Source organism: Nitrincola tibetensis (assembly GCF_003284585.1).
Classification (GTDB): domain Bacteria; phylum Pseudomonadota; class Gammaproteobacteria; order Pseudomonadales; family Balneatricaceae; genus Nitrincola; species Nitrincola tibetensis.
In genome coordinates this window covers 57672-115342 of sequence record NZ_QKRX01000010.1, presented here as the reverse complement: position 1 = coordinate 115342, position 57671 = coordinate 57672, and the positions used below count along the sequence as shown (strand labels likewise).

At 48.6% G+C, this 57671-nt stretch carries 54 protein-coding genes (2 of these 54 cut by a window edge); 16 read left to right on the top strand and 38 right to left on the bottom strand.

What is annotated here, in order from left to right; translation table 11 throughout:
- The 3 genes from DN062_RS13480 to DN062_RS13470 all read right to left on the bottom strand — a co-directional run.
- A protein-coding gene (locus DN062_RS13480) for a catalase (protein WP_164498079.1) crosses the window boundary here: on the bottom strand, positions 1–62 show its beginning. It extends 2320 nt beyond the left edge of the window; 62 of the gene's 2382 nt are visible here — the first part of the coding sequence; it begins with the start codon at positions 60–62; the stop codon falls past the left edge of the window.
- 57 nt (positions 63–119) lie between these two features.
- Positions 120–668 (bottom strand): porin family protein, encoded by a 549-nt coding sequence (locus DN062_RS13475; protein ID WP_112159826.1) that lies wholly within the window; start codon positions 666–668, stop codon positions 120–122.
- 299 nt (positions 669–967) lie between these two features.
- Positions 968–9535, bottom strand: a complete 8568-nt coding sequence (locus tag DN062_RS13470) for a glycoside hydrolase family 94 protein (protein WP_112159825.1) — start codon at positions 9533–9535, stop codon at positions 968–970.
- A 349-nt stretch (positions 9536–9884) separates the two neighbouring features.
- Between DN062_RS13470 and DN062_RS13465 the strand changes: the two genes are divergently transcribed.
- The 4 genes from DN062_RS13465 to DN062_RS13455 all read left to right on the top strand — a co-directional run bounded on the left by DN062_RS13465 (position 9885) and on the right by DN062_RS13455 (position 11454).
- Positions 9885–10352 carry an MgtC/SapB family protein gene (locus tag DN062_RS13465; RefSeq protein ID WP_112159824.1) on the top strand — a complete coding sequence of 156 codons (468 nt, stop codon included), beginning with the start codon at positions 9885–9887 and terminating at the stop codon, positions 10350–10352.
- 28 nt (positions 10353–10380) lie between these two features.
- On the top strand, positions 10381–10773 hold the full coding sequence (locus DN062_RS13460) for a phospholipase D-like domain-containing protein (protein ID WP_205126734.1): 393 nt from the start codon (positions 10381–10383) through the stop codon (positions 10771–10773).
- 133 nt (positions 10774–10906) lie between these two features.
- Positions 10907–11065 (top strand): hypothetical protein, encoded by a 159-nt coding sequence (locus DN062_RS18550; RefSeq protein WP_156460561.1) that lies wholly within the window; start codon positions 10907–10909, stop codon positions 11063–11065.
- Positions 11062–11454 carry a PRC-barrel domain-containing protein gene (locus DN062_RS13455; RefSeq protein WP_112159822.1) on the top strand — a complete coding sequence of 131 codons (393 nt, stop codon included), beginning with the start codon at positions 11062–11064 and terminating at the stop codon, positions 11452–11454. Before DN062_RS18550 ends, DN062_RS13455 begins: the two co-directional genes overlap by 4 nt.
- Before the next feature lie 144 nt (positions 11455–11598).
- Here DN062_RS13455 and DN062_RS13450 read toward each other — a convergent pair whose 3' ends face one another.
- The 6 genes from DN062_RS13450 to rluD all read right to left on the bottom strand — a co-directional run bounded on the left by DN062_RS13450 (position 11599) and on the right by rluD (position 18708).
- Complete coding sequence (locus DN062_RS13450) at positions 11599–12435, bottom strand: 23S rRNA (adenine(2030)-N(6))-methyltransferase RlmJ (RefSeq protein ID WP_112159821.1); 837 nt, start codon at positions 12433–12435, stop codon at positions 11599–11601.
- A gap of 96 nt (positions 12436–12531) precedes the next feature.
- Entirely contained in the window at positions 12532–13296 is a 765-nt protein-coding gene (locus tag DN062_RS13445) for an N-formylglutamate amidohydrolase (RefSeq protein WP_112159820.1), read from the bottom strand.
- Positions 13296–14105, bottom strand: coding sequence for a transglutaminase-like domain-containing protein (locus DN062_RS13440; protein ID WP_112159819.1), 810 nt, complete (start codon positions 14103–14105; stop codon positions 13296–13298). The genes DN062_RS13445 and DN062_RS13440 overlap by 1 nt, the downstream gene beginning before the upstream one ends.
- Before the next feature lie 225 nt (positions 14106–14330).
- A complete protein-coding gene (gene clpB / locus DN062_RS13435) occupies positions 14331–16907 on the bottom strand; it encodes an ATP-dependent chaperone ClpB (protein WP_112159818.1) in 2577 nt (858 codons plus the stop codon).
- Positions 16908–17014: 107 nt separating this feature from the next.
- Positions 17015–17743, bottom strand: a complete 729-nt coding sequence (gene pgeF, locus DN062_RS13430; protein ID WP_112159817.1) for a peptidoglycan editing factor PgeF — start codon at positions 17741–17743, stop codon at positions 17015–17017.
- The gene (gene rluD / locus DN062_RS13425) at positions 17740–18708 is read right to left on the bottom strand and encodes a 23S rRNA pseudouridine(1911/1915/1917) synthase RluD (protein WP_112159816.1); all 969 of its coding nucleotides are present in this window, start codon (positions 18706–18708) and stop codon (positions 17740–17742) included. Before rluD ends, pgeF begins: the two co-directional genes overlap by 4 nt.
- Positions 18709–18845: 137 nt before the next feature.
- On the opposite strand from rluD, the gene DN062_RS13420 reads away from it, so the two are divergent.
- From DN062_RS13420 to DN062_RS13400, 5 genes are all read left to right on the top strand, one after another.
- The gene (locus tag DN062_RS13420; protein WP_112159815.1) at positions 18846–19826 is read left to right on the top strand and encodes an outer membrane protein assembly factor BamD; all 981 of its coding nucleotides are present in this window, start codon (positions 18846–18848) and stop codon (positions 19824–19826) included.
- Between the two features lie 191 nt (positions 19827–20017).
- A complete protein-coding gene (locus tag DN062_RS13415) occupies positions 20018–20704 on the top strand; it encodes a ZrgA family zinc uptake protein (RefSeq protein WP_162301303.1) in 687 nt (228 codons plus the stop codon).
- A complete protein-coding gene (locus tag DN062_RS13410; RefSeq protein WP_112159813.1) occupies positions 20701–21408 on the top strand; it encodes an ABC transporter ATP-binding protein in 708 nt (235 codons plus the stop codon). The genes DN062_RS13415 and DN062_RS13410 overlap by 4 nt, the downstream gene beginning before the upstream one ends.
- Positions 21409–21411: 3 nt before the next feature.
- Positions 21412–22665 (top strand): ABC transporter permease, encoded by a 1254-nt coding sequence (locus tag DN062_RS13405; protein ID WP_112159812.1) that lies wholly within the window; start codon positions 21412–21414, stop codon positions 22663–22665.
- Positions 22666–22680: 15 nt separating this feature from the next.
- Positions 22681–23259: a DUF3299 domain-containing protein gene (locus DN062_RS13400; protein ID WP_112159811.1), complete on the top strand. Its 579-nt coding sequence runs from the start codon at positions 22681–22683 to the stop codon at positions 23257–23259.
- A gap of 25 nt (positions 23260–23284) precedes the next feature.
- On the opposite strand, the gene DN062_RS13395 is transcribed toward DN062_RS13400, so the two are convergent.
- The 10 genes from DN062_RS13395 to murJ all read right to left on the bottom strand — a co-directional run bounded on the left by DN062_RS13395 (position 23285) and on the right by murJ (position 33403).
- Positions 23285–24913, bottom strand: coding sequence for an NAD+ synthase (locus tag DN062_RS13395; protein ID WP_112159810.1), 1629 nt, complete (start codon positions 24911–24913; stop codon positions 23285–23287).
- A 106-nt stretch (positions 24914–25019) separates the two neighbouring features.
- Positions 25020–25544 (bottom strand): GspH/FimT family protein, encoded by a 525-nt coding sequence (locus DN062_RS13390; RefSeq protein WP_112159849.1) that lies wholly within the window; start codon positions 25542–25544, stop codon positions 25020–25022.
- Complete coding sequence (locus tag DN062_RS13385; protein ID WP_112159809.1) at positions 25541–25990, bottom strand: pilus assembly PilX family protein; 450 nt, start codon at positions 25988–25990, stop codon at positions 25541–25543. Before DN062_RS13385 ends, DN062_RS13390 begins: the two co-directional genes overlap by 4 nt.
- 17 nt (positions 25991–26007) lie before the next feature.
- Entirely contained in the window at positions 26008–26535 is a 528-nt protein-coding gene (locus tag DN062_RS13380; protein WP_112159808.1) for a prepilin-type N-terminal cleavage/methylation domain-containing protein, read from the bottom strand.
- Positions 26535–26960 (bottom strand): type IV pilus modification PilV family protein, encoded by a 426-nt coding sequence (locus tag DN062_RS13375; RefSeq protein ID WP_112159807.1) that lies wholly within the window; start codon positions 26958–26960, stop codon positions 26535–26537. Before DN062_RS13375 ends, DN062_RS13380 begins: the two co-directional genes overlap by 1 nt.
- 104 nt (positions 26961–27064) lie before the next feature.
- Positions 27065–27511 carry an FKBP-type peptidyl-prolyl cis-trans isomerase gene (locus tag DN062_RS13370; protein ID WP_112159806.1) on the bottom strand — a complete coding sequence of 149 codons (447 nt, stop codon included), beginning with the start codon at positions 27509–27511 and terminating at the stop codon, positions 27065–27067.
- Positions 27508–28035, bottom strand: a complete 528-nt coding sequence (gene lspA, locus DN062_RS13365; RefSeq protein WP_164498078.1) for a signal peptidase II — start codon at positions 28033–28035, stop codon at positions 27508–27510. Before lspA ends, DN062_RS13370 begins: the two co-directional genes overlap by 4 nt.
- A 14-nt stretch (positions 28036–28049) precedes the next feature.
- Positions 28050–30866, bottom strand: coding sequence for an isoleucine--tRNA ligase (ileS, locus tag DN062_RS13360; protein WP_112159804.1), 2817 nt, complete (start codon positions 30864–30866; stop codon positions 28050–28052).
- Positions 30867–30871: 5 nt separating this feature from the next.
- Positions 30872–31825 (bottom strand): bifunctional riboflavin kinase/FAD synthetase, encoded by a 954-nt coding sequence (gene ribF / locus DN062_RS13355; protein ID WP_112159803.1) that lies wholly within the window; start codon positions 31823–31825, stop codon positions 30872–30874.
- A gap of 78 nt (positions 31826–31903) precedes the next feature.
- On the bottom strand, positions 31904–33403 hold the full coding sequence (gene murJ, locus DN062_RS13350; RefSeq protein WP_112159848.1) for a murein biosynthesis integral membrane protein MurJ: 1500 nt from the start codon (positions 33401–33403) through the stop codon (positions 31904–31906).
- Positions 33404–33707: 304 nt separating this feature from the next.
- Here murJ and rpsT point away from each other — a divergent pair, with 304 nt between their 5' ends.
- Positions 33708–33971 carry a 30S ribosomal protein S20 gene (gene rpsT / locus DN062_RS13345; protein WP_036512113.1) on the top strand — a complete coding sequence of 88 codons (264 nt, stop codon included), beginning with the start codon at positions 33708–33710 and terminating at the stop codon, positions 33969–33971.
- A gap of 139 nt (positions 33972–34110) precedes the next feature.
- Here the strand turns inward: rpsT and proB are convergent, their stop codons facing one another.
- The 4 genes from proB to rplU all read right to left on the bottom strand — a co-directional run bounded on the left by proB (position 34111) and on the right by rplU (position 37213).
- Positions 34111–35235 carry a glutamate 5-kinase gene (gene proB, locus DN062_RS13340; RefSeq protein WP_112159847.1) on the bottom strand — a complete coding sequence of 375 codons (1125 nt, stop codon included), beginning with the start codon at positions 35233–35235 and terminating at the stop codon, positions 34111–34113.
- Between the two features lie 14 nt (positions 35236–35249).
- Entirely contained in the window at positions 35250–36443 is a 1194-nt protein-coding gene (gene cgtA / locus DN062_RS13335; protein ID WP_112159846.1) for an Obg family GTPase CgtA, read from the bottom strand.
- Between the two features lie 155 nt (positions 36444–36598).
- Positions 36599–36856: a 50S ribosomal protein L27 gene (gene rpmA, locus DN062_RS13330; protein WP_036512107.1), complete on the bottom strand. Its 258-nt coding sequence runs from the start codon at positions 36854–36856 to the stop codon at positions 36599–36601.
- Between the two features lie 45 nt (positions 36857–36901).
- A complete protein-coding gene (gene rplU, locus DN062_RS13325; RefSeq protein WP_036512105.1) occupies positions 36902–37213 on the bottom strand; it encodes a 50S ribosomal protein L21 in 312 nt (103 codons plus the stop codon).
- A 338-nt stretch (positions 37214–37551) separates the two neighbouring features.
- Between rplU and DN062_RS13320 the strand changes: the two genes are divergently transcribed.
- The 3 genes from DN062_RS13320 (at position 37552) to fabB (ending at position 40510) form a co-directional block, all read left to right on the top strand.
- Positions 37552–38520 (top strand): polyprenyl synthetase family protein, encoded by a 969-nt coding sequence (locus DN062_RS13320; RefSeq protein WP_112159802.1) that lies wholly within the window; start codon positions 37552–37554, stop codon positions 38518–38520.
- A 162-nt stretch (positions 38521–38682) separates the two neighbouring features.
- On the top strand, positions 38683–39198 hold the full coding sequence (gene fabA / locus DN062_RS13315; protein ID WP_112159801.1) for a bifunctional 3-hydroxydecanoyl-ACP dehydratase/trans-2-decenoyl-ACP isomerase: 516 nt from the start codon (positions 38683–38685) through the stop codon (positions 39196–39198).
- Positions 39199–39292: 94 nt separating this feature from the next.
- On the top strand, positions 39293–40510 hold the full coding sequence (gene fabB, locus DN062_RS13310; protein WP_112159800.1) for a beta-ketoacyl-ACP synthase I: 1218 nt from the start codon (positions 39293–39295) through the stop codon (positions 40508–40510).
- 61 nt (positions 40511–40571) lie between these two features.
- Here the strand turns inward: fabB and DN062_RS13305 are convergent, their stop codons facing one another.
- The 9 genes from DN062_RS13305 to pomA form a co-directional block, all read right to left on the bottom strand.
- On the bottom strand, positions 40572–41285 hold the full coding sequence (locus tag DN062_RS13305; protein WP_112159799.1) for a lysophospholipid acyltransferase family protein: 714 nt from the start codon (positions 41283–41285) through the stop codon (positions 40572–40574).
- Complete coding sequence (locus DN062_RS13300) at positions 41278–42423, bottom strand: 1-acyl-sn-glycerol-3-phosphate acyltransferase (RefSeq protein ID WP_112159798.1); 1146 nt, start codon at positions 42421–42423, stop codon at positions 41278–41280. The genes DN062_RS13305 and DN062_RS13300 overlap by 8 nt, the downstream gene beginning before the upstream one ends.
- 84 nt (positions 42424–42507) lie before the next feature.
- Positions 42508–45018: an EAL domain-containing response regulator gene (locus DN062_RS13295; RefSeq protein ID WP_112159797.1), complete on the bottom strand. Its 2511-nt coding sequence runs from the start codon at positions 45016–45018 to the stop codon at positions 42508–42510.
- A gap of 2 nt (positions 45019–45020) precedes the next feature.
- Complete coding sequence (locus DN062_RS13290; protein WP_112159796.1) at positions 45021–45455, bottom strand: response regulator; 435 nt, start codon at positions 45453–45455, stop codon at positions 45021–45023.
- Positions 45452–47326 (bottom strand): ATP-binding protein, encoded by a 1875-nt coding sequence (locus DN062_RS13285; RefSeq protein ID WP_112159795.1) that lies wholly within the window; start codon positions 47324–47326, stop codon positions 45452–45454. The genes DN062_RS13290 and DN062_RS13285 overlap by 4 nt, the downstream gene beginning before the upstream one ends.
- An 11-nt stretch (positions 47327–47337) precedes the next feature.
- Entirely contained in the window at positions 47338–47730 is a 393-nt protein-coding gene (locus DN062_RS13280; RefSeq protein WP_112159794.1) for an acyl-CoA thioesterase, read from the bottom strand.
- A 15-nt stretch (positions 47731–47745) separates the two neighbouring features.
- On the bottom strand, positions 47746–49059 hold the full coding sequence (locus tag DN062_RS13275) for an ABC1 kinase family protein (protein ID WP_112159793.1): 1314 nt from the start codon (positions 49057–49059) through the stop codon (positions 47746–47748).
- A gap of 66 nt (positions 49060–49125) precedes the next feature.
- Positions 49126–50055 (bottom strand): flagellar motor protein MotB, encoded by a 930-nt coding sequence (locus tag DN062_RS13270; protein WP_112159792.1) that lies wholly within the window; start codon positions 50053–50055, stop codon positions 49126–49128.
- 5 nt (positions 50056–50060) lie between these two features.
- The gene (pomA, locus tag DN062_RS13265; protein WP_112159791.1) at positions 50061–50831 is read right to left on the bottom strand and encodes a flagellar motor protein PomA; all 771 of its coding nucleotides are present in this window, start codon (positions 50829–50831) and stop codon (positions 50061–50063) included.
- A gap of 172 nt (positions 50832–51003) precedes the next feature.
- Here pomA and DN062_RS13260 point away from each other — a divergent pair, with 172 nt between their 5' ends.
- From DN062_RS13260 to DN062_RS13250, 3 genes are read left to right on the top strand one after another with little or no spacing between them, the layout of a single operon-like run.
- Entirely contained in the window at positions 51004–51243 is a 240-nt protein-coding gene (locus DN062_RS13260) for an exodeoxyribonuclease VII small subunit (protein ID WP_112159790.1), read from the top strand.
- Positions 51244–51245: 2 nt separating this feature from the next.
- Complete coding sequence (locus tag DN062_RS13255; protein ID WP_162301302.1) at positions 51246–52133, top strand: polyprenyl synthetase family protein; 888 nt, start codon at positions 51246–51248, stop codon at positions 52131–52133.
- Positions 52133–53911, top strand: coding sequence for a 1-deoxy-D-xylulose-5-phosphate synthase (locus DN062_RS13250; RefSeq protein WP_112159789.1), 1779 nt, complete (start codon positions 52133–52135; stop codon positions 53909–53911). Before DN062_RS13255 ends, DN062_RS13250 begins: the two co-directional genes overlap by 1 nt.
- 70 nt (positions 53912–53981) lie before the next feature.
- On the opposite strand, the gene ribA is transcribed toward DN062_RS13250, so the two are convergent.
- The 6 genes in view from ribA to ribBA are tightly spaced (at most 17 nt apart) and all read right to left on the bottom strand, a layout consistent with a single transcriptional unit that may run on beyond the window.
- Complete coding sequence (ribA, locus tag DN062_RS13245) at positions 53982–54599, bottom strand: GTP cyclohydrolase II (protein ID WP_112159788.1); 618 nt, start codon at positions 54597–54599, stop codon at positions 53982–53984.
- A gap of 12 nt (positions 54600–54611) precedes the next feature.
- A complete protein-coding gene (locus tag DN062_RS13240) occupies positions 54612–55088 on the bottom strand; it encodes a phosphatidylglycerophosphatase A family protein (RefSeq protein WP_112159787.1) in 477 nt (158 codons plus the stop codon).
- Positions 55081–56052 (bottom strand): thiamine-phosphate kinase, encoded by a 972-nt coding sequence (thiL, locus tag DN062_RS13235; RefSeq protein WP_112159786.1) that lies wholly within the window; start codon positions 56050–56052, stop codon positions 55081–55083. The genes DN062_RS13240 and thiL overlap by 8 nt, the downstream gene beginning before the upstream one ends.
- Positions 56052–56537 carry a transcription antitermination factor NusB gene (nusB, locus tag DN062_RS13230; RefSeq protein WP_112159785.1) on the bottom strand — a complete coding sequence of 162 codons (486 nt, stop codon included), beginning with the start codon at positions 56535–56537 and terminating at the stop codon, positions 56052–56054. Before nusB ends, thiL begins: the two co-directional genes overlap by 1 nt.
- Before the next feature lie 5 nt (positions 56538–56542).
- Positions 56543–57016 (bottom strand): 6,7-dimethyl-8-ribityllumazine synthase, encoded by a 474-nt coding sequence (ribH, locus tag DN062_RS13225; protein WP_112159784.1) that lies wholly within the window; start codon positions 57014–57016, stop codon positions 56543–56545.
- A 17-nt stretch (positions 57017–57033) separates the two neighbouring features.
- On the bottom strand, positions 57034–57671 hold the 3' portion of the coding sequence (ribBA, locus tag DN062_RS13220; protein WP_112159783.1) for a bifunctional 3,4-dihydroxy-2-butanone-4-phosphate synthase/GTP cyclohydrolase II. 487 nt of this gene lie beyond the right edge of the window; only the last 638 of its 1125 coding nucleotides appear in the window; its start codon lies beyond the right edge, outside the window; it ends in the stop codon at positions 57034–57036.

The following is a 57671-nucleotide window of genomic DNA, read 5'->3' as shown; positions in this document are numbered from 1 at the left end:
TTTGACACATTACGATTGTTTCTAACTTGTGGCGTTTGAACTGGGTTCTTTTTCGTAGCCATGGTTCTCTCCATAAAGGTGTGGGGTCTTCCCACACCTCATCAGCACTTTGAAGTGATTTAGAAGTTGAAGCCCAGACCTACCGTATAAGCCCAAACCCCGTCGTCTTGAAAAGCATCAGTAGCATCACTGGTGTTATTGAAGAGAAACTGATACTCAACGCGTGATAGGATGTACGTATTCTTTTGTACGTAGTATTTCAGGCCAGTTTCAAGCCCTGCAAACGCGCTGTCCTTGACTCCATCACCATAAATCCCACCGAGACTTGCTCCGATGAACGGCCGCGCGCGATCATCAAGAAAGTGATAATTGACATAACCACGGGTTGAACCGTTCCATAAATCGTCCTTGAGGCTTTCTCCTTTGATACTTGCGTAATTAACACTTTGGCGGACCCCTATGACTAAGTCATTACCCATGTACCAGCCCATGTCTCCGGTCACACCAAAGGTGCCACTGTTAAAGCTCTGGTCGCTGCTACCAGTTCCGGAAATGGAGAACTCTCGGTCACCATCACGTGGGAGATAATCTGTAGATTGTGCCGCTGCTGTAATAGGTAATGCACTGAGAAGACAGAGAGTGATTGCAACAGTGTTGACTCTGGTCATGATAAAATCCTTGCTTGTATTTCAGTTTTAAGTTCCGAATACGCTAGCAGATTGCTTGCGCAGACCGTGTTGAAGCGAATACCAAGGCAGTCAACCATAGCAGTCGCTTACCCTCATAATCGGTGGCTTAACTCTCAGTTGTCTGTGCGTCATCGCACAGGTCCTTTGCCCATATCGACACCCATCAAGGCGTCGACAATCGGTCCTGTTTTGGAACTAATGCTCGGATACTTCTCGGCACCGTCTGGTGATAAGACTTAATAGATTGTGGAGCATGCTCATAAGACAGAAAAAGTCCTTCAAACGAGCTCCACTTCGACAAAGTGCTCTTGGCGGTCGTCAATTAAGGGGATACGCATGTCGTAACACTCTGTGCCGTCCAACATCACGCGAGTTACCCGCGCGGATGTTGTCCCGATACACCTGACATGAATGTGGTAAGTCGTGTCACGGAAGCGGTAATGGACTTTGTAAGAATCCCACTCTGCAGGAACACAAGGCGCAATACGCAGATGGTTATTTTCCAACTGCAGCCCCAGCAAGGTTTCCACGCTCAACCGATACATCCAGCCAGCGGCCCCTGTGTACCACGTCCAGCCACCACGCCCCGTATGCGGTGATACTCCATAGATATCCGCGCACATGACATAGGGCTCAACTTTATAGCATTCGATAGATTCAGGTGTACTGCCATGGTTAATCGGATTGAGCATGGTAAAGTATTCCCATGCACGTTCGTTATTCCCCTGCATTGCAAAGGCCATCGTCGCCCAGATCGCAGCATGCGTGTATTGACCGCCATTTTCGCGCACACCGGGGATATACCCCTTGATGTAGCCAGGTTCAAGATCCGACTTATCAAAGGGCGGGTCGAGCAGCTGAATAATCTGCTGATCACGGCGCACCAAACGCTGGTCTACCGCCGTCATCGCTTGGCGAGCACGCTGTTCATCACCGCCTTTTGAAATCACAGCCCAGCTCTGACTGATCGAATCGATCTGACATTCGTCGTTACTAATCGAACCCAGCGGAGTGCCATCGTCAAAATAGGCGCGTCGATACCAAGCACCATCCCAAGCCTCGGCTTCGATATTGCCACACAACTCTACTGCTTGAGTGCGGCACAACTCAGCAAATTCTGGATCATTGCGTTCTCGTGCCAATTCGGCAAACAGTTCGAGATTCTCGACCAAGAACCAGCCCAACCAGACACTCTCACCACGACCGTCCTTACCAACCTGATTCATGCCGTCATTCCAGTCACCACACCCCATTAGCGGTAAATGATGGATGCCAAAGCGCAGACCGTGCTTAAGGGCTCGCACGCAGTGCTCGTAAAGGCTGGCCACTTCGGGTGAGCGTTGCGGCTGGTCATAATAGGCTTCCTCTTCTGCACACAACTCACGTCCTTCCAGGAAATGGATGGGCTCATCAAGCACACCGATATCCCCTGTCGCACGTACATAGCGGCAGGTGGCATAGGGTAGCCATAGGTAATCATCGGAAAAATGCGTGCGCACGCCCTGCCCGTTCGGTGGATGCCACCAGTGTTGAACATCACCCTTCAAGAACTGGCGACCCGCATGCTTAATAAGCTGATCACGCGCGAGCCATGGTGTGGTATGAATCAGCGCCATGGTGTCCTGCAACTGATCACGGAAACCATAGGCACCACCAGACTGGTAGTACCCGCTGCGTCCCCATAGCCGACACGACAACGTCTGGTAAACCAGCCAGCCGTTCGACAATAGATTCAGTGCCACATCTGGCGTTTCTACCTTAACCGCGCCTAGCGTACGATTCCAATGTTCCCACACTGTTTCCAGCGCTTGCCACGCACCCACTTTCCCCCCGAATTGTTGAATATACCGTCGAGCATCATCAGAGTGACTGGCCGCTCCGAAAATAAACACGACCTCGCGCTCCTGACCGGGTTCAAGTGAAATCCGGGCTTGGATCGCTGCACAGGGATCAAGACCGGCTCCCGTACGGCCTGACAAACACTTCCGCTGCATTGCCGCCGGATTGGTAAGCGCGCCATTGCGACCGATAAACTCTGTACGATTGCCGCTCACCGACCGTTCGCGCTCGCTGGTATGAGCAAATACGACACGGTTAGCACATTCACGTCCATAAGCATTACGAGCAAACAATGCCCCTGTGTGTAAATCGACTTCGGTGACAATGTGCATCAGGTTGGCATCTCGCCACTCACCCATGACCAACTCCCAGTAGCCAGTGAGCGATAGGTGGCGTGTGCGCGTCGACTGGTTACGCAGTTTAACCACCAGAAACTTCACGGGCGCATCCATGGCGACATACGTAAAGACGTCCGAGGCAATGCCAGCTTCACTGTGTTCAAACACACTGTAACCGAAGCCGTGTCGACACACATAGCCAGTGCGACCCCGGGCAGGCAGCGGCGTTGGAGACCAGAACTCTCCCGTTTCTTCATCGCGGATATACAGCGCCTCACCACTGTTATCACTAATTGGGTCGTTGTGCCAAGGGGTAAGACGAAACTCATGTGCGTTTTCCACCCAGGTATAGGCGCTGCCACTTTCACTGACAACGGTACCGATGTGCGGGCTGGCAATGACATTAGCCCAAGGTGCTGGTGTGGTTTGTCCAGGTGCCAGTGTCACAACATATTCATGGCCACTGGGGGTGAAGCCGCCCAAGCCATTGTTGAAAATAAGCTCTCGCGATGCCTGTGGAACAACTGGCTCAATGTAGGCCTGCTGCGTGGGTTCCAGTAAGTCTGATACACGCTCAGGCGAGACGCGGCGATCCACTTGCTCAATCAAGGTCTCAGATGTATCGCTGAAAACGATGCGAGCAACGGTTTGCAACAGCACGCGCTCATCCTCAGAAAGATCCTCGGCTCGCCGAACGAAGATTCCTCCAGGCTTATCAATCACCTGGGCTTCTGGTCCTGCGTTGATCAGTCCCATGATCAGATCCTGCAACACGGCTCGATAACCCGAGAAGCCCTCATTAATGATTAACAGATCAGCCGCCAGGCCTTTCATACGCCAATAAGCATGGGCCTGAACTACCTGCTTAACCAGATCAATACGGTTAACATCACCGATAAAGAGCAGGACAATGGGTAGATCACCTGAGATGGCAAACCGCCACAGTCCAGGCTGCCCCAATTGGTTGCGGATAATAATACTCGGCGCTGCACGGCGCAGTGCATTGCCATAAATGACGGAGTTGGCCATGCGTCCAAAAATCTGGGCATCGACCTCGGTCACATTGAGATGCCGCAACACCTCCTGACTTTGGAACCAAGCCATCTCGAACGCACGCTCGACGAAATGACGATCACCGTATTTCTCAATCAGGGCCAGTGCCGCCTCGCGCGTGTCGGCAACGCCGGTAATGATTTGCACGCTCGCCGATTCATCAGGCGATAAGGTTAGAGTGCTTCGAATTGCCACGCAGGGGTCTAGCACGGCTCCCTCGGTATTCGACAACAAGACCGACGAGTGGTTTGCCTTGTCCAACACCACCGGATTGGCTGGCGTGCGACCACGGCCAATGAAGCGTGCGCGGTCGGTCTCGCAGGATGGCTCATTGGCCACCGACCCTGGAGCGGCGAGCAGATGAAACATCCAAGGTACTTGTTCACCCGGCGTGCGCGGGCGTCGGGTGCATAGGATTGCCTGCTGCCCAGGTAGAATTTCGGTTTGTACAAACAAATTACTGAACGAGCGATGGGCTAGGTCGGCAGTCAGTGGTGCCAGCACGACTTCGGTGAAGCTCGTGACTTCAATACGACGAGTGCGCGATGACTGGTTGGTCAGCGTGACTCGACGTATCTCGACGTCATCCTCTGGAGACACACTGATCTCGGTGTGTGCTTCTATCGCGTGATCACGACGTCGGTATTCTGCACGTGCCTGTACAAAAATCGCTTCGTAGTAATCGGCTTGTTGCAGTGTTGGTTGATGTGCTGTCGACCAATATTTTCCGTTGTCACGGTCGCGTAGGTAAATAAATGTTCCCCAGTTGTCCGAAGTCGCGTCTTCACGCCAGCGAGTAACAGCAAGGTCACGCCAGCGGCTAGCACTGCCGCCGGCATGAGTCGCCATGACATGATAACGGCCGTTGGACAGCAGATGCACTTCAGGAAGTCGCGTATTGGGATCGGTAAACACACGGAAGATCGCGCCGACATCTGCGTTAGGAGGACGCGCAGCCGCGCTGACTTCAGCGGCATGTGGGTGCAAAGTATCACCCTTCCTAGGTACCCGCTCCTGCAAGAGTAATTCCGTTGCTCGCATCAGAGGATCAGACATGAAACGACGCTGCATCGGCTGATCCAACAAAACATGCGCAAATGACAACAAACTCATGCCTTGGTGGTGAACCATAAAGTTTTGAACGATGGCGTGCGACTTACCCCGAGGTACGCGCGAGGGTGTGTAGTCAATGGCCTCGTAAAATCCGTAGTCACCGAGAAAGCCCTGATCGGCCAACGTCTGTAGATTACGGCAGGCTTCTCGCGGCATCACCATCAGCGCCAATGCACTGGCATAGGGTGCAATCACGAGGTCGTCACCCAGCCCACGCTTAAAGCCGAGGCCAGGCACACCAAATGCTCGATACTGATAGATCTGATTGAAGTCAGTGGCGTTGTAACAGGATTCAGAAATTCCCCAAGGCACCCCACGTTGCCGGCCGTATTCGATCTGCCGTGAAACAGCCGCCTTGCAAGTATGCTCCAGCAGTGTACCTGCGTAGCTCGGCATGATTAGCTGCGGCATGAGGTATTCAAACATCGAACCGCTCCAGGAAATCAAGCTGACATCACCGCCATAACTGGTCAGCAGACGGCCAAGCGCAAACCAATGCTTCTGAGGTACTTGCCCCTGTGCGATAAGCAGGAAACTGGCCAGACGCGCTTCTGATGCCAGCAGATCATAGCAGGCTAGATCTCGGCGCCGTTCACTCATGTCGTATCCGATGGTCAACAAGCCAGAACCCGTATCGTAAAGAAATTCGAAATCCATCTGTGCCAACGCACGGCAACGATTGATTAACTCATCGATAAGGTCTAGCTGTGACTGCGCACTGTCTTGATGGGTGCGGGCATCAGTACGGGTATTAGCATCCGTATTTGAGCCAGCCAGCTCCATCCAAGTAGGAAGCGCACTGCCTAGCCATGATTCAGGCACCAGCAATTCGAATTCGTCACGAAGTGTACGGAATTGCTGGTCGAATGCCCAAGCCCAGTAAAGCAGGTCTCCATCCCTGTCGACATTCATCGGTAGCCAAGCAGACAGCGTACCACCTGCGTGCTCAATCCGATCTAATATGAGGATGGCAGCTGCAAGTGTTTGCGGCGGACCTTCTAGCGTGATTTCACGCAGTGTACCTTTAAGCACACGAATATTGTCTGCCAGTGAGGGATCAAGTGTGGCAGGAAGTTGTTCGGTCAATACCTGCAGAGTATCCTGCAAACCTTGCAGCATACTGAATGGAAATACGGAGTGGTGTTTCATCTCAGCCAAGCCCGCCTGCAAGGTGAGCAGACTGCCTGCCAAGTTACCACTGTCCACTGAAGAGACGTATTGTGGATTGAGCGGTTTCAGCGTGCGGGTATCGTACCAATTAAAGAAATGGCCACGGTACCGTTCCAATTTTTCCATCGTCGTGAAGGTATTGTTGATGCGTTGCAGACACTCCCCTACGGTGAGATAACCAAAATCGACCGCAGCCAAATCGGCAAGTAACGACATCCCCATATTAGTAGGCGAGGTGCGTGAGGCAATCGCAGGTGCAGGATAGGCCTGGAAATTGTCAGGTGGTAACCAGTTATCCTCTGGAGCAACGAAATCGACAAAATAACGCCAAGTACGACGGGCTGATGCACGAAGGAAGTCGCGCTGCTCAAGGTCCAAGTCTGGTGTGGGTGCAACGAATGGCTGGCTGATCCACCAGCCGACAACGGGCGACATCAACCACAGCAATAGCATAGGCATCGCGACAAGCCATACCAAGGGCAAGCTCCCGGCTACGACCAGTGCGATAACCAGTCCCACAGAGAGCACGGGGGCAATCCACATTTCTCGGAAAAAATCAGCCAGAGACTGACTGGCATTACGGCGCGCATAGCTAGGTAATTGCCACAATAACAAGCCACGTCGAGTAAATAGCATGCGCACTCGCGAGCGCCAAATCGCTCCTAGAACAATGCGCGTCTCATAGGGTAAAAATGCCAAACTTAGGAAAGCAAGTGCAATCGGACGCCCTGCCGCTTGACCAGTCAAATTCAGATGCATCCACCAGTTGCATTCTGCAGGCTTACGAATCAGGTCAATCAAGGTAGATAGCAAAATAGGCAGGAACACGACCGCCACAACCAACAGGGTCCAGACGAGACTTTGGCCTGTAAACCATCCCAGGACCAGCAACGCAAGGAGCGCGGGCGCCACCAAGCTGCGTCGTAAATTGTCAAAAATTTTCCATTGAGATAAAGCCGACAATGGATTCGTCTGGCGCTGGGAGCGTTTATCTTTCAGATTAGGAGGCCCAGGCACGCGTGGCAGTAACCAACCTGCGAGCTGCCAATCGCCGCGAATCCAACGGTGACGTCGGCTAGATTCGATGGCGACACTGGCAGGTTGCTCTTCAATGAGCTCGACATCGGTCACTAAGGCAGAACGTGCGTAACCACCTTCCAACAAGTCATGGCTGAGAATAAGGTTCTCAGGCAAACGCCCATCGACGGCCTGACGGAATGCATCGACATCGTAAATACCCTTACCGATAAATGACCCTTCACCAAACGCATCTTGGTAGACATCCGACACCTCGCGTGTGTAGGGGTCAAGCCCTGAGTCACCCGAGAAGAGCTTAGTAAAGCGTGACTGGCCCGCACTGATCAGACTAATTGAGGCACGCGGTTGCAAAATTGCATAGCCTTCGACAATACGCCCCTTGACGGCATCATAGACAGGCCGATTAAGCGGATGTGCAAGATTGCCAACTAGGGTGCGCGCTGCGTCGCGCGGCAGCTGTGTATCGGTATCCAAAGTGATGACGTACTGAATTGATGCAAGAATGGACTGATCACCGACGATCTCTGAAAAAGCCGCGTCCGCCTCACCTCGCAGCCGAGCGTTAAACTGCTCTAGCTTGCCACGCTTACGCTCGTAACCCATCCAAACGCGCTCAACCGGATTCCACAACCGCGGCCGATGAAAAAGATAAAATACACAGGGACGATCGTCATTATAGATTTTGTTGAGTGATTCAACCGCCGCACGTGCGTAAGCGATTAAGGCGGCATCCTCAGGCAGTATCTGCTCTGAGGCATCACGAAAATCCGTTAGCAAGGCAAAGAATAAATTGGGATCGCGATTACCAAGATACCGTATTTCTTGAGCTTCCAGCAGATCATCAACGTCCTGTCGACTGCTCAGCAAGGTAGGCACGATCACCATACTGCGGTGCTCGGCAGGAATACCCTGCGAAAAATCCAATCGTGGTAAGACACGCGGTGGCATGAATAGCGTCACCATGAGATTGACCAGAGCAACGGCCAGTGCCGAAGCACCCATCAAACCAAGGAGAGCAAAACACCAGTAACGCCAATCATCTGCGGTGAACCCAGCGAATGCACCCCGAAGGATGACCATTGTCAGCAGCATCAGCAACAAAATAGAGCCTAAATACAAAGGTAGGCGAATAGGCTGCCCCACTCGTTTGATACGAGTTATCAACGAAGGACGACAACTGACCGCATGCTCTAAGCGCAACCGTCCTTGATCAATCAGGTAATAACCAACATGCGCACTGCGATCGTTAAGGCCCTTTTGTGCGCCAGCCTCTTGAGCCAGAACAATTGCGGCACGCGCCACTGCCATTTCGTCATAGGCACTGCCCCGTGCTACATCCTCAATAACATGTCGATAGCGATCACGCGTCGCAAAATCCTGATTTGCGTACATGCCCGATGGGTCTTCACACAAGGTTTTCTCGACAACACTGAGCGACTCGACATATTGCTTCCAATCCATGGCGCCGATAAAGCGTAGGCTGCCAATGCTGTTGGATATCGATATTTGGTTGGCTGCGTCCGTTCGTCCAGCCGCCTCTGACAGTTTCGTTGCCGTCACACCCTGTTCGATCAACTTCTGTTCAACCCAGGTTTGCACGAAAGCCATGGCGGCGCCCTGCGCCTGCAGCCGATCATAGAACTCCTCTACAAAGGAGGCCGTCAGGGGTACATCCGCATGAGCAAATTCAGCGAGTAATTGGATTAACTGCTTCGGATCGCTTTCAGCGGCGGCAAGCATGCGGTCCGCCCAAGTGATGGCGGCATCCCGCTCCTCGCGTCGTTGTGCAATGCGCACCGCAACACGACGCAGATTTTCCAACAGTGCCAACTTCAACATAATTGGGAAAGCCCACAGCTCATCCAGCTTCAAGGGCTCCACGGTCTGATAAGCAGCGACGAACTGGGTAACATTGTCCTTGTCGACACGCCCATCCATGTGCGAGATCAATTCCAGTGCAAGGTCGTAAATACGGGGAAAACCGACGGAGTGGCCATCGGCCAGACGCGGCAATTGCCGGCTGTATCCGCGCGGAAGATGTCGGCGCGCCAGATTGATCTGCTGTTCAATTAGATAAAAGTTATCGAGCAACCAGGATTCGGTTGGAATGATCCGTTGCCCAGGCGTTGCCGCCGCCGTAACAGCGTCATATGCTTCCAGCAGCACGCGGGCATTGTCCGCCAGCCGCGGTAATAGCTTGTCCGTCCCCGAGTGTGGTTCGATTCGATGCTTACCGCCTAGGGTGATGGCATGACGCTTTAGTTGTTCAATGCTGAACAGTTCCGCGCGCAACAACTCGGTATTTTGGTCATGGCGCTGCGCACTCTGTGTACAGGCCGAAAATCTGAATGCCTTGATGGCGTTTACTCCTCGCTAATCCTCAGCCTTTATCGCTTGATAGTGCGGCTCTATTTAAGCCGAGGGAACCACATGATCGGAGCCGGAGCACGTGCCTGTCTGTGCGACATCACACCTAAGAATAAAGGACTGCCGCTTTGACGTTGCGTGTGACAAAGTACAGATGCAACGCGGCTCATCCTTTAGGCTGAAAGCAGAGCAACTGGTTTGTCGCAAATGACAATGCACACGCAGCGGCTGACGCTTATTTTCGCGATTAAATTGTAAATTCTTGTAGTAAAGGCACATGAATCTAATACCTGATATCGAATGGAGCATTGTTGTATTACACATACGCGACTTGCTGTTTGCTTTTGTCCTTGCTCTACCAATCGGTTGGGACCGCGAGAAACATGAACGCACGGCGGGTCTGCGCACTTTTCCTTTGGTCGCTGTGGCTGCTTGTGGATATATGCTGGTCGGCCTTCAAGTCCTGACGTCTACGGAAGCACAGGCACGTGTAATGGGCGGAATTATTACCGGCATAGGATTCATTGGCGGGGGCGCTATCCTCAAAAATATCGTGCACGGTGAAGGGTCTGTTTCAGGCACAGCAACCGCTGCTAGCCTCTGGTTAACTGGAGCAATCGGGGTTTCTGTCGCTACGGGGCGGCTGGAGATAGCACTGATTCTGAGTGCACTAACCTTCTTTACCCTACGTTTTATGACACCGGCCAAAGTGCTGCTGGGCTCTTCAGAAGGTAAACAGAACTAAAGAGTGTTGACGGCTACCCCTCCAGCCAGTGGTCTTTTCAGAGACGGCTAGTACTTCACCGAAATGCAGCCTTGTAACTGCGCTGCAAAACGGCAATGAAATTTTCCCGGCAATGGGCGCGCTATTGCATGAGGGTGCCGAGATCCACGTCTATCAACCCACCATGCTGCATACCAAGCTGCTGGTCATCAACTCTGAGTTTGTTTCAGTGGGTTCGACCAATTTTGATATGCGCTCGATTCGCCTCAATGACGAAGCCAGTTTGAATATTTATAACAGCGATTTTGCCGCTCAAATGGAAGCTGTATTCGAGAAAAACCTACTGGAGGCAGAGCCATATTCCCTTGCTCGTTGGAAGAGTCGTCCATTGAAAGAAAAGTTTTCCGAAAAGATTATGATGCCCATCAAGTCACAACTTTGATTCAGGATAGATAAGTTAGTCACCGCACAGACCCTACTCCGAGCTTCCTCTACTTTGGAAACCTCACCTGCATCGACATGAATTCATGGTGAGAGGCAAACGCCAAACGGTACAATCATCTGGAGATTTAGTCATGAACAAGAACCAAACAACTCCCAAGGAAAAAGGCAACGCCAAAGAAACTACCCCGAAGGTGGCAAACAACGATAAAGCGGACAAAAAAGGGAATGGCAGCAAGGGTGGAACCGTGATCGAAAACATCAACAATGACACCAAGAAGGAAACGAAATGAATATTTCAACGACAGAATCAAACATCCTACCCGAAAGCACCAATAGCGCATTGGCCGGAGCTTCATTGCTCAGTGCTACGACCATTACGGGTGATGATGTCTGTAACCTTCAAGACGAGAAGCTTGGAAAAATTCAGGACATTATGCTCGATATCAATGAGGGCACAATCCGTTACGCAGTTTTGTCTTCAGGTGGATTTCTAGGCATGGGCGACCACTTGTTCGCTGTTCCATGGAGAGCCTTGAAACTGGACGCAGTGAACCATCGCTTCATTCTCGATGTAGATGTCGAACGCTTAAAAAACGCACCTGGCTTCGACAAAGATCAATGGCCAGATATGGCAGATGCCACTTGGAATTCGACCATCGAGTCCTACTACACTCGTTGATTGGATCGTCCAAACGGCTGATCACAGTGAGTCCAGATCAGTACCTGGACTCACTGTGCCGGAAAGGCCATGTACCTTGGTGAAAAAAGTAGCGCTGGCCAACATGTCAGCGTTACCCCACATGCTTTCACCCATCAAAACACGTCATTCCCCGACCCAAACACTCACCTCGGCATGCGCCGAAGCATCCTGTTTCAACAAATCAACCATTGCAGACACTCCCGATTTAAGGGCGCCTTCCAAATTCCACGGTGGATTAATAATGAGCATTCCACTGCCATACATCCCCTGTTCAGATGGCTGCTTCACATGCAACTCAGACAAAAGCATATTCCGTATCCCCGTTCGTCGTAGATCCTCTAGCATAAAACGCCAGCGGTTCGCAGGTAATAATGGATACCAAATTGCGTAGGTCCCTATTGGCCAACGCTTGTGCGCCATGGTTATAAAATGAACAACCTGTTCGTATTCTTCTTTCACTTCGTAGGAAGGGTCAATCAATACTAAACCCCGATTGGGTTTGGGTGGCAATAAAGACAAGACGCCTTCATACCCGTCACGATGGTGCACAGACACGCGCGGGTCTCTGCGAAAATGATGTTTGAGGACTTTAACCTCGTTAGGGTGTAACTCCATCAAGTGCAGCTTATCGGCCTCACGCGCCATGGAGGCCGCGATTGCAGGCGAACCGGGATAGGATTGCAACTCATCGCCGTTACACTGTTTCACGCACTCAAGGTAGGCCAGCAAACTCTCATTCACTGACGGATGTGTCCAGAGCTTAGAGATACCGTCCTTGAATTCGAGTGTCTTAAGGGCTTGATCATCCGATAGATCATAAGCCGCTTTACCGGAGTGAGTCTCAAGATAACTCCAAGGTTTTTCTTTCCGGTTCAACGACGTTAACAAGGCAACCAACGTATGATGCTTATGCACATCCGCGAAATTACCCGCGTGAAAACCATGAAGATAACTCAGCATTACAGGCGCCTCAGACAATCAAAAAGCGAATTTTACGTTTCTATTGACTGGATAGCAAAGCTTAGAGCGTTGATGTCGAGACATCGCTCTTAGTGTTTATTGCAGGGCTTCAAACAGTCTCTCGGCCCACTGACTGGTTTGTGATTCAGTCATCAATTGATCTTGACGAATTTCCACCATAGCATGCTCTAGTTGACGCTTTAGAGCATGTTCAATCAAGGTGTAATCGAACTCTTCATCTATCGCGTAAGGTTCGTGATAGCCGACACAGAGTTGCTCATTTTTGTGCAACGCCTGGTAGAGGTGATCTGCCAATGTCGGTTTCTCTTTGAACGACATGCCTACATGCCAAGGTCTCAATGTATCCGCCCCTTCCTGCGCAAGCGCTGGACTAAAGCTATGAATACTCAGCAGTTGGGTCGTTTGAGATGAGCGGGCGTCTAGTATCTGACGGATAACCTGATGATACGGCTCAAAGAAAAGATCCCTTCGCTGAGCACGCTCAGCCTCTGTTAACCCGACATTGCCCTGCACGACCACGCCATCACTGACTGGCGTGATCGATTGAGGGCTGACCAACGGCCGATTACAGTCAATTACTAAACGCGAATAACCACTGAGCACTAACGTGGCGTCTAAATGCACCGCAAGCTTTCGTGCCACCTGAGCAGCACCTAAATCCCAAGCGATATGCCCCTGTAATTCTGCGCTGGTTAAGCCTAACTGCTTTAGCCCGATTGGGATTCGATTCGATGCATGATCACAGACCAGCACAAACTCACTGCGACCCTTAGGGTTAAACACCTCGACAACATCGGGCTCATCCGCCCTTAGAATACCTTGAGCATCCAATAACGGCATTAACCCTGAACCTCATCGGTCCAGACCTTGAACGACTTCAATTCATTTGGACCAAAGACATTACTGATCGGCACATCGGTCGCATCACGCCCTTGGGCAATTAACAAATGCGCGACGCGGGGTTGATTATGACGTGGATCGAAGGTGTACCAGCGGCCATCTAAATAGGCTTCAAACCAAGCTGAAAAGTCCATAGGCGCGGGAGAGTACGGCACACCGATATCCCCTAAGTACCCTGTGCAATAGCGAGCCGGGATATTCATACAACGGCAGAAGGTAATCGCAAGATGGGTATAGTCTCGACACACACCCACGCCCTCATTAAAGGCTTCCAGCGCGGTTTTAGTCGAACGCGCGTGTTCATATCCGAAGGTAATATGATTGTGAACAAAATTACAGATGGCTTGCACTCTAGGCCACCCCTCTGGGGTGTTACCAAACAATGACCAAGCGATTTCCGACAGTCGATCTGTTTCACAGTACCGACTACCAAGAAGGTACACCAACGTATCGGAGGGCAATTCATTGACCGCATGTTGCTTAGCATAGGGATGAACAGGATCTGGTAGGCCGGAGTCTTGAACCAGCGCATCCGTTGAAATACGGATTAAACCAGCTGGCGCCTGTATTCGGCTGCACCAATTGCCAAAGCCATCTCGATAAGCAGTAATGGGCACAGGTGGCGAGGTGACTATGTGATCGGGTATCAGAATATCCGACGCACGGGTATAGTGTAAGTTAAGCAAAAGCAACATAGGTGTTGGCTGAACGCATTCATACACCAACTCGTAACCCACTCGTATTTTCATTATGAATGTCCCTGTCGTTAACAGTACGTTTATTGGATAAGGGCACACCCAAAGGGGCAAAGTATGTTTCTTTTTGCTTTTTTCTATCTATGTGAAAGTAACATCCCCTCTCGCAGAACCCAAACGATTTTTAGCAAAAGATTAAATGAATTGACTTGAAGTCAAACATTCCCCACAAGTACCATCAAAGCACTCGTGGGGAAAGGTGAGGTTTATGCAATAGACTTATTTGAACGAGAATTGCTCGTTTTCAACATCTACTTGAATCGTTGCACCGGGCAAGTAAGCGCCCGATAAAATTTTCTGTGCTAGAGGATTTTCAATCCATTGTTGAATCGCTCTTTTTAGCGGCCGCGCCCCATAAACAGGTTCAAAGCCAACATCCACCAATTTATTTAACGCAGCGTCTGTTAAATGTATCGAGAGGTCTTTTTCAGCGAGGCGTTTGTGTAAACGCTCTAACTGAATCTTAGCAATTCCCGCCACTTGCTCTTTACGCAAGCTATGGAAAACAACCACCTCATCAATACGATTAATCACTTCGGGTCGGAAATGATTTCCCACCACTTCCATCACCGCTTGCTTCATCAATTGATAATCGTCATCGTCACTAAAGCCCTGAATCAGATCGGACCCTAGGTTCGACGTCATAACGACGATGGTGTTTCGGAAATCCACTGTCCGTCCCTGCCCATCGGTTAAACGCCCATCTTCTAAGACTTGCAGCAAAATGTTGAACACATCCGGATGCGCCTTTTCAACTTCATCGAGCAGCAACACTGAATAAGGCTTGCGTCGGACAGCTTCAGTCAAATAACCGCCTTCCTCATAGCCGACATAGCCTGGAGGTGCGCCAATCAAGCGAGCGACCGAATGCTTCTCCATAAACTCGGACATATCGATTCGAACCAACGCATCTTCTGTATCAAAGAGAAAACCAGCTAACGCTTTGCACAGTTCTGTTTTCCCGACACCCGTTGGGCCTAAAAATAAGAAGCTACCACTAGGACGAGCCGGATCAGAAAGGCCTGCACGTGAACGTCTAACAGCATTTGCGACCGCAATCACGGCTTCATCCTGTCCCACAACGCGCCCGTGCAAGGCCTCTTCCATTCGTAAGAGCTTGTCACGCTCCCCTTCCAACATTTTACTGATAGGAATGCCCGTCCAGCGCGAAACAACCTCAGCGACCTCTTCTTCTGTTACCTTATTCCGTAAGAGTTGCGTTGTCTGTGCGCTGTGCTCCACTTGACTGGCCATTTTCAACTGTTTTTCGAGCTCAGGGATACGGCCGTACTGCAACTCCGCCATTTTCGAAAGATCACCGGCTCGGCTGGCTTGCTCCATCTCGACACGCGCTTGGTCGAGCTGTTCTTTCACATTCTGTGATCCTTGCAAGCTGGCTTTTTCAGCTTTCCAAATTTCCTCTAAATCCGAGAACTCTTTTTCAAGCTTACTGATGGTCTGCTGCAATTCTTGCAAGCGTTTCTGAGAAGCCTCATCCTTCTCTTTCTTCAAGGCCTCACGTTCCATTTTAAGTTGGATTAAGCGTCGTTCTAAACGGTCCATTTCTTCTGGCTTAGAGTCCATTTCCATGCGAATACGTGAGCCAGCTTCATCGATCAAGTCGATGGCTTTGTCTGGCAACTGACGATCAGTAATGTAACGCTGGCTCAACTTAGCAGCCGCGACAATCGCAGAGTCAGTGATATCAACACCATGGTGAATTTCGTAGCGCTCTTTTAGGCCGCGTAAAATCGCAATGGTGTCCTCTTCTGTCGGTTCATCCACAATGACTTTTTGGAAGCGACGTTCCAACGCGGCATCTTTTTCAACGTACTGACGATACTCATTCAGTGTTGTCGCGCCAACACAATGCAGCTCACCACGCGCGAGAGCAGGCTTAAGCATATTGCCCGCATCCATTGAGCCTTCGCCCTTCCCGGCTCCCACCATGGTGTGCAATTCGTCAATGAATAGGATGATTTGGCCTTCTTGTTTGCTCAACTCATTCAGAACAGCTTTGAGACGTTCTTCAAACTCACCCCGAAACTTTGCCCCTGCGATCAAAGACCCCATGTCTAACGACAGCACGCGTTTGTGCTTTAAGCCCTCGGGCACTTCACCGTTCACAATACGTTGCGCCAAACCTTCGACAATGGCGGTTTTACCTACTCCAGGCTCCCCGATCAGAACAGGGTTATTTTTAGTGCGACGTTGCAAGACTTGGATCGTCCGTCGAATTTCATCATCTCGGCCAATCACTGGGTCTAATTTCCCAGATTCTGCCCGCTCGGTTAAATCCACACAGTATTTATCCAGAGCCTGACGATTTTGTTCGACATTAGGGTCCATGACCGCCGCGCCTCCACGCATATTGTTAATGGCCGCCAATAGTTTTTCTCGATCCACACCTGCGTCTTTCAATAAACGAGATGAATCCCCTTTGTCCTCAAGCATGGCCAAGAGCACAAGCTCGCTGGCCACGTATTCATCACCGCGTTGCTGCGCCATTTTGTCGGTTAAATTAAAAAGTCGAACCAGATTTTGTGAGGCACGGATATCGCCATCAGGGTTTTTAACCTGTGGTAACTTATCCAGTGCTTCAGCTATTTTGCGCGTTAACTGAGGCAACTGAGCGCCTGCTTGGCTCAGTAAAGGACGAATAGAACCATCACGCTGCTCAAGAAAGGCAACAAGTAGGTGAATAGGTTCAATGTAATTGTGGTCTTTTCCGACGGCAATGGATTGTGCATCGGATAAAGCTTCTTGTAGCTTTGATGTAAACTTATCGGGTCGCATTACCCACTCCTTTAATTCATTAAGGATACCTGCAAGTGACTGGGCAGATATCGGATAATGAATTAAATGGGGCTAATATGATCTCAATTCAAGTGGTGATTATTTAATCAGCCTTCAATCCAGATCAAACTGGCCATACGCCCTGTTTCACCATCGCGGCGATAGGAGAAAAAGTTTTCGTGGTCGGTAAACGTACAAAAGTGACCACCATACACATACTTTACTCCCGCCGCATGTAAACGGATGCGCGCCAACTCATAGATGTCAGCCAACCATTTCTGGTGGTCGGTAGGAGAAACTACAAACGCGCGCTTTGCTTGTGAATGATGTTCGCAAAAAAACTGATAGACTTCATCACCCACTTCAAATGCCATAGGGCCAATTGCAGGACCCAACCAAGCAACGACTTGCCGGGGATCATCAAAGACTGACAGGGTGTTTTCCAGTACACCCGTTGCCAAACCTCGCCAACCTGCATGCGCCGCCGCCACACGCGTCGCTGCCCGATTGCAAAAGAGAACAGGCAAACAGTCGGCCGTCATAATCGCACAGGCTTCTCCGGGTTGGTTTGACCAAACCGCATCCGCTTGGCATTCAGGGCCCGATGCCTTCACGACGTCAACACCGTGGACCTGTTCAAGCCAACGAATGGGCTTAGTCAACCCCGATACTTGTTGCAGAATACGACGATTTTCGAGCACGGCGGCAGGATTATCACCGACATGAAGTCCTAAGTTAAACCCCGCATAAACGCCTTCACTGACTCCGTCATAACGCGTAGTGGTAAACGCATGAATGCGAGGACTTACATCCCAATCCGCTCGTATTAGTTTCATAACTCATAGTCGTAAGTTTGAGCATCCTCTTTTAACACGGCCAACAAACGCTGGAAATCGTCAGGAAGGTCAACTTCCCAACTCATTTGCTGACCCGTTTCAGGATGCCAGAGTTCAAGTTTTTTAGCATGCAAGGCTTGCCGACGAAAATGTTTAAGCACGTCTTGCATGTCTTCGCTTGCACCTTTCGGAAGACGGAAACGACCACCGTATAAAGGATCACCCACCAAAGGATAGTTGATATGAGACATGTGCACACGGATTTGGTGCGTCCGCCCTGTTTCTAACTTTAAACGGATATGTGTGTGCGCTCTAAATTTTTCTAAAACACGATAATGTGTGATCGCTTCCTTACCCACACCCACGACGGCCATTTTCAGACGATTACGCGAATGACGTGCCATCGGCTCATCAACACAGCCACCTCCGGTCATGACACCATGCGTCACGGCTTCATATTCACGTCCCATGCTGCGGTCTTGTAGCTGTGTGACCAAGTCGGTTTGTGCGGCAATGGTTTTTGCAATTACCATCAACCCCGTGGTCTCACGATCTAAACGGTGAACAATACCTGCACGCGGTACATGTGCGATTTCTGGACAATGGTGCAAAAGCGCATTCAGCAAGGTGCCATCGGCATTGCCCGCACCCGGATGAACGACCAAACCACTGGGTTTGTTAATGATCAGTATGTGTTCATCTTCAAAGACGATATTCAAAGGAATGGATTCAGCGGCATGGCGCTCATTCGCTTCTATCACCACCGACACACGAATCGTCTCGCCACCGTTGAGCTTATCACGGGGGCGTTTGACCTCGCCATCGACCAGCAACGTGCCCTCTTTGATCCAGCCCTGCAAGCGCGAGCGTGAATAGTCAGGAAAAAGTTGTGAAACCGCCTGATCCAATCGCAGTCCAAACATTTCGGCAGGTACCTGACACACTAACTCAATTGCTTCTGACATCTATTTTAATCTTATGTAAACGGATATTTTGGGTTGGCTTCCGGTTGTGTTTTAATAGGCCGGAAAATATAGTGTCTCAGTATACCCGAATCCGGTAAAAAGTACCGAATTCACAACACATCTCAGGATATAGCAATATGCAATTTGTCAAAGTGATTTGCGCTCTGATCATCCTTAGTATGCTTTCGGCTTGCTCATGGTTTGGTCGAGACAAAACCATCCCCGACATCCCCGAGCAAGTCATCTACAACGATGCCATGAGCGCTCTGGATGCCCAAAACTTTTCGTTGGCAATTGAAAAGCTTCAATTGCTTGAGGCCCGTTATCCCTTCGGTCGCTTCTCGGAGCAAGCTCAGCTCGAATTAATTTACGCTTACTTCCGCAATAATGAGCCAGCGGCTTCGCGCTCAGCGGCAGATCGCTTTATTCGACTGCACCCGAATCACGATAACATCGACTATGCCTACTATATGAAAGGTCTAACGTCTTTTGAAGAAGATCGTTCGTTTTTGGCACGTTTTCTTCCTCTCGATGAAACACAACGTGATCCAGGAGCTGCCCTCGACTCTTTTGAAAGTTTCTCGGTGTTGCTCAATCGTTACCCAGACAGCGAATACGCGCCGGATACCCAGCGTCGTATGCAGTACTTAAAAAACCGCTTGGCTACCTATGAAATTCATGTCGCCAGTTTTTACATGAAACGTGAAGCTTGGGTAGCGGCAGCGAACCGTGGACGCTATGTGGTAGAGAACTTCCAAGAAACACCTGCCGTACCCGATGCCTTGGCAATCATGGCAGAAGCCTACACCAAAGTTGGCTTGGATGACTTAGCGCAAAGTGCAATTGATGTACTGAGCCTTAACTATCCTGATTATATTATTCGTCCTTTCGCACCTCAAAATTTTGACCTGCTGTATACCGCAACCTTTGGTCTGATGGGGTCAATCGAACCCGCTGTCCCAGCTCGCCCAGTTAACCCTGACAGAGCCAGAGCCATGAGAGTCGATGGAAGCACTCAACCAGAGGGTGGCAGCCAAACCGGCGGGCGCTCATGGCTGAACCGTATTACCTTCGGCACATTTGGTGACGACGGACGTGTGGGCGAGCCCACGCAATAATGTAGATTGCTTCAATGACGTCTTAGATCGACTTCGAATATGAGAAGCCGATCTAAGGCGTTTTTATTTACGCGCTAAGAATCATCCCCTAGACAAGGGCACGCATCGAAGGAAGGTTAACACTCGACTCATGTAACACTTAAATGATATGTTACGTTATAACAGTTTTAATCTTTCAACAAGGAGCCTCTATGAAACGCCCATTCATTCAATCCAGCGTTCTACTCACAGGACTGAGCCTGTCTTGGTTTGCACTCGCCCAACAAGCCCACTCTGACTCAACATCACATGATCACGACCATGGTGCTTTACACGCGCACGTACATGGTGAAGCCACGTTGGATGTTGTATTTGAGGGCAACATGCTATTAGCAAGCTTAGAGGCGCCTGCTGCAGATATTGTTGGTTTCGAACACCTTGCTAAAGACCCAGAAAGCCAAGCTAACGTCCACAATGCCGAAGCGCAACTAAAACTGGCAGAGACCCTTTGGGCATTACCATCGGCAGCCGCGTGTGAATTGAAAGAGGTCAGCGTCAGCCATCAATTACTGGCAACAACGGATCATGGTCATGATAAAGATCACGATCACGATCACGATCACGATCACAAGCATGATAACCATAATCATAATGCTCACAAGCACGACGCCGATCACAAACATGACCATGACCATGACCATGACCAGAGTCAGCATAGTGATATTCAGGTTGAGTACAATTTTTTCTGCGAACATCCGGAACATTTACAGACAGTGTCTATCCAACTCTTCGAGTCGTTTCCATCCTTGCACAATCTCAGCGTACAAATGATCACACCCCAAGGCCAGAAAGGACTCACCTTAAGCCCAACACAACCAAGGCTAACGTTTAACGAATGACACAAACCTGCTCCGTATCACTTAACCAGCTCGTTTTTTCTTGGAAAAAAACCAACACACTGCTAAACATCGACTCGCTCACCTTACACAAAGGTGAGCAGGTCTTTGTGCAGGGACCCTCAGGTAGTGGTAAAAGCACACTACTCAACCTGTTAGGTGGGGTGGTGCTACCTCACTCCGGAGAGGTTTCGCTGCTCGGCACACCCTTATCAACACTGAGCCAACGCAAACGTGATCGTTTTCGTGCAGATCACATTGGTGTGCTTTTCCAACAATTTAACCTTCTACCCTACTTAAGTGTTTGCGACAATTTGCTCTTACCTTGCCAGTTTTCCAAGTTAAGACGCGCACGCACCCTTGAGGAATACGGCAGCTTGAACGCCGGAGCACATGCACTGCTCGAAGCACTTGATCTAGCAGAGTATATTCATCACCCTCGTCCCGTTTCCCAGCTGTCCATTGGCCAACAACAACGAGTTGCGGCAGCTCGGGCTTTAATCGGTGCACCGGAAATTCTACTGGCAGATGAACCAACATCAGCACTGGATGCAGATACTCGCCATCGATTTATGAGCTTATTGCTAGAGCAAAGTCGTCAACACAACACCACTCTTATTTTTGTCAGCCACGACTTGGAATTACGTCATCCTTTTGACCGAGTCATTGATTTAAAGACGCTCAACCCAGCCTACAGAGTGAACTAACCCATGCTCAAACTTGCTTTACTCAGCATCTGGAACAGACGCGGCACTATTTTTTTAACGCTTCTCACCCTGTCCATCAGCGTCACGCTCTTAATGGGAGTGGAAAAACTGCGGCATGATACCAAGCAGAGTTTTTTCAATACTGTTTCAGGAACCGATCTGATCGTAGGGGCGCGTAGTGGTTCTCTACCACTGCTTTTATACTCAGTCTTTGGCATCGGACAACCCACCAACAATATTCGCTGGAGTTCATATCAACAAATTGCCTCACAAGAGGCCGTTGCCTGGACCATCCCGATTACACTTGGAGACTCTCACCAAGGCTTCAAAGTCATCGGCACTGAAAACAGCTTTTATGAGCACTTTAAATTTGGACGCCAACAATCACTGTCTATGGCGGAAGGACACTTTTTTGACGACCTATTTGACGTTGTCCTTGGTGCGGAGGTTGCTAGAGCCTTAGGCTATCAACTGGATGACGCTGTCGTGATTGCGCATGGACTAGGCCGTGGCAGCTTTGCCCAGCATCAAGACAAACCGTTCAAAGTCTCTGGTATTCTCAATGCAACAGGCACGCCGATTGATCGCAATCTGTTTATCAGCTTAGCAGCGTGGGAGGCCATTCATATCGACTGGAGGGCCGGTACGCGCATCCCTGGCATGAATTTGGATGCAGATGCTGTCAAAGCACGCGACCTAACGCCAAAAGAGCTGACGGCCTTTATGGTGGGTCTCCAGTCCCCTATGGCAACCTTTCACATGCAACGTGCCATCAACACCTATCGCACAGAGCCGCTTCAGGCGATACTTCCAGGCGTTGCGTTGCAAGAGCTCTGGCAAGTTCTGTCCATCGCCGAAAAATCCTTACTGATCGTTTCAGCCTGTGTTATTTTTGCAAGCCTCACGGGGATGCTAGGCATACTCTTAACCAGCCTGAATGAGCGCCGTCGTGAGTTGGCGATTCTAAGAGCTGTTGGTGCTGGACCTCTTCGTATCATGGTGCTGTTACTCAGCGAGTCGGTATTTTTAACTTTGCTCGCCTCCGCCCTCGGCGTAGGGATGATGTATCTGTTGGTTTTTTCTTTTCAAGATTGGATTGCGCTTGAATACGGTGTCTTCTTGACGCTTAATGGCCTTACCCCTGAGCAGGTTCGCTTACTGCTGTGGATTCAGCTCGCTGGATTAATCACGGGGCTTATCCCAGCCATAAAAGCCTATTATTACACGCTGATTGATGGCCTAACGCCAAAAATATAAACGAGACGAAACACCATGCGCTTTTTGATGTTGATGACATTACTTCTTTCGTTGGCTTTTCCTTATGCCGCTGCTCAGGCAAATACGTCCCCCACAGCCGCGACGGAGCTCATGTGGGACGATCTAATGCCCGAGGACTACACTCTCAGCCTGTATGATCTATTTGGCGAAAGTGCAAACTCATTGGAGACAATGGATAGCCTGGATGACTTCAGCCCTGAAGCGGAAGCACTGATGGATCGGATGCTGCAGGTGCTAGCCTCTGCTCCGGTTCGAGAAGAGCTAGACGGTAAAATCATTCGCATTCCAGGATTTGTTGTGCCCTTAGAAGCCGATATGAATCGCGTCACCCGTTTCTTTTTAGTGCCCTATTTCGGTGCCTGTATCCATGTGCCGCCGCCCCCTTCAAACCAAATCATTAACGTCCACTTTGAACCCGGTACTCGGGTTGAAAGCCTGTATGATGCAATCTGGATCGAAGGGCGTCTAAGTACAGAAACGTTTAATCATGAGATGGGAACATCAGGGTATACGGTTGAAGCAGTTATCATCGAGCCCTATGACTTTGATGAGGCTGAGGAAGGCGAATGGTAAGTTCGCCTTCCAAAATAGAGCCTGATTACTCTCCTGCGCGCCAACCCGATGTAATGGGATAACGTCTATCCCGGCCAAAGCCTCTTTGAGTGACTCTAGGTCCAATCGCGGCTTGGCGACGCTTGTATTCATTAATATCCACCAAACGTATGACTCTGTTCACCACCTCGGCTGCAAAACCTCGGGCGACAATCGCATCTGCACTCAAATCCTGCTCGATGTACAGCGCCAGTATTTCATCCAACACATCGTAATCGGGTAGCGAGTCTTGATCCGTTTGGTTAGGCGCCAACTCGGCGGAAGGAGCGCGATCAATGACGCGCTGCGGAATAATCACAGAACGCAGGTTACGATACGCGGCCAAACGATAGACCCAGGTTTTGGATACATCTTTAAGAACATCAAAACCACCCGCCATATCTCCGTATAACGTGGAATACCCCACGGCAACTTCACTTTTGTTGCCAGTGGTTAACACAAGAGACCCAGTTTTATTGGAAATGGCCATCAACAGCACCCCACGACAACGCGCCTGAAGATTCTCTTCCGTTGTGTCGGCTTTAAGTCCTTGGAAACGATCACTTAGTTGTGACATGAAGGTGTCATAGATCGGCTCGATGGAGATAGCACTGTACTTAACCCCCATCAGCTTAGCTTGCAGCTCTGCATCCTCGACACTCATTGATGAAGTGTATCGAAAAGGCATCATCACCACTTCGACCTTGTCAGCCCCTAACGCATCCACCGCAATGGCCGCAGTCAAGGCTGAATCTATGCCTCCCGACAACCCCAACACGACGCCCTTAAATCCATTTTTATGAACATAGTCTCGAACACCTAACACCAGAGCGGAATAAAGACTGTCCTCGTCATCGGGCATCATCGCCGATGAAGCGACTGGATTTACCCTCCCCTCCCACAAGTCCACATCGGTGTACGAAAGGCTTTCTTCGAAATGTGAAGCTAGGTAGCAGAGCGACCCTTCGCCATTCACCACCATCGACCCGCCATCAAACACCAATTCATCTTGAGCGCCGACCTGATTAACATAAAACACAGGCGCAGCACAGGCTTGGGCACATGAACGAACGACTTCTAAGCGCTCTTTTACCTTGCCCTGATGGAAGGGTGACGCGTTCAAGCTCAACACCAAATTCACCCCTAGCGCTTTTAACTGCTCAACGGGGCCGCTATGCCAAATATCTTCACAAATGCTCAAACCAACCTTATAGCCCTTGTACTCGAACACACCCGGCCGCTCACCCGGCGTAAAATAACGGCGCTCATCAAACACCTGATAATTGGGTAAGCATTGTTTTGAGTACTCAAACAGTACGACACCATCACGAATAACCGCTGCATGATTGTACAGCTGTCCACTTTTATGGGCGGGATAGCCGACAACAAGGGTAATTCCCTGAACACGTGCTTTAAGGGCTTGAAGGGCTTTTTCGATTCGAGTCTCTAGACTCGGGCGAAGTAACAAATCCTCCGGAGGATAACCCGAAAGGGCTAATTCAGAGCAAACCAAAATATCCGCTTGCTCCTCGTCTCGCGCCTTACAGGCAGCCACTATGATTTTTTCTGTATTACCAGGTATGTCACCTACCAGAAAATTAAGCTGGGCCATAGCGACCCGCAACTGTGTGCTCATGCCGATGTCGTATCCATTGCTGAAAGGGTTACAAAAATACAACCGCTATTTTGCATGGTTTATCTGCCTAGAGCCAGACCTAGGCCCACCAATCCTAGAGGTACACTCAATAACCAACAGACTCACGCCGAACACGACCCGCCAAGGAGATGACTAAATTATAGCCCTTGTCTTCATTGATCGAGCGCACTCGAAACGTGCCATTGGAGTAGCCCGTCACCGTTCCATCTGCTTGATACGTTAGATTATCACCCCGATTCCAAAGAACTTGGCCATTTCCCAAGAAAAAATGGACCCTCAAGACTTGATCAATCAAGGGGTCATATTGCCGACTCTGATTTTTATCAATAAAAACCAATACACCTAACCATTCTGAAGCGCCATTGACCTCTTGTCCCACACATTCGAGTCCATCCAGCGTTCGACATAGGGTGACCGATTGTCGGTGTGTCACCGCCTGCATCCTGGCATACGACAAGAGTGACAATAAATCCAACACCCTTGATTCTTGCCTCATTTTTTGCGACATATTTGAAAAAGCAGGCACCCCCTGTAATAATAAAATGGTTAACAACAACAGCGTCACCATCAGCTCAAGCAAGGTATAACCTTGCATCCTGAAAGCGCTCATATCAACTCCAACCAATCACGAACGACAATCAAATCTTGCGGGATCTTCTGATCTAAAGTAACTCGAACGTGTTTAAGCACTTCCGCATGACCATTGCTGATCACACCGCCTTGGATAACAAAATGTACTTTAGATCCGAGAATTTCAATCTGGGTGTAATCAATATCTGAGAAAAATACAACACTATACTCATCCGACTGCCACTCATATCGAATAGCGTCCGTTGCTGCATTTAAGTCATTCTGGATAATATCCGGATACTGACGCACCATTTCTGCAACCCCCAGCTGAATGGCCATCAACGCATCCTGATGAAAACGAGCAGAGACGCTCATTCGCTGCTGAAGCTGTGCATGTTGAGCCGAGCCCATGACAACCATTGATATCATACTAATAAACACCAATACCATTAACAATACAGTTCCTTCTTGCTTCATTCGTCGCATATCACACCTCCATGTGCTTATGGGAATTCTCTTAACGTCGCTGTAAACCTATGTCCTTCACTCCAAATTAAATCTAGATCAAACAGCACCGTCACAATGGGATAACAACAATTGGGCTCACTCTCAATACTCAATGGCTCCTCAAGCGCCTCTGAATGCAAATACGCAAAATTGAGTGAGGTAATGCCCTGTATCAAGGCTTGGCTGTTGCATCTAAGCTGATCTTGCTCCACAACGTAATGCTCATGATATATCTGATTTTCTGGCTGCAGTTGACCCAAGCAATTTTTAGCACCCTCTCTGCTTTGCAGGGTCAAAAACAACTCATACTCATTACTGGTCAGTTCGACTCTTTGCGCTTGACGCACACTGCTTCGCAAGCGTTCAACAACAAAGCGCAATGCCTCTTGATCGCGATCAATCATCTGTTGGTAACGCCAAGTCTTAGTAGAGGAAACCAATAACAAACTCACCATCAGCATAAGAAAGCTCCCTAATACCAAGGAAAGCAACAGTTCAGTCAGGGTGAATCCTTGTTGCTTCATTAGGAACACTCCGCCCACTCAATCGGCAAGACTAGGGATTCACCTTGACGTTGAGCACTTATCCAGAGCCCTTGTTCATTGGCACGTGCATTTATTTTCTCAAATAACTCCTGCGTTAAGGATGCTTCTAACCATTGATCAACGATTTGGATATAGTGCGTATTCGGACGACATCGGACGGCCCACAACGACTCATTCAAGTCGGATAAGTACACCTGTGCTCGTGTCATGTGGTAGCGGCTCAAACTGGTTTCAAGCGAGGCCAATTGAAAATGGGTAATCACCAAGCAGCCAGTGCTCAGTAAAGCCAACGCCAACATCACCTCAAGTAGACTTAAGCCTCGTTGATGGGATCTTGCCTTAGTTAAAGCGAAAATAGAGAGACGGGAGGAGAGGCGTCTGACAGACGCAATGGAAATATACATATTGAATCATCCTTGATTTATGAAAGAAAGAAGCGAATCCTTGCTTCTTAATCGTGATTAACCTTAGACAAAGTGCCAGAGATTTTCAAGCCCCCCTGAACAGCTCAAGATGAAGGCGAGCTGGGCTGAATATCCAACACCTTCACTTCAAACAGCAAGGTTTGACCTGCTAAAGGGTGATTAAAATCGACGGTCACTTTTGTGTCATCGAATTCAGTAATCACGCCCGGCACTTCACCACCGGGTTCCTGAAACGAGACAATTAAGCCAGGTTCAAGCGTTAAACTCTTAAACTGACTGCGCGGCATCACCTGGATATTGGATGGATTATGCATCCCAAAACCACGCTCCGGAGCGATAGTCAAATCCATATGATCACCCACCTTCAAGCCGACTAGCGCTTGTTCAAAACCATCGGGTAGATTGCCATCCCCAAAAACGAACCTTGCGGGCTGCGACGCAAAATTCGAGTCGACCACCTGACCATCTTGCAGTTTTATTGCAAAGTGTAAGGTAACCTCTGTCCCCACACCGATGACATACTCACTCATTTTAAATCCTCTTCAGACGACGGTGACAGCAACTTTCGACGTTCCGCTAAAAACAGCATATCGATGATCAACAGCACCGCACCTAGGGTGATCGCCGTGTCGGCAATATTGAATGCTGGAAAATACCAGCCACCGTAATGCAATGAAATAAAGTCAACAACATAACCATGGATGATACGGTCATACAGGTTTCCCAGAGCTCCCCCTAAGACCAAGGCGAGTGCTAAACGCATCCACCACTCTTGAGCAGGCGTGCGCTTTAACCAGACCAATAAGAAAACACTCATGCCGATCGCGATCCCTGCAAAAAACCAACGCTGCCATCCCCCAGCACCCGCCAGAAAACTAAAGGCTGCGCCATAGTTGTAAAGCAGCGTTAAATCAAAAAAAGGCAATATGGGCACAGGCTGAGCGTAAATCAACGCCGCATCTGCCCAGTATTTGGTCCCTAAATCCAACAAAATCACTAACACAGTTATCCATAACCAGCGCAAAGCGCTGGTTGAGTTGTTTACATCAGTCACGATTCGTTCCTGTTTTAAGCAAAGTGACGCACTTCGCCTGCACCAACGACATTATCAACACAGCGACCACAGAGCTCTGGGTGCTCTTCATGCTGACCAACGTCCTCTCGATGATGCCAGCAACGTGTGCATTTAGGCTGTTCAGATGCTTTGATCTGGACTTTTAGACCCGTAAGATCCGTTGATCGTGCATCAACTGCATCATTAATTGATTGCAACTGTGCCGAAGACGTAATGAGGACAAAGCGCAACTCATTGTCTAGTTTCGATAACAGTTGCTGCAACGCATCATCCACATACAACACAACTTCCGTCGCAAGCGATGCCTTGACTAATTTTTCATTGCGCGCCTCTTCCAAGCACTTATTGACAGCATCTTTGACAGCCATAATTTGCTGCCAATAGGCATCATTCATTTCGACGGTGTCGTCTAGACGGAATAAGCCATCGTACCAAGTGGTCAATAGCACGCTTTCTCGGCGTTTACCGGGCAATACCTCATAAATTTCTTCAGCCGTAAAGCTTAAAATAGGCGCGACCCAACGAGTAAGAGCCTCCGCTATATGATACAAAGCCGTTTGACATGAACGGCGAGGCAAACTCTCTCCTTGCGTGGTATATTGACGATCCTTGATGATATCAAGGTAAAAGCCACCCAACTCTTGTACACAGAAATTGTGAACCAGCTGGTAAACCTCCAAGAAACGATAATGCTCGTAGGCCGCGCAGATTTTCTCCTGCAGACGAGCGGCCGCGTCGACCGCCCAGCGATCAAGCGCCAGCATGTCCTGAGGTGCAACTAAGTCGCTATCAGGATTGAAGCCATTTAAGTTCGCCATCAAGAAACGAGCCGTATTGCGTATACGACGATAAGCATCCGATGTCCGCTGCAAAATTTGCTTAGAGACAGCCATTTCGCCCGAGTAATCCGTCGCGGCTACCCATAAGCGCAAGATATCCGCACCCATGCTGTCCGTCACTTCCTGGGGCGCAATGACATTGCCCAAGGACTTAGACATTTTGTAGCCCTTTTCGTCAACCACAAAGCCATGCGTCAATACTTGCTTGTAAGGCGCCACACCGTTAATTGCAATGGATGTTTTTAAGGACGATTGGAACCAGCCACGATGCTGGTCCGAGCCCTCTAAATACATATCGGCAGGAAAGGTTAACTCTTCTCTTTTACGCAAAACAGAATGGTGAGTCACACCCGAGTCAAACCAAACATCCAAAGTGTCAGTCACTTTGTCGTACTGATCGGCGTCTTCGCCCAATAGCGCTTTAGCATCCAATTCGAACCAAGCATCAATGCCCTCCAGTTCGATTTTTTCTGCCACTTGCTCAAGCAGTGCAAGCGTATCTGAATGCAACTCACCAGTTTGCTTGTGAGTAAACACAGTGATCGGAACACCCCAAGTCCGCTGGCGTGATACACACCAGTCTGGGCTTTGCTCAAACATACCCTCGATACGCGCCTGCCCCCAATCCGGAAACCATTGCACACCTTTGATAGCCTCTAAGGCATCGCGTCTGAGGTGCTTATCATCCATTGAAATAAACCATTGTGGCGTGGCTCGATAGATCAACGGAGTTTTAGTACGCCAGCAATGCGGATAGCTGTGTTGGAACTTTTTCAAGTGCACCAGCTTACCTTCGCGCGTTAAGGCATCTGTGATCGGCTCATCCGCTTTGTACACATGCAGCCCAGCAAACTCACCTGCGCCGTCTGTGTAAGTGCCATTGGCTTGCACTAAGTTGAGTGTTTCAAGACCATAGATCTGGCCAACAACAAAGTCTTCCATACCGTGATCAGGTGCAGTATGCACAGCGCCCGTACCCGCATCAGTCGTCACATGATCGCCCAGAATGACAGGCACCTCACGCGTAAAGAGCGGGTGATGTAACATCCGCCCTTCGAGCGCTTTACCGGAACAACGGCCTAAAACCGTAAACTGCTGAATACCCCAACGCGCCATGATGTCGTCCACCATGTCTGCAGCAAGCACCAAACGCTCACGGCCTTGATTAATGGCAACATCAACCAAGGCATAGTCCAATTCAGCATTCAAGGATACCGCTTGGTTCGCTGGGATTGTCCAGGGAGTCGTCGTCCATATCACAAGTGATGCAGGCCCTTCACCCGCTTCTGAAGCAAACAGCTCCACAATAGACGCTTGATCTACGAAGGTGAAACGCACATCAATCGCGGTGGATGTTTTTTCTTGATACTCGACTTCAGCTTCAGCCAAGGCTGACTGACCGACAACACTCCAATAAACAGGCTTGTAACCCTTGACCAAATGACCGTTCTCAATGATGCGCCCTAACGCACGCACGATATTGGCTTCGGTTTCGAAGTTCATCGTTAAATAGGGATTATCCCAGTCACCGATCACACCTAAACGAATGAAGTCAGCCTTTTGCCCCGCCACTTGCTCACCAGCATATTCACGGCACTTCTGACGAAAATCACGGTAAGGGACTTTATCGCCGGCGCGACCAATCATCGTTTCCACTTTATGCTCGATCGGCAAGCCATGACAATCCCAACCGGGAATGTAAGGTGCATCAAAACCACTGAGTGTTTTAGATTTTACAATCATGTCCTTGATGACTTTATTAACCGCATGTCCAATATGAATACTGCCATTGGCATAAGGAGGGCCATCATGCAGGATGAACTTTGGACGCCCTTGCCCTTCAGCGCGCAATTTTGCATAAAGGTCCATTTCAGACCAGCGTGCCAAGCGCTCGGGTTCACGTTGAGGCAAGTTACCACGCATCGGGAACTCTGTTTCAGGCAAGTTCAGTGTCGGTTTATAATCAGTCATATCTGTTAGCTTCCGGAGATGGGTTTAGCCCCGGCTTGCAGAGCAAACCATTCACGGGCCAGATCTAGATCAAAATTGATTTGTGTTTTGAGGGCATCAAGCCCATCAAAGCGCTTTTCAGGGCGAAGGAAGTGCAAAAAACGCACCTGCATCAACTGCCCATAAAGCTGCTGATCGATATCAAACAAATGTGCTTCAAGAACAGGCAAGCGTCCATTCACAGTCGGCCGCATGCCTACATTACAAATTGCGGGATAGTCTCGGCCTTGCACGCTTGCCAATACAGCATACACGCCCTGCAGAGGGCATTTAAACCGGTGCATACGAACATTGGCGGTGGGCACACCTAACTGGCGCCCAAGTTTTTGCCCGTGAACGACACGCCCTGTGACCGTATAAGGTCGACCTAACAAACGTTCGCTGAGCTCAAAATCACCACGCATCAGGGACTCTCGAATTCGGGTACTGCTGACGCGCTGTTCGTCTATTTCGAAGGTATGGGTATGCTCGACACTAAAGCCATGCGCATGCCCAGCAGCTTCCAGCATGGTGTAGTCTCCTGAGCGGTCACAACCAAAACGAAAGTCATCACCCACGACAAAGTGCTTGACCTTCAGGCCGTTCAACAAGAGTTCATCGACAAATGCTTGAGCGGACATAGCCCTCAGTCGACTATTGAAGGTTAAACATAAAACGCGATCCACACCTTGCTTTTCAAGAAGGCGTACTTTTTCATCAAAGCGCGTCAATCGTGGGGGAGCATCATTGCCTGCAAAAAACTCGCGAGGCTGTGGTTCAAAAATAATCACAACACTCGGCAGTTTATGCAACTGTGCTTGTTCTTTGACTTGATCGAGGACTTTTTGATGGCCCAAATGAACGCCGTCAAAATTACCAATCGTCGCAACGCAACCACGATGTTTATCTCGTAGATTGTGTAACCCTCGAATTAATTCCATATGCGCACGCTTCAATATAAAAAATCTAAGGGTCGAATTATAGCGTAAATGCAATCACTTTATCAGCCCTGCCCTACGCTAAACCTGAGCTCGCAAATCTCGCAGACGCAAGCCAGCGACGAGCAGGATCACTCCGTACAACCCCGCACCTAACACCACAAGACCCGTGAGCTTTAGAACTCTGTCCCACAAGCTCGCTTGCAACCAAAGCTCCGCAGGACCCACACAGTATAAAAGCGCAGCCAGCATAAGACTATTTGCCAAAATCAAACGCACAACAACGGTTAACCAACCTGGCTGCCAACGAAAAACACCCACTTTAATCAGACCCATCAATAACATACCTGCATTCAGGAAGGCAGATAATGACGTTGCAAGCGCAAGACCAACATGATCAAAGGACCAAACAAGCATCAAATTGAAAACCATATTGGCAATCATTGACCAGATTGCAATGCGTACAGGTGTTTTCATGTCTTGCCGTGAGAAATACCCTGTTGCAAGCACCTTAATCAGCATGAATGCTAAGAGCCCAACAGCATAGGCGCGCAAACTCATGGCAGCCATAAACACATCTCGATCCGTCATTTGCCCGTAATGAAATAACGTCGTAATCAAAGGCTCAGCCAACACAAACAATGCCAGCGCAGCAGGCAAGCCAATTAACAAAATCATGCGCACAGCCCAGTCCAACGTCCGCGCAAAGGTTTCATCACTTTTTGCCGCATGATTGCGAGACAAGGCCGGCAGAATAACCGTCGCAATGGCAATACCAAACACACCCAAGGGCAACTCAACCAGACGATCTGAATAGTACAACCACGACACACTGCCCGTTTGTAGAAAAGAGGCCAACACTGTGTCCAACAACAGATTAATCTGTGCCACCGACACACCAAACAATGCAGGAACCATCAACGTCATAATGCGTTTTACACCCTCATCCTGCCAACCCAGCTGCGGCCTCGGCAACAAACGAATCCGAGCTAAAAACGGCAACTGAAACAAGAGCTGCATCACACCAGCCAGAAACACACCCCAGGCCAATGCAAGCACGGGTGGATCAAAGAAGGGACTTAGCCACAACGCAGACCCAATCAAACACAAATTCAACAGTACAGGTGTGAAAGCAGGTACAGCGAAACGCTCGTAACTGTTGAGAATAGCACCACAAAAAGCCGTCAAAGAAATCAGCATCAAATACGGAAACGTAATCCGCAGCATGTCGGCCGCTAACGGAAAACGTTCATCCTGAGCCAAATAAAACCCCGGTGCGAAAATGGCCGCCAAAATGGGGGCAGCCATCATCGCTATCAGGCTCAATAACAGAAGAATCATCCCTAAACTGCCGGCGACTCGATTGATCAATAGCTGAACAGCCGAGTGATCCCGCTGAGTTCGGTACTCAGATAACACTGGCACAAACGCTTGGGCAAAGGCGCCCTCTGCAAATAAGCGCCGTAAAAAATTGGGGATCTTAAAAGCAACAAAAAATGCGTCAGCATGGCCACTGGCACCAAAATAATTGGCAACCACAACGTCTCTTACCAGCCCCATCACGCGAGACAGCAATGTCATCAAACCAACAAGTCCACTGGCGCGCAATAACCCTACCTTACCTTTTTCCTTGTTTTCCAATTTCTTCCTGCCCAGAATCTGTTAATATGATGAAGTTGAAAAGCCCTAAGGCTCAACCTTACGCGACTGTCGTATAAATGGCAGATGATAACGATGTTTGTGACTGACTCCTAGCAAGAATTTCAATTTCTATTGCATTCATGGGTTGACATCCAAGCCATTTACATGAATAATTTCGCGTCTGATTTTCGGCACTTCTTACCGCCGTATTTTTGATCAACCTAATGTTTAAAGGAGCCAGACTGTGGCTAATTCCGCAGGATCCCGTAAACGTGCTCGCCAGGCGGAGAAGCGTCGTCAGCAAAACGCTAGCCTGCGCTCCATGGCGCGTACTTATTTGAAAAAAATCATTAAGGCCCTCGACAGTGGCGACAAAGCCGCAGCCGAAGAAGCTTTCAAAACTGCCCAGCCAATCCTGGACAGCTCTGTAAGCAAAGGCATTTTCCACAAAAATAAGGTTGCTCGTCATAAGAGCCGCCTGAGTGCAAAAATCAAAGCCTTGGCTTAAGATTTAAATAACGCTGAATACTAAAAAACCGGCCAAGGCCGGTTTTTTTGCATCTTTTATTTATCGAAAAACGTTAGCGTAAAGCACGCCCAACATCCAACACAGCGCAACCCTGTAAAACAAGATCACGCAGACAGCCTTAAGCCAAGACCATATTGTCGCGATGAATCAACTCTGCTTCACCAACAAAACCCAAAATAGACTCAATATCACGAGTAGGTTTACCAGCAATTCTTCGCGCATCATCAGCGCCATAGTTAACCAATCCTCTGGCAATGACCGCTCCGGTCTCATCCGCAACCACAACCATCTCTCCGCGCGAGAAATCACCACCGACATCAACCACACCTGCCGGTAACAAGCTGCGACCAGAAGAAGTGAGCGCCAAAACCGCACCCGCATCAACCACCAAGGTTCCACGCGCCTGCAAATGACCTGCAATCCATTGCTTACGCGCAGCAACAGGCCCTTTATCGGGCGTCAGCAAAGTCCCTAACACTTCACCTGCTTTTAGCCTCACCAACACCTCAGGCTCACGCCCACTGGCAATAACGGTCACAGCCCCTGAACGAGCCGCTAGACGGGCCGCACGCACCTTGGTTGCCATACCACCACGCCCCAGTTTACCACCATCCCCAGCAACTGCTAGAACACGCTCCTCTTCAGCACGAGCTTCAGATATCATTTGAGCATCAGGATTATGACGCGGGTCGGCATTAAACAAACCCTGCTGATCCGTTAGCAAAATCAAGGCATCTGCCTCGACCGCATTCGCAACCAACGCACCCAAAGTATCATTATCACCAAAGCGTATCTCACTCGTAATAACCGTGTCGTTTTCATTAATCACAGCCACGACACCCAACTCAATCAAGGTTCGCAAAGTTGAGCGAGCATTCAGATAACGCTTACGGTTTGAAAGATCATCATGCGTCAGCAAGACTTGCGCCGTATGGATTCCATGACGCATAAATTGCGCCTCCCAAGCCTGCACCAAGCCCATCTGACCCACAGCCGCTGCCGCCTGAAGCCGATACACCTCCGAAGGGCGATCTTTCCAACCCAAGCGAGTCATACCTTCAGCAACCGCTCCAGAGGACACAAGGACGATCTCCGTCCCTTCTGCCCGCAACCGAACCAGCTGATCAACCCAAAGCGCTATCGCTTTTTGATCCAATCCTTTTCCATCATCCGTCAGCAACGCACTGCCGATCTTGACGACCCAACGACCCTTCTTTGTTAATCTATTACGACCTGAGCTCAACTTTAGCGTCTCCGTCAACGAACATATTCCACTTCGACATCGTAATCATCATCGTCGAAGTCATCATCCCAATCAGCTTCTTCACGCTTCGCACGCATTTCTTGACGTAAGCGCTCAAGATTGACTCGCGCCTCATGATCAATGATTGCCCGCGTCGCTTGCTCTTCATCCAACAAGGCTGGATTTTCAGCAATAGCGGCCACTCGCGCATCCAAGAAGTCCTGCAAGTCATGCACCAACGCCTGCAAACCCATTTTATTCAATGCTGAGATAGAATAGACTGGACCCTGCCAATCCAGCGCATCAACGACAGCCTGACACGCCGACTTACGCTCATCTTCAGGCAGCAAATCCAACTTATTCAACACCAACCAACGCGGCTGTTGCGCAAGCGTCGCACTAAAGCGCGTTAATTCACGCACCGCCACCTTAGCCGATTCTGCTGGAGACTGCTCATCCCATGGCGCCATATCCACCAAATGCAACAACACCCGATTACGCGCCAAGTGCTTCAAAAAGCGTATCCCTAAGCCCGCCCCCTCAGCCGCACCTTCAATAATTCCCGGAATATCGGCAACCACAAAGCTTCGATGCGCTTCTGTTCGAACGACACCCAAATTTGGAACCAAGGTCGTAAAGGGATAATCCGCCACTTTCGGACGAGCCGCAGATACAGAGCGAATGAACGTTGACTTACCTGCATTTGGCAGACCCAACAAACCCACATCTGCAAGAACTTTCAATTCCAAACGCAAATTACGCAACTCACCCGGAGAACCTTTTGTCGTCTGAGTCGGGCTACGGTTCACACTGCTCTTATAGCGCGTATTCCCCAAACCATGGAAGCCACCTTGCGCTATTTTCTCTCTTTGACCAATATGAGTTAAATCAGCCAGTACTTCATCCGTGTCCACATCAACCACTGTGGTACCCACCGGAACTTTAAGCACCAACTCTTCACCCTTACTGCCCGTGCAATTTGCGCCACGGCCCGACTGCCCATTCTGCGCATTGTATCGACGGGTAAAGCGATAATCGACAAGCGTGTTGAGACTTTCATCCGCCTCAACCCACACTGATCCACCATCGCCACCATCACCCCCATCAGGACCACCCTTCGGGATGAATTTTTCACGCCGAAAGCTCATACAGCCGTTTCCACCCTTGCCCGCTTCTACGGTAATCGTTGCTTCATCGACAAATTTCATCTTTTTTCCTCCCAAAGGATTTGAACCCAAAATGGGCAACTCACCCGCCAACGTGCCACCCACATCCTTATGACAACATCGACGCACTAACATCCATAAACACATATAAAAAAAGCCCCGCTAAGCGGAGCTTTTTTCACAAAACCACTGGCCGCTTAAGCTGGCACTACAGTCACGTACTTACGCTTCTGAGGACCTTTAACTACAAACTTAACCACACCATCAGCTGTTGCAAAAAGAGTATGGTCTTTACCCAAACCTACGTTTGGACCAGCATGAAACTTAGTACCACGCTGACGAACCAGAATGTTACCCGCCAACACCACTTGACCACCAAAACGCTTAACGCCAAGACGTTTCGCTTGTGAGTCACGGCCGTTACGCGTGGAACCACCCGCCTTCTTATGAGCCATTGCATCTATCTCCTATTCAGTTGTCGGATCAAATCACACCTGAAATCAGGCACTGATACCGGTAATCTTAACTTCAGTAAACCACTGACGGTGGCCCTGACGCTTCATGTGATGCTTACGGCGACGGAATTTGATGATGGTCACTTTCTCACCACGACCATGCCCAACAACCTCAGCAGAGACTTTAGCACCTTCAACAACAGGCGCACCTACTGTCACGTTATCACCATTGCTAACCAACAATACGCGGTCAAAAGTGACGCTTGCGCCTTGCTCAGCTGGCAATTTTTCTAACTTAATCGTTTGGCCTTCCTGCACACGGTACTGCTTACCGCCGCTAACAATTACTGCGAACATTTTCTTCTCCAAGTTATGCACTGTCCGGCTACTAGGACGAAACCTATTTCTAATGGCATACAAATCAAGACGTTAAACACCTTACCAACCCAACTAAATGAGATAAAGGTGTGTTTGGCTCGGGTACCATATGATAGGGAGCGTTATTTGGACAGGCTCAGGGGCGGAGATTATACAGATTTAGGAAATACGGTTCAAGCCAATAAACCCGCTATTTCAGGGCAACCGAGCCTCATTTTGCGTTAAAAAAACACCCTGACATCGATTGAATCTTGACATAGCCCCTCCTTCTCCCTAGCATGCCAGCAACATTAATTGAGCCGGCCTGACTTCAAAACATGCAGCCACACCAGTTAAACCCTATTATCGAACCCCAGTTTGATGCCGTTACGGACTTTATACTCAATCACTTAGGTTCTAACGTTCCTCTTGTCGAAAAGATGGGGCATTACATTGTCGAAAGCGGCGGTAAACGTCTACGCCCGCTTTTGGTTCTGCTCAGCGCCAATGCATGCCAGTATTCAGGCTCAAACCACATTCAACTGGCGGCTGTCATTGAGTTCATCCACACGGCTACACTCTTGCACGACGACGTCGTTGACAACTCTGAGCTACGCCGTGGAAATGCAACCGCCAACGCGAAATGGGGCAACGCACCTAGTGTTCTTGTCGGCGACTTCCTTTACTCACGCGCTTTTCAAATCATGGTCGAAATAGGCCGCATGGAAATCATGCAGGTTATCTCACACGCAACGACCATCATTGCAGAAGGCGAAGTACTGCAACTGCTCAACCAGCGCAACCCTGACATCACCGAAGATGCCTATATGCAGGTTATCCTTGGCAAAACAGCTATGCTGTTTGAAGCCGCTACCGAGTGCGGCGCTATTTTAGCCGAGGCCTCAGGCGAATCCCAAGAAGCCATGCGCTTATATGGCCGTCATTTAGGCATTGCTTTTCAAGTGATTGACGACGTCATGGATTATCAATCCAGCAGCGAAGAAATGGGGAAAAACGTCGGCGATGACTTAGCAGAGGGAAAAGCAACCCTACCCCTAATCTATGCTATGCGTACTGGCACACAAGACGAAAAAGATCTTCTACGCCAAGCAATACGAAAAGGTGGCATTGAAAACCTACAATCAGTGCTGGATATCGTTGCCAGAACTCAAGCCATAGAGTATGCACTTGAGCAAGCACGTCATCAGTCTGATCTAGCCATTGCCGCTCTCGATGCAATTCCAGATTCTTCATTTAAAGACACACTGATCACACTCGCCAAAATGGCCAGCCAACGAAAACATTAAACTGAATCACAAGACTAAACCACACGACATTCACCCAAAAAGATGCAGGTTTTAATGGGTTGCGCATTAAATAATCAACTCGGACTAATGTCAGAAAGGCCATGAAAAGATATAATAGCGCTTATTAATTTTTGCAATCGGCCCTTGGATAGATAAAAACCAATGACTAGACCCTCCTCTTTTGAACGTGAAGACCTATTAAAATGCGGCTATGGCGAAATGTTTGGCCCTGGCAACGCAAGGCTCCCTGTCGGAAACATGCTAATGATGGACCGCATCATTAAAATCACTGAAGACGGCGGTGAGTTTGGTAAGGGCGAGATCATCGCAGAATTGGATATTACTCCTGATCTTTGGTTTTTTGACTGTCATTTCCCAACAGACCCCGTTATGCCAGGCTGCTTAGGCCTTGATGCCATGTGGCAAATTGTTGGATTCTTTTTAGGCTGGAAAGGCAATAAAGGGCGTGGGCGTGCACTGGGTGCTGGTGAAGTTAAATTCACTGGACAAGTATTACCAACCGCAAAAAAAGTGACCTATCACATCCAGCTTAAACGCGTCATTGAACGTAAACTCGTTATGGGTATTGCGGATGCAACCATGTCTGTTGATGGTCGCGAAATTTACACCGCTAAAGATTTACGTGTAGGGTTATTCACCTCCACTGAAAATTTCTAAAAATAATAAAGCGTGTACCCACTATTTGTGGCTACACTAGATACTATCAGAAAGATAAACTTACGTTTTCGTACAAAGCAGAGAGAGTCTACACATGCGACGCGTTGTGGTTACCGGTATGGGAATCGTGTCTTGCCTTGGCAACGATACTGACACAGTTCTGGATTCACTGAAAGAAGGCCGCTCAGGCATACGCTTTCAGCCAGAATATCAAGCTCTTGGATTTCGTAGTCAAGTTGCAGGCAGCATTGATATCGATCTCGATAGCCTGATTGATCGCAAACTGCGCCGCTTTATGGGCAATGCGTCGGCTTATGCCTACCTTGCCATGCAACAAGCGATTACTGATTCAGGTCTGACTGAAGACCAAGTTTCCAATGTTCGTACAGGCCTTATCGCGGGTTCAGGTGGAGCATCCTCAGCCGACATCGTCGAAACAGCAGACATCCTTCGTGACAAAGGCGTTAGACGTGTCGGACCTTATCGTGTAACACGCACGATGGGCTCCACTGTATCGGCTTGCCTAGCCACTCCTTTCAAAATCAAAGGCGTCAATTACTCCATCACTTCAGCCTGTGCAACAAGTGCACACTGCATTGGCAATGCAATGGAACTGATACAGCTTGGCAAGCAAGACGTCATTTTCGCAGGCGGCGGTGAAGAACTGCATTGGTCCCTCAGCGTTATGTTTGACGCAATGGGCGCCTTATCTAGCAAATACAACGACACACCCGAAAAAGCCTCCAGAGCCTATGATGCAAATCGCGATGGCTTTGTTATTTCCGGAGGTGGCGGCATGCTGGTTCTTGAAGAACTTGAACATGCAAAAGCACGTGGCGCAAAAATCTACGCAGAATTAGTCGGTTATGGCGCAACATCCGATGGCTATGACATGGTCGCCCCTTCAGGTGAAGGCGCTGTGCGCTGCATGCAGCAAGCCATGGCGAGCGTAGACGGCCCAATCGATTACATTAACTCGCATGGCACCTCAACACCTGCGGGCGACATTCAAGAATTGAAAGCGATGAAAACCGTCTTTGGCGATCAGATGCCACCGGTAAGCTCCACCAAATCATTGGCAGGCCATTCATTAGGTGCAACTGGCGTTCAAGAGGCGATTTACTGCCTACTCATGCAGCAAAATAAATTCATCTGCGCCTCTGCCAACATTGAAACCCTAGACCCTGAAGCAGATGGCTTACCGGTTGTTACTCAACGTATCGACGACGCCGAGCTTGAACGGGTAATGTCCAACAGCTTTGGCTTTGGCGGCACCAACTCTACTCTTATTTTCCAACGATATGCTGGCTGATTCTTAGCCCATAAAAAATGCCGGTCTTTACCGGCATTTTTTATGGGCGCTCAGGCCTGAATTAAGCCCCTAACAACTTCATACGCTCAAGCATCCACTGAGTCACTTCCGCATGCACCTCTTCAATACTGCGCCCCTCAGTCACCACCGCAGGGCCAATATGAACATCAATAACACCCGGATACTTAACAAAGGACTTACCTGGCCACAAACGCCCAGCATTATGCACAATCGGCACAATCGGCACGCCAGCTTTCACCGCCAACATAGCACCGCCCTTATTAAACTTCCCTTCTTCTCCCACTTTAACTCGCGTTCCCTGAGGAAACATCACAATGGGGATGCCTTCATTTAGACGAGCCGCCCCCTGCTCCAAGAGTTGCTTCAGCGCCCCTCTGCGTTGTGAGCGGTCTAATGCAATCGGTTTCAGAAGACCCAATGCCCAACCAAAAAATGGAATTTTCAAAAGCTCTTTTTTAAGAACCACGACCTGCGGCCGAACAAGGATTTGAAAGTATAAGGTTTCCCATTCACTTTGATGGTTACCCAGAACCACAAAAGCGCCTGTATTTGGTAAATGCTCTCGCCCTTGAACACGGGTATCCACTCCACACACCCATTTTAACCACGAAATGTAGAAATAGTTAATTCCGGTAAAAAAAGCAAAGCGTTGTCGGAAGGGTAGGAAAGGCCCGATTAACAAACACGGAATAGAATAGAGTATCGTAATGGGGTAAAAACCAAGGGCAAACAAAAACGCTCGTAATTTAAGCATGAGAGTCAGCCTCTTTTTGCGTTAAGGCTTCAGCTTCACGTCGATTATAAACAGGATTTGCATACATATTTCGTAGAAAATCTTCGGCACGACCACTGACCTGGGCCAATCGCGAGGCAAACGCTTGTTCTGTTTTTGCATCGATGGATTCGCCTGCCGCCACTAAATTGGATGGATGCAAGTAATAGTCCGAGCGTATTTGACGATCAATTTCCTGCGCCAACTGCTCTGGCGTTTCATAGTTACCACGAATAGGCTGGCCAAATGATACATGCACATGACCTTTAGCCCCTGTAATGCCTTTCACGATACTGTCGATATCTTCATATTGACTTTTTTCGTACTTACCCGTCTCTTCTATTGCCGCTAACTCTCGCGCCTTCATCGCATCACAAGGGTCATACTCATAGGAGATAGAGACTGGCACAATATTGAGTCGTTCCGTCATCTCGGAGAAACTACGCTGCTTACGATGCGACATATAAAACATTTTCAATAAAGTGGGGTCTGTCCTGTCATTTCCATCTTTTGATCGCCCCTCACGCTGAGCAATCCAAACCGAATGACCCGTCATAATGCTGTGGTCGATGTATTCTGACAGCTGTGTCATAGAGGCCATCATTTCTCGCGGTGCTTTTAGCGAACGACGAACAATGAAGCTCTTATTCAAGCGCATCAAGTCTGACACATAGGATTTTTTTAAAAGATTATCGCCTATCGCAATTCGAACTGTATTCATACCATACTGGTACAAAGCCCAATTCACAAAAGCCGGATCCATCGCAATATCACGATGATTAGAGACAAAAAGGTAAGCTTCTTGAGGGTCTAATTGATCGATACCACTGCAACTCAGCCTCGACGTCGTTCGGGATATCATTTTCGTCATATAGCCCGCAATCAGTTTTTGAAAGCTAGAAACGGTCTCGATTTCACCCACTTTAGCCGCTAACGCAATGCGCACAGCGGGCCGTAAAATGCGCAAAGCCCATTTAGGCAGACGTGGAAACTGATAATGAGTGATAACATCTACAAACTCGTTATCACGCAGCATACGCCCAAGCACATCTGCGACTTCGTTGTCTCGATAGGGACGTATTGACTGAAAAGGGTCAACAACTTGACTAGGTTCACTCATGTTTTTAAAAACAGCCTCAGGGTACAAATGGGCTGTATTTTAGCTGTTTTCAAACGAAAATGCAGCGTAGTCCGATCAATAGCCTTACGAATGATGGTATTTTGATGAATGGGCCTCGTACCAATGGACAAAGGCAACGTCATCCAGCGCTCGACTGAAGTAAAAACCTTGGAAGAACTCACACTCAAGCTGCTTCAAGAGTTCTTGTTGAGCTAAGGTTTCAACGCCCTCGGCCACCACTTTCATGCCTAGATTATGGGCCATATTAATGATGGTGGTCACAATCGCCATATCCTTTGTTTGTTCTTCTAAACTCTGGACAAAACTCTTATCGATTTTTAATCGATCAACAGGGAAGTTTTTTAAATGCGCTAAGGATGAGTACCCTGTGCCAAAGTCATCAATTGACAAGGACACACCTTGCTCTTTCAGTTTATTCATAATCGACAGCGATTTATTGCCATAATCCATTATTATGCTTTCGGTCAGCTCCAAATCAAGGAAGGATGGTGGCAGTCCTGAGCACTGTAACGCATCGAAAACCTCTTGCTCAACACTGCCTAAATTGAACTGAACACCTGACAGATTAACCGCCATAAAGTCCAATCGAATGCCCATATCCAGCCAGCGCCGCATTTGTAAACACGCCTGACGTAACACCCAGCGCCCTAACGGGATGATCAAACCACTGTCCTCTGCCACAGGTATAAACTTATCGGGCCCAAGTAGATTTTCTTTATTTTGGTGCCAACGCACCAACGCCTCCGCACCCACTACGCGCTGACTCTGCGCATCGATCACAGGCTGATAATGCAAAACAAATTCATTTTCTTTTAGTGCTTTGCGAATGCTATTCTCTAAATCTAAGCGACATCGTGCCTGAATTGTGAGCTCTTCTGTAAAAAAGCGGTAGGTATTGCGACCTAGGCTTTTTGCCTGATTCATGGCGGTATCCGCATATTGAATCAGCTCGGTGGCAGTTGTTGCATCTTGGGGATACAAACTTATGCCGATACTGGCCGCACAGACAACTTCTAAACCGGAGGACAAGGTGATGGGTTTTTGCATTAGCTCAAGCAAGGATTCTGCTTTCTGCGCTGCACGCTCAGGATGAGCGATCCCTTCTAATACGACAATAAACTCGTCACCTCCCATTCTTGCAAGCGTATCCTCTTTACCCAAGTGGTGACTCAAGCGCTGCGCCAACGTCTTTAAACATCCATCACCTTCTTGGTGTCCATAGCTGTCATTTATATTTTTAAATCGATCTAAATCTAGATACAAAACAGCTACTTGCCGATCCTGCCCCTCGGCTTGATCTATCGCATGATCAATGCGAGACAAAAGCAGTAAGCGATTCGGCAACTGCGTTAAAGGATCATAGTGCGTTAAGGTCTGAAGGCGCTGCTCAGACTCTTTTTGATAACTCAGGTCGTTGAATATACCTACATAGTGAGTCGCTTGCCCCTGTTCATTAACCACTGTATTCAACGATAGAAACTGTGGAAACACCTCCCCCGTTTTACGACGATTCCAAATTTCACCTCGCCAACTTCCCGTCTCCGACAAGCTTTTCCAAAGGGTTTGGTAAAACGTACGGTGATGCCTGCCTGATTTTATAAACCCTGGATTTTTACCTAAGACCTCAGATTCTGCATAACCTGTAATATCCGTATAGGCTTTATTGACTGTAAGAATCCTGGGCTTAAGGTCTGCAATAAGCACGCCTTCACTTGTTGAATCGAACACAGCCTGAACTTGTCGCAGCGCTGCATTCAGCTTTAACAACTCTCGATGCTCCTTTCGCAACTCAGCTGTTCGGCTTACTTTTTCGAGAAATGCGGCTAACTCATACAAATAGCCATCATGTTTTGATATGAAATCATCGACTCCCAAGTGCAGTGCTTGCGCAATAACATCTTCACTCCCCTGCCCTGTAATCAGGACCAGTGGTAAGGTCAGTTGTCGAGTATGGCGAAGCTCTCTAACCAACTCCAACCCATCCTTACCCGGCAAACGATAGTCAATCAGCACTAAATCAAACTCAGCAGGCTCACCGGATTGAAGCGGTAAGTGACTCAACACATCTGATGCAGACTGCACCAATGTCAGCTCTATATAGGGGGCATGCGTCGCCAAAAAACGCACGGCCAGATCGGCATCGTATGGATTATGCTCGACATACAAAACGCGGATGTGGCGACTTAAATATTTCGGAACCGAACGAAAACGTGCGAGTGCAGAGAACAAACTTGCCGCCAATCCAGACAAATAGTCATTGCGTTTGACGACATACTCATCAGCTCCTTGCTTGAGCGCTGCTAAGCTGGAAGCCTCATCACCCTGTCCCGTCAGAATCACCACCGAGATGGGCACATCATGCTGCCTAACCCAAGAAAGTGCTTCGAGCCCTGAACCATCGGGTAGTTTTAAATCGGTCAGAAGTAAATGATAATCGTGTGATCGACTCAGTTTTGCGATGCCATCTGAAAGACAAGATACAATATCAAGGTCAATCATTGCATGATGTTGCTGAAAATAACGTCGCGTCAGATCAGCATCAACCGCATTATCCTCGATATACAGTACTCGCATATTTATCGAGTCTCTGGGTGGTTAAGGGCACACCAGTAAAGCTCTATCTGCTCTGCAACATCAATAAACTTAGCAAAGTCGACTGGCTTCACGATATATGAATTTACACCCAGTGAGTAAGCCGTCTTCATATCCACCCCTTCAGATGAAGAGGTCAAAATGACAACTGGAATGGTTTTATAGACAGGATGTTGTTTGAGTTCTTTAAGCACTTCTAAGCCATTAACCTTGGGAAGCTTTAAATCCAACAAAATGACCAAAGGGGTACGCTCACCCGCATCCCAACGTGCTATGTAGGCTAATGCTTCTTCGCCGTCACGCGCAACTTCTATTGGATTCAAAAAATGCTTGCGCTTAAAAGCGCGTAAGGTCAAATCCAAATCAACGGGATTGTCCTCAACCAATAATATAGGCTGCTGAAGATACGCCTGCGTCATAGATCAAACTCCAAGATGAATAGAGCACCCTTTCCTGGCTCACTTTCAGCTCTGACCTCGCCGCCCATGCGCTGCATGGCTTTTTTGACCAAAGCTAACCCAACCCCTGTACCTGGAAAATCCTCACGTCGGTGAAGACGTTGAAATATCTGAAAAATACGATCATGATATTTCATATCAAACCCAACCCCATTATCCTCAATTTCAAGCACAAATCGAGTATCTGTCACTCGTCCGCGAATTTCAACTCTAGGAAGTTGCTGATTGATCGAAAACTTCAGGGCATTGGTCAAGACATTACGCATTACCAAAGCAAAACCATCCGGGTCTAACTCAAGTTGACAGGGTGGTATGCCTATTGTGATTTTGGCTTTTGGATGCGGATCTGCTTTTAGGGAATACTCAACCAACTCTTTAACAAACAGGCTCACGTCAAAGGACTGTGTTTGCAAAGCTTTACGCTCAATACGCGAGTAAGACAGTAAATCTTCAATTAATTGATGCATCTGGCCCACACCATCCCTGATATTTCGCAGAAACGTTATACCTTCCTCATCCAGTTGGTTTCGGTAAGCTTCCATCAATAACTGACTGTACCCATCAATACCTCTCAGTGGCGCTTTAAGATCATGCGACACACTGTATGTAAATGCCTCTAACTCTTGATTAGCGGCCTCAAGCGCGTTAGTTCGCTCTTCAACACGCTGCTCCAATACATCATTTAACTCACGTATTCGCAACTCTGAACGTTTCAGTTCGGTCACATCGACAACAACGCCATAGATAATGGCGACATCTCCCAACTGATCGCGCACCAACCAGGTTCGATCATCTACCCATAGTTCATCCTGATTAGCACAAACAATGCGATACTCTTGGCGATAATCATCAGGGCCATTGACTAAGTAATGAGTCACCTCTTCCAAAATTCGAGCTTGATCGTCTGGATGAATCAAATCAAAAAATTGTATTTCGCCATGCATAAAGTCTGCAACTGAGTACCCCCAGCTCTTGACACTTTCGCTCACAAAATTGACAGGCCAGCCCGGTAAGTTTTTCCACTCAAACACAACAATCGGTGAACGATTAATCAGGCCAACTAAGTGCTTTTCACGATCCAATGCTAAGGACAAATGATCGGCCATTCCATTAATCGCTTGGGCAATTTCTGACATTTCATTTCGGCCTGAAATGCTACAACGAGCTGAAAGGTTGCCATTTCCTATTTGGGTCAAGGTATCCAGTACAGCTTGACTACGTCGAAACCACATAACATACATACCAACTGCCAGCAGCATAGCAGCTAATAAAAAAGTGATACCGTCTTTAAAGGTCATCCGCAGTACTCGTGTGCGGTAATAGGCCATCTGTGGTGATAAATCACGAACCACAATCAAGTGGCCATAGTCCAAAGAAATATAACCTATTAGTTTGAGTGTTTCGGGGACTCGCTTCACTTCAATATCTGAAGAGAGCTTTAATAACAGGCTGTTTGCTATTTCAAACAACAAAGTGTCATCACCGATAAGCGTTGGACCCAATGGCGTACCTGATTCAAGATCCGACAAACTCATAATAAGATTTAGATCTTGATCTAACACGAAACTATGAGTGGTCAGCGCGCGCGTCGATAAAATAGAGAATTGTAAGCGCTGTTCATCAAGTCGTCCCGCCTTATACAAATCATTAAGCGGCTGTTTTTGCAACCTCAGATAATCCCTAAGATTATCCTGTTCGGATGCTATAACTAAACGCTCCAAACCGTTCATTTTTTGTTCATGGTTATAAAAGACAGCTAAGATGGCCACAACGGCTAAAAGGACGGGCGCCAATATGCGCCCTGGGATTTCGTGCAAAATGGGGATTTTCATTAATCTCCTTTCTATCCCTTAAAGTGTGCTTCTAGCCCCGCGCGTTGCTCTGGTGTCAGCGGCATAGACTTGCCCTCAGAAAAGTTATATCGAACTAGGGCAGCCTCTCCCTTAGACCCAAGCTTTCCATCTTGCCACGCTTCTTGATACACGCTAAATGACGAGTTACCGATCCGACTAATATAGGTTTTAATCTCTACAGGGCTATTCAAAAATAGCTCGCCAACAAAATCGACCTCGATGCGCGCCAAAATTAACTCCCAAGTCTTTGGGTTTAAATCCGGGGTAAACAACTTAAAAACGTCATTGCGAGCCACTTCAAACCATTGTGGAACACGTGTGTTGTTAATATGACCTAAGGCATCTGTATCGTAAAACGCTGGCGTAATCGTGAAACTAAACATGTTTGTATCCTATTGTTAGTCATGGGTCAGCCACGGCCGTAATAAACCTTGGCAGTTGACCTTCACTTTAAGCCGAGCAAACAATAGATACAACCCTGCTAATTTACGATGTAAAAATAAAGCATCTACTGGAGGAGAATGCCAGTAGCCTTGCCCAAAACTCAGTGCCATCCCTTGATCACGCAACCTACGTGCTAAATCCGTACTGGAGAAATCATATTCGTCAACCTTCAGCGGCTCCAACGCTAAATCAAACAAACGCATCACTGACTCCACCTGCAAGTCACTAACCGACTCACTGAAATACCCTATCTGCCGAGCGGCCTCCTCCATCAAGAATGAATCCCCCCTCACTCCTGCTTTAAACAGGGTTTGATACGCATCACTGATGGCTTTAGAGTAGACGCGTGTCGCGCCAAAGTCCAATAGCACCAGTTGTGACGTTGAAGCATCATAGAGGTAGTTCGCAAAATTGGGATCTGTTTGAACTCGCCGAAATTCAAACAACTCTTGAAAGAACAAGGACAATAAGGTTTCCGCAACCTGCTGCCTTATGGCTAAAGATAGATTCGCGACATTCTCTAAAGCAACGCCTTGCTCATAACTCATGCCTAAAACATGCTCTGTACTGAGTTCAGGCATATACTGGGGCACGCGTATCCGTTTATTATCCGATAGCGCCTCTCGGTAATAGCGTAAATGCGAGGCCTCTTGCTGGTAGTCAGCTTCAGCATGAAGCTGAACTTTGGCCTCAGCAATCAACTCCGTCAAATCCAATCCCGCGGGTAGCAATCGAGATAGCTTAAGCAAAGACACAACATTATCTACGTCGGAATCGATACTCTTCGCAACGCCTGGGTATTGAATTTTTAGAGCGATGACTCGGCCATCATGCTGGACGGCACGATGCACTTGACCAATTGAGGCTGCCGCGATAGGGGTGAAGTTAAACTGTTGGAAAGAAGACTGCCAGTCATTGCCAAAACTTTGCTCAAGGACATCGGCCAACTGCAGCATTGGCATTGGCGTAGCCGAAGAGCGCAATTGCGATAAAAGTTCGGTCAGTTCTGCAGGCAAAAGATCACCCGCATCCATCGACAAAAGCTGCCCAACCTTCATTGCGGCACCGCGTAAGTGAGCCAGTTTGTCGGCAACTCTTTTCACGTTTGCAGGCGTCAACAATAAGTCTTTTGGACTAGGTCGATGACCATGACTGTATTGTCGAACACCTTCTGCAACGACACCGCCCGCAACTCGCGTCACGAGACTGCCTAAATGCGCGATTCTGGATAAACGCCCTGACGGCACCGCTTTGGATTTTGCTTGCATACGTGCTTTCTCCTTTTTATTCAGTACGAGAAAGCACGAGGACTGGCTCACTAATTGTGCAGCAACCTAAAAAATCTCGTTTGGCATCAGCCGCTCAGGCTCACTGATACTGGGTGGGCTGGTACGAATTGGCATTTGCTCTAACAACTCACTTTTCTCAATAATGATCTCTACACGGCGATTACGCGCTCGATTCGCTTCAGTATCATTGGGAACCAAAGGTCGGCTGAAGGCATACCCCGAGACTGTAAATCTCGATTCATTTGTGCGAGGATCCGAAAACAATTCATGCGCGACGGCCAAGGCTCTAGCAGCTGACAAATCCCAGTTTGATTCAAACTGCCGACCCACATAGGGCGTACTGTCCGTATGCCCTTGCACTGAGACACGCCCTGGCACTGTAATCAAGACATCACGAATTTTTTCTAACACCGGAATATAGTCGTCTTGTATCCGCGCAGACCCCTGAAAAAAAGAGCCCCGCTCTCTTACCCGAATGATAATGCGCGTACCATCGGTTTCGACCTCAATCGAGCCCTCACCGATTTCGGCAGACAAGGCCATAGCAAACTTCATCGCGTCTTCTTGAGCTTGCTCTTCTTGCTGTTGGCGCTTTTCTTCTTCCGCTTCAGCTTGGCGTTCTTCTAGGACAGACTCACCGACTTGTGATCGTACGTCTAGCGTATGCAGTTCAACATTGGTGGTCATTTGTCTGACTTCATTTAAGGGAGTTGGCTCAGGGCGTCCTGGGCTAAACTCTCTGGCAATGATTGAAGTCCCTTTCGGAATATCTTCCACCTTAATCTGTGCCTGAACACCAAACGCCTCTCGCATAGAGCCTGCCAGTTGTTTAAATCTCAGAACGTCCATTTCTGAAAACGACAGCAGCAATACGAAAAAACACATCAGCAACGACATTAAGTCACCGAAGGTTGCCAACCATGCTGGCAACCCCGGTTTACAAGGGGGACAGTTGCATTCTTCTTCTGCACTCATCCCAACTAGCCCTCGTTCCCTGCCGCTTTACTAAAGCGTTTTTTCTCAGGCAAGTAGTTGCGTAACATTTGATCTATGACACGCGGGTTTTGACCCGCTTGAATTGCCAATAACCCGTCAATAATCAGTGCGTTGTTTAACGCTTCTTCATTGCGACGTAAATTCAGTTTATCTGCAATCGGTATAGCAAACATATTGGCTAACATCGCACCGTATAAAGTCGTTAATAGAGCAATCGCCATGGCTGGGCCGATTGCTTTTGGGTCGCTCATGTTGGATAACATCTGCACTAAACCAACTAGGGTTCCAATCATCCCCATCGCAGGGCCAACATCCCCCATTGCAGAAAAAATCTTTGATCCGAAATCATGACGCTCATAGGTTAAGCGAGCTTCTTTATTCAACAGAGATCTAACAACATCGGGATCATGACCATCGACTAGCAACTGGATCCCACGCTGCATAAAATCACTGGAAACTTTTTTATCCTCCAGCGACAACAACCCGCCTTTTCTAGCAGCATCGGCCATTTCAACCGTTTCAGCTATAATGCTTTCTGGACTTACCGATTTGAACATGAAGGCTTTAGCCGCCACTTTTCCTGCAGCCAGAAATTGCCCTAAGGTGAACTTCATCAATACAACGAAAAGAGTTCCACCAAATACAATTAGTATGGAAGGTGGGTTAACGAAAATCCCTATATCGCCCCCCATTACCATCGCTGAGATAATAATTGCGAAGCTGCCTATCAACCCTACCAGCGTAGCTATATCCACTTAATACCCCTCAACAAGCGAAACTTCCCAAAACCCTATTCGAATTCGGTCTATAATAGCAGATTTATACCCTTGTTCATCGATTAATGAAACACCAAAATAGATGATTTCATTGACCGCACGTTTAAGGTTTCGTAATTTGCTAGACTGAAGTCAAAGAGGATTCTGATAGATGACGACCGAAAGCAACCCAATCAGTTTTGAACAGTCGATTACCCGCCTTGAGGCTCTAGTCGAAAAAATGGAGCAAGGTGATCTTCCGATTGAAGAGGCCTTAAAAACCTTTGAAGAAGGCATTTCATTAACGCGTGAGTGTCAAATGCAGCTCGAAAAAGCAGAACAACGTGTAAATGTGTTGATCGAAGAAAATGGTGAAGCTGTGGCCTATCCATTCAAAGATGAGGCACAGTAATCGTGGATCTATCGGCGCAGCTAAAGCATTATACCGCCTTAACAGAAGAACAACTTACTCTTCAGATTCCGGCGCAAACAGAACTCTACCCGTACTTACAAAATGCCATGCGTTACTCTCTGCTACAGGGCGGAAAACGCATACGTCCAGCATTGGTATTCCTTGCCAATGCATTTTGTGGCGCAAATGACGAGAAAGCACTAGCACCGGCTGCCGCCATTGAAATGATTCATACCTACTCGCTAATCCATGACGACTTACCGCCCATGGACAATGATGAACTTCGTCGAGGCAAACCCACCTGTCATATCGAGTTTGGTGAAGCCAATGCCATTTTAGCCGGAGATGCGTTACTGACACTGGCCTTTGAAGTGTTAAGTCGGCCGTCACCCCTTTATACGCCTGACGCTCAACTCAGAATGATTCAAACGCTTGCAGTTGCTGCAGGCCACAGAGGTATGGTAGCAGGGCAGGCATTTGATTTAGCTCACGAGGATCAACCGCTTACTCTGGATCAACTCGAAGCCATGCATCGTCATAAAACGGGGGCGCTGATTTCTGCAAGCCTGACGCTAGGTGCACAAGCGGCCAATTGCCAAAACCAACAGCTACTTCAGGATTTATCCAGGTTTGGTCGAATCATCGGACTCGCCTTTCAAGTGAAAGACGATCTGTTGGATATCGAAGGCGATACACTGACACTTGGCAAACCCTCCGGTTCAGACCTAGCGCGCAATAAACCAACCTATCCAGCGTTGCTTGGCATTCAAGGTGCCAAGGACAAACTTTTAACCCTGCAAGAGCAAGCACACAAATGCCTGCACGACTATGGTGCCAACTCGTCTGCATTATTGGCACTCGCTGACTATATTGTTGAGCGTAATCATTAATGTTAGACACCTTTCCGCTAAATCGCCCCAATACTCCGCTGCTCGACCAAATCGATACGCCTGACAAACTGCGTAATCTGTCAGTCGATAGCCTCACACAACTTGCCCATGAAGTGCGTCTATGGTTGCTCTACTCAACCGCACAAACCGGGGGGCATTTTGGTGCAGGCTTAGGCGTGGTTGAATTGACCCTAGCGCTCCACCATTGCTTAAACACGCCTGACGATTTTCTTGTCTGGGATGTGGGGCATCAGTGCTATCCGCATAAAATCTTAACAGGGCGGAAAGAAGCCATGCTCAGCATGCGTCAAGCACAGGGTCTGGCTCCTTTTCCCAAGCCAGATGAAAGCCCCTACGATGCGTTTGGCACAGGTCATTCCAGCACTTCAATTAGCGCAGCACTTGGCGCCGCATTGGCATTCCGATTGAAAGGGCTTTCTCATAAATCCGTTGCCGTAATTGGGGACGGTGCAATGACAGCAGGGATGGCGTTTGAAGCATTAAACCATGCTGCACATACCCAAGCTGACCTTCTAGTCATTCTCAATGACAATGACATGTCGATTTCACGCAATGAAGGCGGGCTCGCAACCTATCTGGCAAATAACTTAAAGAACAAAACCGATGGTAAAACAACCGCCGCGCTGTTTGAAGCCTTAGCCTTTGAATATACAGGCCCCATTGATGGACACAACCTGTCGGATCTAATCGTCAATTTAGATCGCGTATTAGTGGCTAAAGGACCGCAGTTCTTACACGTTATCACCCGCAAAGGCAAAGGCTATGCGCCAGCTGAAGCCGACCCCGTCGGCTTTCATGCGATTAGTAAAATTGACCCCTTAACACCACCAAACAAACCCACACCTTCACCCAAGTTTTGCAATATCTTTGGACGCTGGATATGTCAAAAAGCAGCGACGGATTCACGCATCGTCGCCATTACCCCCGCCATGCGCGAAGGATCTGATCTAGTGCGCTTTTCTGAGATGTTTCCTGATCGTTATTTTGACGTTGCGATTGCTGAACAGCATGCCGTTACGTTCGCGGCAGGATTGGCGATTAAAGGTATGAAACCCGTCGTTGCCATTTACTCTACATTTTTACAACGCGCGTATGATCAAGTGATTCACGATGTTGCCATCCAAAAACTCGATGTTCTGTTTGCTGTTGACCGCGCAGGCTTAGTCGGCGAAGACGGCGCAACACATGCCGGTAATTATGACCTAGCATTTCTTCGCACGCTTCCCAACATGACCTTACTAACACCTGCAAATGAAGCGGAGTTAGTGCAAGCCTTGGAGTTTGGCTATCAGCAATCAGGGCCTGTCGCCGTGCGTTACCCCCGTGGTACAGCAGAGACTTGGGGCTTAGCAGTCGAAACACCCGCCTACCCAGAGCCCTATATTGCTTACCAAGGATCGAAAAAGATCGCCCTATTAAATTTTGGTCCCCTATTAGCAAGGGCTCAAGCTGTTGCCGAAGCCTTAGACATCAGTGTCGTCGATATGCGCTGCGTTAAGCCTTTACATTCAGAAATACTCACTGACCTTTGCCGTCAATATGCAACGCTCGTCACCTTAGAGGATCATAGTCTATCTGGGGGTGCCGGGTCGGCAATCAGCGAATTTTTACACGCAAATCGTATGGGCAATAAGCTCGTATGTCTTGGTATACCGGATGAGTGGATAGAACATGCCACGCGCGAAGAACAACTGGATATGTGTGGTTTATCGATTGAACACATTAGTGAGCGCATACTCGCTTTAAGAAATGAGTAAACACCTTATTGCGAAGCATCTATTCAGGATTTAAGTTCAGCTCTGAATAGATGCTTTAAAATCAGCTACCTTAAGAGGCATCATCGGTCTTAAAATGCTCTTCCTGCATCATATGGCCAAGCTTACCCATTTTGGTTTGTAAATAGTGCTCATTATGACGATTTTTACCGACTTGTAGCGGAACCCTTTCAGCCACTGGCACACCAGCCATTTCCAACGCTTTGACTTTACGAGGGTTATTGGTCATTAATCGCACAGACTCAACCCCTAAATGACGCATCATCGGTAAACAGATTGAATAGTCACGCATATCCGCTGCAAATCCAAGCTGTTCGTTCGCTTCGACCGTATCGGCACCACCATCTTGCAAGTGGTAGGCTTTGATTTTATTTAACAGGCCAATCCCTCGTCCCTCTTGTCTTAAATAAAACAACACGCCTCGGCCTTCCTCTGAAATACGACGCAAGGCTTCTTGCAACTGAAAACCACAATCACAACGTAAACTGAACAGTGCATCACCGGTCAAACATTCAGAATGCATCCGCGCAAGGACAGGCTCGGGCCCCGTTACGTCGCCGCACACCAATGCCACATGCTCTTTACCGGTTGCAGTATCATCAAAACCTACCATGGTGAACACACCCCAAGGGGTAGGCAATTTAGACTGAGCAACAAATTCTATTGACAAGGGGATATCCTGTTAAGAAAAAACAACCAGCAACAGCTGAATAACAATTAAGGCATAGACACCTGCGATCACATCATCAAGCATGATGCCCATACCACCCGCAACTCGTTTATCCACCCAAGCAATCGGCCAGGGTTTCCAAATATCAAACAACCGGAACAATAAAAAGCCGACCAGCACCCAGATCCACTCAGCAGGTACAGCAAATAGAGCTATCCAAAGCCCAACAAACTCATCCCAAACAATACCGCCATGATCGTGAACACCAATATCATCCGAGGTCACATGACAGAGCCAAACCCCAATAATGAATGCCACTAACAATACCAGTAAATAAGCGTCTGTGGATAAGTGACTCAGTCCCCACCATAAAGGGACTGCAGCCAAGGTGCCAAAGGTACCTGGAGCGACGGGAGCAGCGCCACTGCCAAAACCAAACGCCAAAAAATGCACAGGATTGGACCAAACTGATGCAGGGGTCTTAGCCATTTGAACTCCTAAAATGATCGTAACCATCTTGCGTGTAGTGAACTTTATGCCCAGATTCCCAAATATCGAGAGCATCTGTATTCGTAATCTCACCAACACAGGTTAAGGGAATCGACAAGGCTTGTGCTTTACGCTGGCAATGCTCCCAATGCTCTGATGGCAAGGTCAAACACAGCTCAAAATCCTCTCCACCCGTTAATGCCCATTGCCGTGCCAACGCTGTATTGCCTGCAAACGCGAGTAACTCATGAGATAAAAGTACAGCATCTGCATCCACCTTGGCGCCAACGTGGCTGGCCTTAAGGATGTGTTTCAGGTCTGCCAAAAAACCATCGGAGATATCTATAGCACTGTGGATAAAGGGTGCCAGCGCTCGAGCCAGCTTAATTCTAGGTGTCGGTGCATAAAATCTTTGCCGCAAATGTGCGATAGTTGGGGTTTCGGGCTCCTCCTTTAATAAAGACTCTAAGCCTCCCTTACTTTCACCCAAATATCCCGTTACCGCAATAATGTCGCCAACTTGTGCGCCCGAACGCTTCAATGCCAGACTAGGCTCAACAAAACCATGGACTTGAACGCTCAGCGTTAAAGGCCCTCGCGTAGTGTCTCCTCCGACCAGATGTATCCCTAAGCCTTGCGCAGTCTCGGCCAAACACGAGGCAAAAGGCTCCAACCAGTCTTGATCAAAACTCGGCATTGAAAGTGCAAGGGTAAACCAAGCTGGCGTTGCGGCCATGGCAGCCAAATCACTCACTGCCGCACCCAGCAATCGAGAGGCGACTTTATCCCCAGGCGTCCCGGGCAAGAAATGCACGCCCTCTACCAGAGTGTCAATAGACACTGCCAGTAGCTGCCCTGTAGGGGGACATAAGAGCGCACAGTCATCACCTATACCTAAATAGACACTCGGGTCATTCAATGATTCCCGTGCAAAATAACGACGAATCAGTTCAAACTCACCCATCAGGAATGACGTCTAGCCACGATTTCAGCCGAACGTGCCTTTTGTGCCAATTTATCTAGGACACCGTTCACATAGCGATGACTATCGGTTGCACCGAATATTTTTGCCAGTTCTACACTTTCGTTGATCGCTACTCGGTAGGGTACATCTAAACGATGCATTAACTCATAGGTACCAATTCTCAATACCGCTAACTCAACGGGATCCAGATCCTCTACTGAGCGATCAATAAACAATGAGAAGGCATCATCCAAGGCCCTTGCCTCACTAGAGACACCCTGCAACAACTGGCTGAACAGTTTCACATCTGTGTCTGCCATGTCATTGTTAACACGAAACTGAGCTTCAATTTCATTGATCGGCATCCCAGCCATCTGCCACTGATACAGCGCTTGCAACGCATAACTACGGGCATTACGACGCATGTCCGTCATAGACGTCTTGGCTTTCTTTACGGGCTTATCCTGATCGGCTGAATCACTCATACTGTTCACGCCTCTAATTGACGCATCAAACTGACCATTTCGAGTGCTGACATCGCCGCTTCAGCCCCTTTATTGCCGGCCTTGGTGCCAGAACGTTCAATTGCTTGCTCAATGGAGTTGACCGTTAAAATTCCGTTGGCGACCGGAATATCGAAATCCATCATCACTTGAGCAACACCCTTGGAGCTTTCTGCCGATACGTATTCGAAATGCGGAGTCCCACCACGAATGACAGCACCTAGGGCAATGATTGCATCGTCTTTCTTTTGTGATGCGACTTTTTTAACGGCAAGTGGAATTTCAAATGCGCCAGGCACTCGGATGATACGAATGTTCTCGTCCTTAACTCCATGACGTTTAAGCGTGTCGAGAGCCCCTTGCAACAAGCTCTCAACAACAAACGCATTAAAACGCCCAACTACGATGGCATACTGGCCATCCGCACTTACAAAATCACCTTCGTATACTTTCACAGACATAGCTTCTCTTTCCGTCATTAATTCTGGTATGGGATGTATTCTTCAATCTCAAGGTCAAAGCCCGAAATTGCATTAAACTTCATGGGCGAACTCAGTAAACGTATTTTACTCACACCCAAGTCTTTTAAAATTTGTGACCCTGTGCCCACGGTGAGATATGCACCCGATGCACTGACATTCACTTTCGAGGCAACGCGTTGATGCTGCTTATTGACCAGTTGATCAACGGCCACACCCAAGTCGATTCGGTGTCCGGTGTCCAACAGCAAAACCACACCCTTACCTTCTTCAGAGACGCGCCTTAGCGCTCTGCGCATCGTCCACTTTGTCTCATCACCTGGCTGCACACCTACGACATCGCGAAGCACTTCCGAGCGAATGTGCACACGAACCAACGTTGGCTCTTGGGCGGAAATCTCACCTTGATACAGCGCTAAGTGTGTGCAGTTTTTAATTTCATCTTTATAGGTAACAAACTTAAAATCACCATACTCTGTCGGCAACACACCTTCACTCTCACGCGCAATCGTGTGCTCGTTGAGGGTACGGTAGTGAATCAGATCCGCGATGGTTCCAATCTTAAGCCCATGCTTGGCTGCGAATTTTTCCAAATCAGGACGACGCGCCATACTGCCGTCATCATTCATGACTTCAA

Excerpts from the sequence above, each read along its gene's own strand:
- DN062_RS18550 (WP_156460561.1), top strand. The coding sequence starts at position 10,907 with ATGAACAAGAACCAAACAACTCCCAAGGAAAAAGGCAACGCCAAAGAA.
- DN062_RS13375 (WP_112159807.1), bottom strand. The coding sequence starts at position 26,960 with ATGTATATTTCCATTGCGTCTGTCAGACGCCTCTCCTCCCGTCTCTCT.
- ileS (WP_112159804.1), bottom strand. The coding sequence starts at position 30,866 with ATGACTGATTATAAACCGACACTGAACTTGCCTGAAACAGAGTTCCCG.
- DN062_RS13290 (WP_112159796.1), bottom strand. The coding sequence starts at position 45,455 with ATGACGCAGGCGTATCTTCAGCAGCCTATATTATTGGTTGAGGACAAT.
- DN062_RS13260 (WP_112159790.1), top strand. The coding sequence starts at position 51,004 with ATGACGACCGAAAGCAACCCAATCAGTTTTGAACAGTCGATTACCCGC.
- DN062_RS13420 (WP_112159815.1), top strand. The coding sequence starts at position 18,846 with ATGCAATTTGTCAAAGTGATTTGCGCTCTGATCATCCTTAGTATGCTT.
- DN062_RS13450 (WP_112159821.1), bottom strand. The coding sequence starts at position 12,435 with ATGCTGAGTTATCTTCATGGTTTTCACGCGGGTAATTTCGCGGATGTG.
- ribH (WP_112159784.1), bottom strand. The coding sequence starts at position 57,016 with ATGTCTGTGAAAGTATACGAAGGTGATTTTGTAAGTGCGGATGGCCAG.
- DN062_RS13250 (WP_112159789.1), top strand. The coding sequence starts at position 52,133 with ATGTTAGACACCTTTCCGCTAAATCGCCCCAATACTCCGCTGCTCGAC.
- DN062_RS13405 (WP_112159812.1), top strand. The coding sequence starts at position 21,412 with ATGCTCAAACTTGCTTTACTCAGCATCTGGAACAGACGCGGCACTATT.
- DN062_RS13440 (WP_112159819.1), bottom strand. The coding sequence starts at position 14,105 with ATGAAAATACGAGTGGGTTACGAGTTGGTGTATGAATGCGTTCAGCCA.
- DN062_RS13465 (WP_112159824.1), top strand. The coding sequence starts at position 9,885 with ATGAATCTAATACCTGATATCGAATGGAGCATTGTTGTATTACACATA.
- clpB (WP_112159818.1), bottom strand. The coding sequence starts at position 16,907 with ATGCGACCCGATAAGTTTACATCAAAGCTACAAGAAGCTTTATCCGAT.
- DN062_RS13385 (WP_112159809.1), bottom strand. The coding sequence starts at position 25,990 with ATGCGACGAATGAAGCAAGAAGGAACTGTATTGTTAATGGTATTGGTG.
- DN062_RS13455 (WP_112159822.1), top strand. The coding sequence starts at position 11,062 with ATGAATATTTCAACGACAGAATCAAACATCCTACCCGAAAGCACCAAT.
- fabB (WP_112159800.1), top strand. The coding sequence starts at position 39,293 with ATGCGACGCGTTGTGGTTACCGGTATGGGAATCGTGTCTTGCCTTGGC.
- DN062_RS13410 (WP_112159813.1), top strand. The coding sequence starts at position 20,701 with ATGACACAAACCTGCTCCGTATCACTTAACCAGCTCGTTTTTTCTTGG.
- DN062_RS13380 (WP_112159808.1), bottom strand. The coding sequence starts at position 26,535 with ATGAAGCAACAAGGATTCACCCTGACTGAACTGTTGCTTTCCTTGGTA.
- thiL (WP_112159786.1), bottom strand. The coding sequence starts at position 56,052 with ATGGGTGAGTTTGAACTGATTCGTCGTTATTTTGCACGGGAATCATTG.
- DN062_RS13320 (WP_112159802.1), top strand. The coding sequence starts at position 37,552 with ATGCAGCCACACCAGTTAAACCCTATTATCGAACCCCAGTTTGATGCC.
- DN062_RS13370 (WP_112159806.1), bottom strand. The coding sequence starts at position 27,511 with ATGAGTGAGTATGTCATCGGTGTGGGGACAGAGGTTACCTTACACTTT.
- ribF (WP_112159803.1), bottom strand. The coding sequence starts at position 31,825 with ATGGAATTAATTCGAGGGTTACACAATCTACGAGATAAACATCGTGGT.
- DN062_RS13395 (WP_112159810.1), bottom strand. The coding sequence starts at position 24,913 with ATGAGCACACAGTTGCGGGTCGCTATGGCCCAGCTTAATTTTCTGGTA.
- DN062_RS13400 (WP_112159811.1), top strand. The coding sequence starts at position 22,681 with ATGCGCTTTTTGATGTTGATGACATTACTTCTTTCGTTGGCTTTTCCT.
- rluD (WP_112159816.1), bottom strand. The coding sequence starts at position 18,708 with ATGTCAGAAGCAATTGAGTTAGTGTGTCAGGTACCTGCCGAAATGTTT.
- fabA (WP_112159801.1), top strand. The coding sequence starts at position 38,683 with ATGACTAGACCCTCCTCTTTTGAACGTGAAGACCTATTAAAATGCGGC.
- DN062_RS13295 (WP_112159797.1), bottom strand. The coding sequence starts at position 45,018 with ATGCGAGTACTGTATATCGAGGATAATGCGGTTGATGCTGATCTGACG.
- DN062_RS13445 (WP_112159820.1), bottom strand. The coding sequence starts at position 13,296 with ATGCCGTTATTGGATGCTCAAGGTATTCTAAGGGCGGATGAGCCCGAT.
- rpmA (WP_036512107.1), bottom strand. The coding sequence starts at position 36,856 with ATGGCTCATAAGAAGGCGGGTGGTTCCACGCGTAACGGCCGTGACTCA.
- DN062_RS13415 (WP_162301303.1), top strand. The coding sequence starts at position 20,018 with ATGAAACGCCCATTCATTCAATCCAGCGTTCTACTCACAGGACTGAGC.
- DN062_RS13305 (WP_112159799.1), bottom strand. The coding sequence starts at position 41,285 with ATGCTTAAATTACGAGCGTTTTTGTTTGCCCTTGGTTTTTACCCCATT.
- cgtA (WP_112159846.1), bottom strand. The coding sequence starts at position 36,443 with ATGAAATTTGTCGATGAAGCAACGATTACCGTAGAAGCGGGCAAGGGT.
- rplU (WP_036512105.1), bottom strand. The coding sequence starts at position 37,213 with ATGTTCGCAGTAATTGTTAGCGGCGGTAAGCAGTACCGTGTGCAGGAA.
- DN062_RS13285 (WP_112159795.1), bottom strand. The coding sequence starts at position 47,326 with ATGAAAATCCCCATTTTGCACGAAATCCCAGGGCGCATATTGGCGCCC.
- DN062_RS13300 (WP_112159798.1), bottom strand. The coding sequence starts at position 42,423 with ATGAGTGAACCTAGTCAAGTTGTTGACCCTTTTCAGTCAATACGTCCC.
- DN062_RS13270 (WP_112159792.1), bottom strand. The coding sequence starts at position 50,055 with ATGAGTGCAGAAGAAGAATGCAACTGTCCCCCTTGTAAACCGGGGTTG.
- DN062_RS13275 (WP_112159793.1), bottom strand. The coding sequence starts at position 49,059 with ATGCAAGCAAAATCCAAAGCGGTGCCGTCAGGGCGTTTATCCAGAATC.
- DN062_RS13475 (WP_112159826.1), bottom strand. The coding sequence starts at position 668 with ATGACCAGAGTCAACACTGTTGCAATCACTCTCTGTCTTCTCAGTGCA.
- murJ (WP_112159848.1), bottom strand. The coding sequence starts at position 33,403 with ATGACATTGCTGTCTCGCGTGATGGGGCTGGTAAGAGACGTTGTGGTT.
- nusB (WP_112159785.1), bottom strand. The coding sequence starts at position 56,537 with ATGAGTGATTCAGCCGATCAGGATAAGCCCGTAAAGAAAGCCAAGACG.
- DN062_RS13240 (WP_112159787.1), bottom strand. The coding sequence starts at position 55,088 with ATGGCTAAGACCCCTGCATCAGTTTGGTCCAATCCTGTGCATTTTTTG.
- pgeF (WP_112159817.1), bottom strand. The coding sequence starts at position 17,743 with ATGAAACTAATACGAGCGGATTGGGATGTAAGTCCTCGCATTCATGCG.
- DN062_RS13280 (WP_112159794.1), bottom strand. The coding sequence starts at position 47,730 with ATGTTTAGTTTCACGATTACGCCAGCGTTTTACGATACAGATGCCTTA.
- DN062_RS13390 (WP_112159849.1), bottom strand. The coding sequence starts at position 25,544 with ATGAGCGCTTTCAGGATGCAAGGTTATACCTTGCTTGAGCTGATGGTG.